Source organism: Streptomyces tanashiensis (assembly GCF_014648895.1).
In the GTDB taxonomy this organism is placed as follows: domain Bacteria; phylum Actinomycetota; class Actinomycetes; order Streptomycetales; family Streptomycetaceae; genus Streptomyces; species Streptomyces tanashiensis.
Map to the genome: position 1 here is coordinate 57,672 of NZ_BMRZ01000023.1, position 50,827 is coordinate 108,498.

At 73.6% G+C, this 50,827-nt stretch carries 43 protein-coding genes, 2 pseudogenes and 1 riboswitch (1 of these 46 running past the window's edge); of the genes and pseudogenes, 15 read left to right on the forward strand and 30 right to left on the reverse strand.

The features are described 5' to 3' along the window. From IE237_RS37600 to IE237_RS37615, 4 genes are all read right to left on the reverse strand, one after another. Window positions 1–297: the start of a lipopolysaccharide biosynthesis protein gene (locus tag IE237_RS37600; RefSeq protein ID WP_189806695.1), read on the reverse strand. Its footprint begins 2,166 nt before the window's first position; only the first 297 of its 2,463 coding nucleotides appear in the window; its start codon is at window positions 295–297; the stop codon falls past the left edge of the window. Further along, entirely contained in the window at window positions 294–1,748 is a 1,455-nt protein-coding gene (locus IE237_RS37605) for a glycosyltransferase family 4 protein (RefSeq protein ID WP_189806696.1), read from the reverse strand. Before IE237_RS37605 ends, IE237_RS37600 begins: the two co-directional genes overlap by 4 nt. 5 nt (window positions 1,749–1,753) lie before the next feature. Further along, window positions 1,754–2,503: a glycosyltransferase gene (locus tag IE237_RS37610; protein WP_189806697.1), complete on the reverse strand. Its 750-nt coding sequence runs from the start codon at window positions 2,501–2,503 to the stop codon at window positions 1,754–1,756. Window positions 2,504–3,048: 545 nt separating this feature from the next. Continuing rightward, window positions 3,049–3,831: a glycosyltransferase family 2 protein gene (locus IE237_RS37615; protein WP_189806698.1), complete on the reverse strand. Its 783-nt coding sequence runs from the start codon at window positions 3,829–3,831 to the stop codon at window positions 3,049–3,051. A gap of 219 nt (window positions 3,832–4,050) precedes the next feature. Between IE237_RS37615 and IE237_RS37620 the strand changes: the two genes are divergently transcribed. Further along, window positions 4,051–5,892, forward strand: coding sequence for a glycoside hydrolase family 15 protein (locus IE237_RS37620; RefSeq protein WP_189806699.1), 1,842 nt, complete (start codon window positions 4,051–4,053; stop codon window positions 5,890–5,892). Window positions 5,893–5,938: 46 nt separating this feature from the next. After that, window positions 5,939–6,229, forward strand: coding sequence for a hypothetical protein (locus IE237_RS37625; protein ID WP_189806700.1), 291 nt, complete (start codon window positions 5,939–5,941; stop codon window positions 6,227–6,229). 7 nt (window positions 6,230–6,236) lie between these two features. On the opposite strand, the gene IE237_RS37630 is transcribed toward IE237_RS37625, so the two are convergent. Continuing rightward, window positions 6,237–6,479 carry a hypothetical protein gene (locus IE237_RS37630; protein WP_189806701.1) on the reverse strand — a complete coding sequence of 81 codons (243 nt, stop codon included), beginning with the start codon at window positions 6,477–6,479 and terminating at the stop codon, window positions 6,237–6,239. A 134-nt stretch (window positions 6,480–6,613) separates the two neighbouring features. On the opposite strand from IE237_RS37630, the gene IE237_RS37635 reads away from it, so the two are divergent. The 4 genes from IE237_RS37635 (at window position 6,614) to IE237_RS37650 (ending at window position 12,075) form a co-directional block, all read left to right on the forward strand. Beyond that, window positions 6,614–7,687 carry a phosphatase PAP2 family protein gene (locus tag IE237_RS37635; protein WP_189806702.1) on the forward strand — a complete coding sequence of 358 codons (1,074 nt, stop codon included), beginning with the start codon at window positions 6,614–6,616 and terminating at the stop codon, window positions 7,685–7,687. 43 nt (window positions 7,688–7,730) lie between these two features. Beyond that, window positions 7,731–9,950, forward strand: coding sequence for an NADP-dependent isocitrate dehydrogenase (locus tag IE237_RS37640; protein ID WP_189806703.1), 2,220 nt, complete (start codon window positions 7,731–7,733; stop codon window positions 9,948–9,950). A gap of 118 nt (window positions 9,951–10,068) precedes the next feature. Then, window positions 10,069–10,362: a hypothetical protein gene (locus IE237_RS37645; RefSeq protein WP_189806704.1), complete on the forward strand. Its 294-nt coding sequence runs from the start codon at window positions 10,069–10,071 to the stop codon at window positions 10,360–10,362. Between the two features lie 87 nt (window positions 10,363–10,449). Beyond that, entirely contained in the window at window positions 10,450–12,075 is a 1,626-nt protein-coding gene (locus IE237_RS37650) for a sigma-70 family RNA polymerase sigma factor (protein WP_189806705.1), read from the forward strand. A 41-nt stretch (window positions 12,076–12,116) separates the two neighbouring features. Here the strand turns inward: IE237_RS37650 and IE237_RS37655 are convergent, their stop codons facing one another. The 4 genes from IE237_RS37655 to IE237_RS37670 form a co-directional block, all read right to left on the reverse strand. Next, window positions 12,117–12,791: a CAP domain-containing protein gene (locus IE237_RS37655; RefSeq protein ID WP_189806706.1), complete on the reverse strand. Its 675-nt coding sequence runs from the start codon at window positions 12,789–12,791 to the stop codon at window positions 12,117–12,119. A 138-nt stretch (window positions 12,792–12,929) separates the two neighbouring features. Next, window positions 12,930–13,802 (reverse strand): universal stress protein, encoded by an 873-nt coding sequence (locus IE237_RS37660; protein WP_189806707.1) that lies wholly within the window; start codon window positions 13,800–13,802, stop codon window positions 12,930–12,932. A gap of 148 nt (window positions 13,803–13,950) precedes the next feature. Next, a complete protein-coding gene (locus tag IE237_RS37665) occupies window positions 13,951–15,297 on the reverse strand; it encodes an acyl-CoA dehydrogenase family protein (protein ID WP_189806708.1) in 1,347 nt (448 codons plus the stop codon). A gap of 158 nt (window positions 15,298–15,455) precedes the next feature. Then, window positions 15,456–15,911, reverse strand: a complete 456-nt coding sequence (locus IE237_RS37670) for an RrF2 family transcriptional regulator (RefSeq protein ID WP_189806709.1) — start codon at window positions 15,909–15,911, stop codon at window positions 15,456–15,458. Window positions 15,912–16,362: 451 nt separating this feature from the next. Here IE237_RS37670 and IE237_RS37675 point away from each other — a divergent pair, with 451 nt between their 5' ends. Next, complete coding sequence (locus IE237_RS37675; protein WP_189806710.1) at window positions 16,363–17,229, forward strand: glutathione S-transferase C-terminal domain-containing protein; 867 nt, start codon at window positions 16,363–16,365, stop codon at window positions 17,227–17,229. Between the two features lie 28 nt (window positions 17,230–17,257). Here IE237_RS37675 and IE237_RS37680 read toward each other — a convergent pair whose 3' ends face one another. Beyond that, window positions 17,258–18,295, reverse strand: a complete 1,038-nt coding sequence (locus IE237_RS37680; RefSeq protein WP_189806711.1) for an NAD-dependent epimerase/dehydratase family protein — start codon at window positions 18,293–18,295, stop codon at window positions 17,258–17,260. A gap of 143 nt (window positions 18,296–18,438) precedes the next feature. Between IE237_RS37680 and IE237_RS37685 the strand changes: the two genes are divergently transcribed. Further along, the gene (locus IE237_RS37685; RefSeq protein WP_189806712.1) at window positions 18,439–18,684 is read left to right on the forward strand and encodes a DUF5133 domain-containing protein; all 246 of its coding nucleotides are present in this window, start codon (window positions 18,439–18,441) and stop codon (window positions 18,682–18,684) included. An 87-nt stretch (window positions 18,685–18,771) separates the two neighbouring features. Continuing rightward, window positions 18,772–21,159, forward strand: coding sequence for an ATP-binding cassette domain-containing protein (locus IE237_RS37690; RefSeq protein ID WP_189806713.1), 2,388 nt, complete (start codon window positions 18,772–18,774; stop codon window positions 21,157–21,159). Window positions 21,160–21,205: 46 nt separating this feature from the next. On the opposite strand, the gene IE237_RS37695 is transcribed toward IE237_RS37690, so the two are convergent. Both IE237_RS37695 and IE237_RS37700 read right to left on the reverse strand, forming a co-directional pair. Further along, complete coding sequence (locus tag IE237_RS37695; protein WP_189806714.1) at window positions 21,206–21,832, reverse strand: DUF6058 family natural product biosynthesis protein; 627 nt, start codon at window positions 21,830–21,832, stop codon at window positions 21,206–21,208. Between the two features lie 156 nt (window positions 21,833–21,988). After that, entirely contained in the window at window positions 21,989–23,245 is a 1,257-nt protein-coding gene (locus IE237_RS37700; RefSeq protein WP_189806715.1) for a D-alanyl-D-alanine carboxypeptidase family protein, read from the reverse strand. 366 nt (window positions 23,246–23,611) lie between these two features. Between IE237_RS37700 and IE237_RS37705 the strand changes: the two genes are divergently transcribed. Together IE237_RS37705 and IE237_RS37710 are read left to right on the forward strand one after the other, a co-directional pair. Continuing rightward, a complete protein-coding gene (locus IE237_RS37705; RefSeq protein WP_189806740.1) occupies window positions 23,612–25,510 on the forward strand; it encodes an NAD-binding protein in 1,899 nt (632 codons plus the stop codon). Window positions 25,511–25,619: 109 nt separating this feature from the next. Beyond that, complete coding sequence (locus IE237_RS37710; RefSeq protein ID WP_189806741.1) at window positions 25,620–26,825, forward strand: cytochrome P450 family protein; 1,206 nt, start codon at window positions 25,620–25,622, stop codon at window positions 26,823–26,825. 76 nt (window positions 26,826–26,901) lie between these two features. Here IE237_RS37710 and IE237_RS37715 read toward each other — a convergent pair whose 3' ends face one another. From IE237_RS37715 to IE237_RS37735, 5 genes are all read right to left on the reverse strand, one after another. Then, a complete protein-coding gene (locus tag IE237_RS37715; RefSeq protein ID WP_189806716.1) occupies window positions 26,902–27,147 on the reverse strand; it encodes a hypothetical protein in 246 nt (81 codons plus the stop codon). 62 nt (window positions 27,148–27,209) lie between these two features. After that, a complete protein-coding gene (locus IE237_RS37720; protein WP_189806717.1) occupies window positions 27,210–27,686 on the reverse strand; it encodes an NUDIX hydrolase in 477 nt (158 codons plus the stop codon). A 193-nt stretch (window positions 27,687–27,879) separates the two neighbouring features. Beyond that, window positions 27,880–29,091 (reverse strand): NAD(P)/FAD-dependent oxidoreductase, encoded by a 1,212-nt coding sequence (locus tag IE237_RS37725; protein WP_189806718.1) that lies wholly within the window; start codon window positions 29,089–29,091, stop codon window positions 27,880–27,882. After that, a complete protein-coding gene (locus IE237_RS37730) occupies window positions 29,088–30,527 on the reverse strand; it encodes an FAD-dependent oxidoreductase (RefSeq protein WP_189806719.1) in 1,440 nt (479 codons plus the stop codon). Before IE237_RS37730 ends, IE237_RS37725 begins: the two co-directional genes overlap by 4 nt. After that, window positions 30,524–32,011, reverse strand: a complete 1,488-nt coding sequence (locus IE237_RS37735; RefSeq protein WP_189806742.1) for an FGGY family carbohydrate kinase — start codon at window positions 32,009–32,011, stop codon at window positions 30,524–30,526. Before IE237_RS37735 ends, IE237_RS37730 begins: the two co-directional genes overlap by 4 nt. A gap of 303 nt (window positions 32,012–32,314) precedes the next feature. On the opposite strand from IE237_RS37735, the gene IE237_RS37740 reads away from it, so the two are divergent. Both IE237_RS37740 and IE237_RS37745 read left to right on the forward strand, forming a co-directional pair. After that, a complete protein-coding gene (locus IE237_RS37740) occupies window positions 32,315–33,289 on the forward strand; it encodes a hypothetical protein (protein ID WP_189806720.1) in 975 nt (324 codons plus the stop codon). A 65-nt stretch (window positions 33,290–33,354) separates the two neighbouring features. Next, window positions 33,355–34,887 (forward strand): amino acid permease, encoded by a 1,533-nt coding sequence (locus IE237_RS37745; RefSeq protein ID WP_189806721.1) that lies wholly within the window; start codon window positions 33,355–33,357, stop codon window positions 34,885–34,887. Window positions 34,888–34,937: 50 nt separating this feature from the next. Here the strand turns inward: IE237_RS37745 and IE237_RS37750 are convergent, their stop codons facing one another. Next, the gene (locus IE237_RS37750) at window positions 34,938–35,696 is read right to left on the reverse strand and encodes a GntR family transcriptional regulator (protein WP_189806722.1); all 759 of its coding nucleotides are present in this window, start codon (window positions 35,694–35,696) and stop codon (window positions 34,938–34,940) included. Window positions 35,697–35,879: 183 nt separating this feature from the next. Between IE237_RS37750 and IE237_RS37755 the strand changes: the two genes are divergently transcribed. Then, window positions 35,880–37,220, forward strand: a complete 1,341-nt coding sequence (locus IE237_RS37755) for a DUF2252 domain-containing protein (protein WP_189806723.1) — start codon at window positions 35,880–35,882, stop codon at window positions 37,218–37,220. 36 nt (window positions 37,221–37,256) lie between these two features. Here IE237_RS37755 and IE237_RS37760 read toward each other — a convergent pair whose 3' ends face one another. The 10 genes from IE237_RS37760 to dhaK all read right to left on the reverse strand — a co-directional run bounded on the left by IE237_RS37760 (window position 37,257) and on the right by dhaK (window position 46,577). Next, complete coding sequence (locus tag IE237_RS37760; RefSeq protein ID WP_189806724.1) at window positions 37,257–38,684, reverse strand: NAD(P)/FAD-dependent oxidoreductase; 1,428 nt, start codon at window positions 38,682–38,684, stop codon at window positions 37,257–37,259. Window positions 38,685–38,775: 91 nt separating this feature from the next. Next, the gene (locus tag IE237_RS37765; RefSeq protein WP_189806725.1) at window positions 38,776–39,318 is read right to left on the reverse strand and encodes a PadR family transcriptional regulator; all 543 of its coding nucleotides are present in this window, start codon (window positions 39,316–39,318) and stop codon (window positions 38,776–38,778) included. Between the two features lie 46 nt (window positions 39,319–39,364). After that, a complete protein-coding gene (locus IE237_RS37770) occupies window positions 39,365–41,380 on the reverse strand; it encodes an NADPH-dependent 2,4-dienoyl-CoA reductase (RefSeq protein ID WP_189806726.1) in 2,016 nt (671 codons plus the stop codon). Between the two features lie 134 nt (window positions 41,381–41,514). Next, on the reverse strand, window positions 41,515–42,378 hold the full coding sequence (locus IE237_RS37775; RefSeq protein ID WP_189806727.1) for an ATP-binding cassette domain-containing protein: 864 nt from the start codon (window positions 42,376–42,378) through the stop codon (window positions 41,515–41,517). Continuing rightward, window positions 42,375–43,124 (reverse strand): cobalt ECF transporter T component CbiQ, encoded by a 750-nt coding sequence (cbiQ, locus tag IE237_RS37780; protein ID WP_189806728.1) that lies wholly within the window; start codon window positions 43,122–43,124, stop codon window positions 42,375–42,377. The genes IE237_RS37775 and cbiQ overlap by 4 nt, the downstream gene beginning before the upstream one ends. Before the next feature lie 5 nt (window positions 43,125–43,129). Then, a complete protein-coding gene (locus IE237_RS37785; protein WP_189806729.1) occupies window positions 43,130–43,522 on the reverse strand; it encodes an energy-coupling factor ABC transporter substrate-binding protein in 393 nt (130 codons plus the stop codon). Continuing rightward, entirely contained in the window at window positions 43,519–44,217 is a 699-nt protein-coding gene (locus tag IE237_RS37790) for an energy-coupling factor ABC transporter permease (protein ID WP_189806730.1), read from the reverse strand. The genes IE237_RS37785 and IE237_RS37790 overlap by 4 nt, the downstream gene beginning before the upstream one ends. Before the next feature lie 29 nt (window positions 44,218–44,246). After that, window positions 44,247–44,452, reverse strand: a riboswitch (cobalamin riboswitch). Between the two features lie 78 nt (window positions 44,453–44,530). After that, entirely contained in the window at window positions 44,531–44,941 is a 411-nt protein-coding gene (locus IE237_RS37795) for a PTS-dependent dihydroxyacetone kinase phosphotransferase subunit DhaM (RefSeq protein ID WP_189806731.1), read from the reverse strand. Then, window positions 44,938–45,558, reverse strand: a complete 621-nt coding sequence (dhaL, locus tag IE237_RS37800; RefSeq protein ID WP_189806732.1) for a dihydroxyacetone kinase subunit DhaL — start codon at window positions 45,556–45,558, stop codon at window positions 44,938–44,940. Before dhaL ends, IE237_RS37795 begins: the two co-directional genes overlap by 4 nt. Before the next feature lie 26 nt (window positions 45,559–45,584). Then, the gene (dhaK, locus tag IE237_RS37805; protein ID WP_189806733.1) at window positions 45,585–46,577 is read right to left on the reverse strand and encodes a dihydroxyacetone kinase subunit DhaK; all 993 of its coding nucleotides are present in this window, start codon (window positions 46,575–46,577) and stop codon (window positions 45,585–45,587) included. Between the two features lie 319 nt (window positions 46,578–46,896). Between dhaK and IE237_RS37810 the strand changes: the two are divergent. Further along, window positions 46,897–47,058, forward strand: a pseudogene (locus tag IE237_RS37810) (S8 family serine peptidase); the annotation flags it as partial. Between the two features lie 306 nt (window positions 47,059–47,364). On the opposite strand, the gene IE237_RS37815 reads toward IE237_RS37810, so the two are convergent. Both IE237_RS37815 and IE237_RS41145 read right to left on the reverse strand, forming a co-directional pair. After that, window positions 47,365–50,460, reverse strand: a complete 3,096-nt coding sequence (locus IE237_RS37815) for a glycosyl hydrolase family 95 catalytic domain-containing protein (protein WP_189806734.1) — start codon at window positions 50,458–50,460, stop codon at window positions 47,365–47,367. 148 nt (window positions 50,461–50,608) lie between these two features. Continuing rightward, window positions 50,609–50,827 (reverse strand): annotated as a pseudogene (locus tag IE237_RS41145) (hypothetical protein); the annotation flags it as partial.

A 50,827-nucleotide genomic window follows, 5' to 3' on the forward strand; every position in this document is an offset into this window, starting at 1 on the left:
GGCGAAGCGGACCGCCTCGCCGCGCTCGGTGTCCGAGTGGGCGCGCGCCAGCGCCTGCGCCAGCATCCACGGCACGGTGACCACGGCCACCGCGGCGGTGCACACGATGAGGCCCTGGCCCGCGGCGAAGGTGGCGTACCCGGAGACGTCGAGGAGCCGCGTGAGGATCAGGGAGTACGCGTAGTTCAGCGCGCCGACCACGACGACGGCGGTGGCGATCCAGCGTGCGCCGTGCACCGCCGTGACCTCGTCCTGCGGGACGAGCGTCCGGGAGGTGACGGAGCCGGCGGGATTCACGGCCGCCGCCCCGGGGCCCGGCCGGCGGCGGACCCGTCGCCGGGCTCCGCCGTACCGAGCAGGACGTCGTGCCCGTTCGCCAGGGAGATGTCCGCCTCGGCGACGTCGAGGCGCTGCAGGGCGCTCAGCGCCCGCACCTCGTCGCAGCCGTGGAGGAGCAGCCGGAAGGCGTCCCCGTCACGCTTCCAGGCATCGGTCTGGCGCAGGGAGCTCCGCACCGCCCGCTCGGTCCCGTCGGGATCGGCGGAGGTGAAGCGGGTGAGGACCGACAGGTCGCTGGCGGAGCGGCGCGAGCGCCGGTGGCGGTGGATGCGCTGGATGTCCTCCAGGACGACCTGGGCGAGCCGCTCGGCGCTGGCGTCCCAGGAGAACGCGGCGGCCCATGCCTGGCACCGGAGCGCGGCGAGGCGCCGTGCCTGCGGCGTGGACAGCGCGTCGAGCGCCGCCGCGACGCCGTCCGCGAGGTCGGCTCCGGGGTCGAGCAGCCAGCCGTTGACACCGGGCCGGATCGCGTCCCGCAGACCGGGTACGTCGAAGGCGAGGGCGGGGGTGCCGACGGTGTTCGCCTCGATGACGGCGAGGCCCCAGCCCTCGGCGACGGACGGCACGACCGTCAGCCACGCGTGGTGGAAGAGTTCCTGCTTGCGCTCCTCGGTGACGTGCCCGTGGAAGACGACGGCGGAGCCCACGCCGAGTTCGGCGGAGAGCTTCCGCAGGCGCTCCGCCTCGGGGCCGTCCCCGCACAGGTCGACGCGCAGCTCCGGCCGGCGGCGCAGCAGCGCGGGCACGGCACGGAGGATCAGGTCGACCCGCTTCTGCGGGACGAGCCGGCTGACGACGGTCAGCGCGGGGCTGTCGGAGCGGTGCCCGGCCGGGGCCGCGGTGGGCGCGGGGCCGGGGCGTCCGTTGGGGACGATGTGGATGGGATTGCCGAAGCCGAGTTCGCGCCGGGCGCCCTCGCGGGTGGAGGGCGAGACGACCACCACCGGCCGGCCCCGGTACACCCGTCGGCTGACCTGCTTCTCCAGGAGCCGGCCCACCGAGTTCAGGGGCCAGCGGAAGCGGGTGTCGAACTGCCGCTGGTGGATGTGGTGGATGACGCAGATGTCGGTGGTCCACCGGGGGGTGAACAGCGGGGAGAAGAACGGGATCCCGTTCTGGAAGTCGACCACGGCGTCGTACGCGTGACGGTTCCGCAGCAGGTGGGCGCCGGCCGCCGCGTACACCCCGAACGTGCCGCCGCCGCGCACGATGCGGATCCCGTCGCGGTACTCCCGGGCACGCGAGCCGGGGTACCGCGACGAGACGAGGGTGACGTGGGCTCCGGCCGCCGCGAACCGCCGGGCGATCTCCCAGCAGTACGCCTCGGCTCCGCCCGCGTCGGGGTGCGAGGGGTCGCGCCAGTTGAGGAAGGCGAGGTCGGTACGGGCGAGCCGGTCGAGTGCGGTCATCGTGATCACCGGGCCACCGAGATGCGCAGGAGATCGGCCATCGAGCGCAGTCCGTCGCGCCGTGCCGAGAACGTCGAGCCGGGCACGTCGTGCCAGACCACCGGCACCTCCACGACGTCCCGCCCGGCCCGCACGATCCGGGCGAGCAGTTCGACGTCGAAGGCGAAGCCGTCGATGTGGCAGTCCCGCACGATCGCCCGGGCCAGCGGCCCGGCGAAGAACTTGAAGCCGCACTGGGTGTCGGCGACACCGGGCAGCGACAGATGCGCCAGCGTGCGGAACAGCAGGCCGCCGCCGCGGCGCAGCAGCGGCTGCTCCACGTCGAGGCGCGCGCCGGGCGCGTGGCGGGAGGCGATGACGGCGCCGTGGCCCGCACGCAGCAGCCGCATGACCCGGTCCAGGGTGTCCACGGGAGTGGCGTTGTCGGCGTCGGCGAAGCCGATGAACCGGGCCGAGGAGGTCTCGATCCCGCGCCGGACGGCCGCGCCCTTGCCCTGGTCGCTGCAGCCGATGGCGTGGACCGGGACGGGGGAGTCGGCGAAGCGCCCGAGGACGTCGAGCGTGCCGTCGGCGCTGTTGTTGTCGACGACGACGACCGCCGAGGACCAGGGGCGCGTGGTCAGGTAGTCGACGGTGGCGGCCACGGTCGAGGGCAGCCGGCGCTGCTCGTTGAACGCGGGGATCAGGAGTTCCAGTTCCACCGGCGGTCGGACGAGCCGGCGGGGGAGCGGTGCGTGGGTGCGTGCGGCGGCCATCACGCCTCGCCTCCTCGGGGGAAGGCGCGGGGCGCGGGGCGCACGGTCGCGCGGGGGATCAGGGCGGGGACGAGGGTGCGGCGGCCGGTGCCGTCAGCGGGTCCGGACGAGCCGGGTGACGCGGATGTGCCGGGTGAGCCCGGTGAACCGGATGAGCCGGACGATCGGCCCGAGCCGCGGCTGCGGCGCGCGCTGCGGGTGTGAGCCGTACGGGCGCGTCGGCGCCGCGCCGCACCGCGCGGCCTGCAGGCCATGCTCCGGGGCGGAGGGGCGCCGCGGCCGATCCGGTCGGAGGCCCGGCGGGCCGGGTGGGCGGTCGGGGCGTGCGGGGAGCGGCAGAGTGAGCGGCGCCGGGCATCGGTGAGGGGCCAGTCGGTCACGCGTCGCAACGGGTGCGGAACGAGTGCCACCGGCATTCGGCTGAGGGGGCTGCAGGTCACGACGAGCCTCTTCCGTCAACCGACCCTGCCGAGGGTGTGCGCTCAGGGTCTGGTTTGTGATGAAATGTTGCTTCCTCCAGCGTTAGCATCCTTCGGCATGGTTCGTCAACCGGAGGAGCCCCGGGAGCCGCGGAAAGGTCCGTGCGCCAGACGCGACAGCGCGTTGTGCGGCCGCTCGTCGAGGAGGGTGCCGAGAATGCGGGCACCGTCGCGGACCGTGCGGGGGTGCGTCGGGCCGTGACGGCTCGGCAGTTCGAGGCTCGGCACCTCGGCGACGCGCAGTCCGTAGTGCAGGGCGTGCGTGACGAGTTCGGCGCCGAGCTCGACGCCGTCCTCGCGCAGGTCGAGGAGGTCGACGAAGGGGCGCCGGAACGCGCAGAATCCGTACCAGAGATCCGTGAGATGCTGGCCGTACAGCCGACGGGCGACCCGCAGCAGAGCGCGCTGCCCGAGACGCCGTGAGAGCGGATAGTCGGCGTAGTCGCCGCCCGCGATGAAACGCGATCCCTTCACGAAGTCGTAACCGCTTTCCAGGTAGTGCAGGTAATGCGGGATCTCGTGCGGCGACATGCTTCCGTCGGCGTTCATCAGGACGACCAGGTCCCCGGTCGCCGCGAGCAGCGCCGCGTGCGGGATGTCGCCCCGTGTGAAGTCCCAGGGCCCGAGCCGCAGCACGTCGATCCCGTCCCGCACGCCCCCCGCCTCGGCGGGGCCGCCGATCAGGACGACCTGGCGCACACCGGCCGGCACCTGGTCCAGGAGCCGGTCGAGTGCCGCGCCCGGACGTCCGTCACCGGGGCGGACCGTGAGGACCAGACTCACCGTCCGGATGCCGGAACCGGGCGTCCGGTCGGTCGACCGGCGCAGCGGATGCGAATCGCTGCTCATCGGGAATCGCTACTCATCGGTACGGCCTCACTCGTCGGTTCGGCCTCACGGGCGGCGGGCCCGCCCGATTCAGAATCCTGCGCCCCGGTGATCCCGTCAAGAAAAACGGATGAATATGCGGGAGTCCGCGAAGGGATGACCCGCGGAATGGTCCGGGTTTTCCGGCCGATTCGGCCGGCTCTTTCTGCGCGCGTTCCCTGAGGGGAATACAATCCGGTCATGGCAGGGCGAATTGAAGACTACGCCCTCGTCGGTGACCTGGAGACCGCTGCGCTCATCGGGACCGACGGGTCCGTCGACTGGTGGTGCGCGCCGCGCTTCGACTCGCCCGCCTGCCTCGCCGCTCTCCTCGGGGCGCCGGACCACGGCCGCTGGATCCTCGCCCCCGTCGGCAACACCCGCTGTACGCGCAGGAGTTACCGTGGCGACACGCTCGTCCTCGACACCGTCTGGGAGACCCTCTCCGGAACCGTCCGGATCACGGACTTCATGCCACCGCGCTGTCCGGGCGAGGGGGCCCCGAGGATCGTCCGCGTCGTCGAGGGGATCGCCGGACGGGTCGCCGTCCGCAGTGAGTTGAGGGTCCGCTTCCACCACGGCAGCATCGTGCCCTGGACCCGCGCGACGGACCGGCGCACCGTCGTCTCCGTCGCCGGACCCGACGCCGTGCACCTCTCCTGCGGGCCCGGCGTCGCACTCGACGTCACCCCGGAGCGTACGAGCTGCGATTTCACCGTCACGGCCGGCCGCCGGGTCGCCTTCGTCCTCGGCTGGAGCCCCTCCCACGCCCCCGCGCCGCCGCCCGCGTCACCCGCCGACATCGCCGCCACCCTCCACCGCACCCTCGCCTTCTGGAACGACTGGGCCGCCGCCCTCCGCTACGAGGGACCCGCGCGCGAGGCCGTGATCCGCTCCCTGCTCACCCTCAAGGCCCTCACCTACGCCCCCACCGGTGGCATCGTCGCCGCCGCCACGACCTCCCTCCCCGAGTACATCGGCGGTCGCCGCAACTGGGACTACCGCTTCTGCTGGCTGCGCGACTCGACCTTCACCCTCTCCTGCCTGCTCCGCGGCGGATACCGCGGGGAGGCGCTGGCCTGGACGGACTGGCTGCTGCGCGCCGTCGCGGGCGATCCCGCCGACCTCCAGCCGCTCTACGGGGTCGAGGGCCAGCGGCGCCTCCCCGAGACGTTCGCCGACTGGCTGCCCGGCTACGAGAACTCACGGCCCGTCAGATTCGGCAACGCGGCCGTGGGCCAGTTCCAGCTCGACGTCTACGGAGAGGTGCTCAGCACCGTCTACTCGGCCGTCCGGGCGGGCATCGCGCTCACCCCCGCGGCCTGGGCCCTGGTGGCCTCGCTCCTGGAGTACCTCGGCGAACGCTGGCAGGAACCCGACGAGGGCATCTGGGAAGTCCGGGGCCCCCGACGCCACTTCGTCCACTCCAAGGTCATGGCCTGGGTCGCCGCCGACCGTGCCGTCCGCCTCGCCCGGGTCGCCGGACTGCGCGGCTCCCTCGCGCGCTGGCAGGCGCTCCGCGCCGAACTGCACGCCGAGATCTGTGCCCGGGGGTGGAGCGAGGAACAGGGTTCCTTCACCCAGTACTACGGGAGCCGGCAGGTCGACGCCACCGCGCTGCTGATCCCCCGGCTCGGCTTCCTCCCCGCCGGCGACCCCCGCGTCCTCGGCACCGTCCGGGCGATGGAGCGGCTCGACGACCACGGATTCCTGCGCCGGTACGGGGACGTCCGGGACGGCGGCACGCACGACCTCGACGACCTGGGCGGCACCGAGGGGAGCTTCGTCGCCTGCACGTTCTGGTACGCCGACGCCCTCGCCATGACCGGCCGGGCCGGCGAGGCCCGGGCCGTCTTCGAGCGGCTCCTCGACGTCCGCAACGACGTCGGGCTCCTCGCCGAGGAATGGGACCCGGTGGCCGGCCGCCAGCTCGGCAACATGCCGCAGGCGCTCAGCCATGTCGCCCTGGTGAACACGGCGTTCACCCTGTACGGCACCCGCCGCCACGACCGCGACCGCCCGCGCCACCTCGCTGTGGCATGATCGCGTCGACCTCCGGCGGTGGGCCGGGGGACCAGGGGGGTCGGACATGGACTGGTACGTCGTCGTCCCGGGCGCGATCGCGCTCGTCTTCGCCGTCGGCGGCGTCGCCGCGCTCCGTACCGGCTGGGTCTTCCCCTGGCTGCGCGCCCGCGTCTACCGGACGGGCCTCTTCGGCCGGGGCCAGCTGCTCATGGCCGCCGCCTTCGCCTTCCAGGCGCTCGCCCCGTTCTCCGACGAGCGGGCCATACGCTCCGGACTCGGGATCGCGAGCGTGCTCGCCCTCGTGGCGGGCCTCGTCCTGACGGTCCTGGGCCAGCGCCCGCGCCACGAGCGCTGAGACGCCGCTACCGGCGCCGCCCGTCCTCGTCCGGCAGGATCCAGCGGCCGTCGCCGCCCCGGCCCGGCCGGAACCGGCGGCCCTCGTCCCGGCGACGTGAGGTGGACTCGCTCATCGCCTCCAGCGCCACGAACGCGGCGATCACCAGCGCGATCACGATCGCGCCCAGGACGTACCAGCCGTTCGGCGCCAGGAACCCGAACGCGATCAGCACCAGCAGTCCGACGCCGATCTTGCGCGGCAGCGACATGAGTCTCCCCCCCGGAGCATCCGTGCGGTCTCCCGGGCAGACGCGGACGGCGCCCGCCCCGGTTCCCGTGCTCCGGCGTGTCGTTCGGGTGCCTCCAGCGGGCGCCACGGCCGCGCGTGGGTTCGAATCGGGGCATGGCTTCCAACGACAGGCTCCGCAGCGGCGGCCCCCCGAGGCCGCTCAAGACCGGTGACACCTGGTGGTACGCCGCCGTGGCCGGCGAGGCCGCCGGCTCGTTCAGCGCACGGGTCCGCACCCGGACCCGCCGTGCCTGCCTCGGGGCCGTCCTCCTCCTCACGGTCGTCTACGCGGGACTCGTGCTCACCGCGACCGGCCGCCGCTGGGGCGACGCCGCCGTGACCGGCCGGCGCGCCGACTCCGCCGCCGTCAGGGTGCTCCGCGAGCACCCCTCCCTCGCCGGGCTCACCACCTTCTCCCTGATCCTCGGCTGCGTCCTCCTCCTCGCCGTCGGCCTCATACGCAAGCGGTACGCCCTCACCGGCGCAGCCGCCGGCGCGGTCGTCACCGCCCTCGCCGTCACCGGGCTCCTCCAGCGGTACGCGCCCCGCCCCCGGATCGTCGACACCGCCGGCGCCCTCGTCCCGAGCGGCTTCCCCAGCGCCCAGACCACCCTCGCCCTCGGCATCGCCCTCGGCCTGGTCCTCGTCGTCCCCTACCGGCTGCGCGCGCTCGTCGTCGGCGCCGCCACGCTCTGGGCCGCCGCCGTCGGCGCGTACACCATCGCCGCGGGACAGCACCGGCCCGGCGACGTCATCGCCGCCGCCCTCGTCGTCCTCGCCGTGACCACCGGCCTCCTCGCCGTCATCGCCCGCAGGGGCAAGGTCCGCCCCGGCCCGCGACGCGGTCCCGCGCTGCCCGGCCTCCCCGTCACCGTCCCGCTCGCCCTCCTCGCCGTGGCCGGCCTCGGCGCCGGGCTCTGGCTGCTCGGCGACACCCTCGCGCTGCCCACCGCCGCCCCGTACGACCCGGCCGAGCTCCGCCTCGCCCACCGCTGCGGGCAGGCCCTCGCCGCGGGTGTGGTCGCCACCGCGGGACTGACCCTGCTCGCCCTGCTCCGCCGCGTCGACGTGGACGGCCCCCCGGCCGCGTACCGGCTCGGAGGGCCCTTCGTCGAGGCCGCCGGCGTCCCGCACGACAGCGACCTCGTGGGGCCCTTTACCGAGGACCGCGATCACGAGATATCTTGATGTCGAGCAATCTCGCATACGCAGACGTGGAGCGGAGCACCCGGTGACTGACTCGACCATCATCTACACCCACACTGACGAGGCGCCCGCCCTGGCGACGTACTCGTTCCTGCCCGTGATCCAGGCGTATGCCTCGCAGGCCGGCGTCACGGTCGAGACGCGGGACATCTCGCTCGCGGGCCGCATCATCGCCGTCTTCCCGGAGTTCCTGGAGGAGGGCCAGCGCATCGCCGACGCCCTCTCCGAGCTCGGTGACCTGGCCAAGACGCCCGGCGCCAACATCATCAAGCTGCCGAACGTCTCGGCGTCCATCCCGCAGCTCAAGGCCGCGATCGCCGAGCTCCAGGCGCAGGGCTACGCCCTCCCGGACTACCCGGACGACCCGAAGACGGACCAGGACAAGGACGTCCGCGCCCGTTACGACAAGATCAAGGGTTCGGCCGTGAACCCGGTCCTGCGCGAGGGCAACTCCGACCGCCGCGCGCCGGGCTCGGTCAAGAACTACGCCAAGACCCACCCGCACCGCATGGGCGCCTGGACCCCCGAGTCCAAGACCAACGTCGCCACGATGAGCGAGAACGACTTCGCCTCCACGGAGAAGTCCACCGTCCTCACGAAGGACGACACCCTCCGCTTCGAGTTCACCGCCGCCGACGGCACCGTCAGCGAGCTCCGTGAGCCGCTGAAGGTCATCGCCGGCGAGGTCCTCGACGCCGCCGTCATGCGCGCCGCCGCGCTGCGCACCTTCCTCGGCGAGCAGGTCGCCCGCGCCAAGGCCGAGGACGTGCTCTTCTCCGTGCACCTCAAGGCCACGATGATGAAGGTCTCCGACCCGATCGTCTTCGGTCACGTCGTGCGCGCCTTCTTCCCGAACACCTTCGCCACGTACGGCGAGGCGCTCGCGGCCGCCGGCCTGTCCCCGAACGACGGCCTCGGCACCGTCCTGGGCGGCCTGGACGCGCTTCCGAACGGCGCCGAGATCAAGGCCTCCTTCGAGGCCGAGCTCGCCGAGGGCCCCGCCCTGGCGATGGTCGACTCCGACAAGGGCATCACCAACCTGCACGTGCCGTCCGACGTCATCGTCGACGCCTCGATGCCGGCCATGATCCGCACCTCCGGCCACATGTGGGGCCCGGACGGCCAGGAGGCCGACACCCTCGCGGTCCTCCCGGACCACAGCTACTCCGGCGTCTACCAGGCCGTCATCGAGGACTGCCGCGCGCACGGCGCCTTCGACCCGTCGACCATGGGCTCCGTCCCGAACGTCGGCCTCATGGCGCAGAAGGCCGAGGAGTACGGCTCCCACGACAAGACCTTCGAGATCGCCCAGGCCGGCACCGTCCGCCTGATCGACTCCGAGGGCCACGTCGTCCTGGAGCAGGAGGTCGCCGAGGGCGACATCTTCCGCGCCTGCCAGACCAAGGACCTGCCCATCCAGGACTGGGTCAAGCTGGCCGTCACCCGCGCCCGCGCCACCGGCGCCCCGGCCGTCTTCTGGCTGGACGAGAACCGCGCCCACGACGCGCAGCTCATCGCCAAGGTGGAGCAGTACCTGCCGGAGCACGACACCGAGGGCCTGGACATCAAGATCCTCTCCCCGGTCGAGGCCACGAAGTTCTCCCTGGAGCGCATCCGCCGCGGCGAGGACACCATCTCGGTCACCGGCAACGTCCTCCGCGACTACCTGACCGACCTCTTCCCGATCCTGGAGCTGGGCACCAGCGCCAAGATGCTGTCGGTCGTCCCGCTCATGGCGGGCGGCGGCCTCTTCGAGACCGGCGCCGGCGGCTCCGCCCCGAAGCACGTCCAGCAGCTCGTCAAGGAGAACTACCTCCGCTGGGACAGCCTCGGCGAGTTCTTCGCCCTGGCCGCCTCCTTCGAGCACCTCGCGACCACCACGGGCAACACCCGCGCCCAGGTCCTCGCCGACACCCTCGACCGCGCCACCGGCACCTTCCTCAACGAGGACAAGTCGCCGACCCGTCGCCTCGGTGGTATCGACAACCGCGGCAGCCACTTCTACCTGTCCCTGTACTGGGCCCAGGAGCTGGCCGCCCAGACCGAGGACGCGGAGCTGGCCAAGGCCTTCTCCCCGCTCGCCGAGACCCTCTCCGCGAACGAGCAGAAGATCGTCGATGAGCTCGTCGCGGTCCAGGGCTCCCCGGCCGAGATCGGCGGCTACTACCAGCCCGACCCGGCCAAGGCCGCGGCCGTGATGCGTCCGTCCGCCACGTTCAACGAGGCCGTCGCGTCCCTCGCCTGATCCGGCGCGAGACCGTCGTCCGCCCCGGCGCGCGACCCGTACCGCCCCGGCCGGAATCCCTCCGGCCGGGGCGGTCCCGTCGGTGGCGCATCTCACGTCCGGGTGTGAACCTGGATGGATGAGCTGGGCATCTTGGACGACCGCCGGTGTCTACACCGGGCGAGGTGGGGTGCTGACCGACGAGGCCGGAGTCGTCACGGGCGATCTGACCGTGCACACGACGTTCGCCGAGCGCGAGGCACGCGTGGCCGTGCAGTACAGCGGCGCATCCGACTGGTTCACCATGTCGGGCAGTCCCGTTCCGTGCGGATCGGAGGAGGAGAGCCGCGACCTGCACGACGCCGTCGTGGCCGCCGTCCGGGAGGGGAACGGGGCCACGGTCCCGACCCTGCCCGCGGCACCACCGGTGTAGCCGCCGTCCGGCAGAAAGTGTTATCCCTCCCATGCCCACGGGTCTCCCGTCACGGGGGACTCGGACCAGGGATGAGGGAGCAGACCCATGCACAGCGACGAGCGACGCACCACGGCCCTTGTGGAGGCGGCCAGGGCCGGTGACGCGGACGCGAGGGACGCCCTGGTCCGCGAGCACCTCCCGCTCGTCCACAACATCGTCGGCCGTGCCCTCGACGGCCACGCCGACACGGACGACATCGTCCAGGAGACGATGGTCCGCGCCCTCGACGGGCTCCCCGCGCTCCGTGACCCGTCCCGCTTCCGGTCCTGGCTCGTCGCCATCGCCATGAACGGGATACGGCGCCGCTGGCACGAGCACCGGCGGGGGCCCGTGCCCGGCCTCGACCGGGCCGCCGACCTCGCGGACCCGGCCGGCGACTTCACCGAGCTCACCATCCTCCGCCTGGGCCTGTCCGGGCAGCGTCGCGACGTGGCGCGCGCGACCCGCTGGCTCGACGAGGACGACACCGAACTCCTCGCCCTGTGGTGGCTGGAGGCCGCCGGCGAACTCACCCGCGCCGAGCTCGCCGAAGGCCTCGGCGTCACCCCGCAGCACGCCGCCGTCCGCGTCCAGCGCATGAAGGAACGCCTGGACACGGGCCGCTCGGTGGTCCGCGCCCTGGACGCGCTGCCGCCGTGCCCGGAGCTCACGGAGACCGTCGCGCCCTGGGACGGCCGGCCCTCCCCGCTCTGGCGCAAGCGGATCGCCCGCCATCTGCGCACCTGCGCCGCCTGCGGTGCCCGCGCGAGCGGCCGCCGCGGCCTCGCCCCGGTCGAGGGGCTCCTCGTCGGCATCGGCCTCGTCCCCCCGCTGACGGCCGCGGTCGGCCTCACGGACGGACCGGCGACGGAGTACGTCGCGCACGCGTCCTCGCAGCCCCACGCGTCCCCAGAGCCCCACGGGTCCCCGGAGCCCCAGGGATCCCCAGAGCCCCACGCGTCCTCGGACCCTCACGGGCCCTCGCACTCCCACGGGCCCTCGCACTCCCACGGGTCCTCGCACTCCCACGGGTCGCGCTCCCGCGCGTCCGACGACGCCGGACGATGGACCCCGCTGCGGCGCGCCGGCGTCGCCGGGGTCGCGGCCGTCGCCGTCCTCGGGGCGGCCGCCCTCCTCGTACCGCCGGAGCCGGAGGCACGCGTCCGGCCCGACCGGCCCGCCGCCGCGCCACCGGCGACGACCGCCCCGGCCACGGCCTCCCCGAGCCCGGTGGTCACCGTCGCCGCCCCCACCCCGACGACCGCGACCCCGAACCCCCGGCGCACCCCGCGCCCGAAGCCGACCACGGACCCGGGGGACCGGGTCACCGCGCTCGTCAACCGGCTCCGGGCGGCGGCCGGTTGCGCACCGCTGCGGACCGACCCCCGGCTGGTCGAGGCGGCCCGGGGCTACGCCCGCGACATGGCCGCACGCGGCTACTACGGGCACAGCAGCCCTGAGGGCGACTTCGCGGACGCCCGGATCACCGCCGCCGGATACGACTGGAGCGCCTGGGCCGAGAACCTGGCCCGCGGCGCGACCGGTCCGGAGGCCGTCGTCGAGGACTGGCAGGACGGGTCGATGCACGAGCAGAACATGCTGGACTGCCGGTACCGGGACACGGGCGTGGCGACGGTGCCCGGTCCCGGCGGCAGGATCTGGGTGCAGAAGCTGGCCGCCCCCGCCTCCTGAGCGGGCGCCCGGACCGGGAGCCCTGCCCGGGGGCCGGGGCCTCAGCGTCTGGCGCCGAAGTCCTGCACCCACCAGGGGCCGTTGGCGGCGAGGGTCACCCCGACGCCGATGTCCCTGAAGGAGCAGTTGAGGATGTTCGCCCGGTGGCCGGGGCTGTTCATCCAGTCCTCCATGGCCTGGTCCGGGGTCGTCGGCCCGCGGTGGATGTTCTCCCCCCAGGTCGACCACGTGTACCCGGCGCCGCTGATCCGGTCGCCGGCGTCCCGGCCCTCCGGGCTGTGGTGCTCGTAGTAGTCGCGTGCGGCCATGTCGTCGGCGTGCCCCTGGGCGGCGGCCCGCAGATGGCCTTCGGAGCGGAGCGGTTCGCAACCGGCCTTCTCGCGCTCGGCGTTGGCGAGGGCGACGACGTCCTGCACGTACCGGGCGGCCCTCCCCGCCGCCGCCGTCGCCCGGTGCGGGGCGGACGCGGCGGTGGCCGTGGTGCCGGTCGCGGGAGTGGCCACGTACATCCCGGTCGCCACCGTCAGCGCGGCGGCCGCGGCCCCGGCGAGGGTGACGGCGGTACGGAAGGACGGACGACGGGGGCGCCTGCGCTCCCCGCCCGTTCTGCGGTGCCGGCCGCCGCCCCGCCCCGCCGGGTCGGGGCGGCGGGGGACGGCGGAACGGTCGGAGTGTTCGGGGTCCGGGGAGTGGCCGGGACGGTCGTGGTGCCGCATGGAGCTCCGCTCTCTCGCCGAGGTCGCCGGACGGTCCGGCGCTGGGAGAGCCACCGGGGCGACGGCGGTAAGACTTTCCGGGCCGGGCCGCCCCGACACTCCTCGTCAACACGGAGCGTCAATGCACGTCCGAGACTGTCAGCCCTGCGGGACCACCGCCACCGGACACGGCGCGAGGTGGAGCGCCGCGTGCGCCACCGAACCGATCCGCGGCCCGACGGCGCCGCGCCGGGCCCGCCGGCCGACCACCAGGAGCTGGGCGCCGCCCGAGGCCGAGAGCAGCACCTGCCCCGCGCTGCCCAGTTCGACGTGCTCGACGACCGGCACGTCGGGGTACCGCTCGCGCCACGGGGCGAGCGCCTCGCGCAGCGCCTTCTCCTCGTACGGGACGAGCCCGCCGGCCTCGTCCGCGAGGCGCATCGAGGCCGGGCTGTACGCGTACAGAGGAGGCAGGCTCCAGGCGCGCACCGCACGCACCGCGGCCCCGCGCGCGGCGGCGGTCTCGAAGGCGACGCCGAGCGCGGCGGCGCTGTCCTCCGGGCTGCCGAGCTGCCCGACGAGCACGTATCCGGCGGGCGGTTCGGCCTGCTCGCCGTCGCGCGACCGCACGGCGACGACGGGACGCGTGGCGGCGGCGATGATCTGCTGCCCGTACGAGCCGAGCAGGAAGCCGGTGACGGCGCCGCGGCCGCGCGAGCCGATGACGAGCAGCTCGGCCCGGTCCTCGGTGCCGAGCAGCGCGGCCACCGGGGTGTCGGGAAGCACCTCGGCCGTGAGCGCGAGCCCCGGGTGGCGCTCGGCGATCGTGGCCTCGGCCTCGCGCAGCACGGCGTGGGCGGCGCGCTGCTGGTCCTCGGGGTCCTGGAGCAGGGGGAGGTCGAGCGGTTCCCAGCGCCACGCGTGCGCGAGCCGTAGCGGGAGGCCCCGGTGCAGGGCCTCGCGCGCCGCCCAGTCGGCCGCGGCGAGGCTCTCGGGGGAACCGTCGACTCCTGCGACGATCTCACGACTCATCAGGCTGCCTCCGTGGGTGCGGTGACGGGCCCGCCGGCCGGCCGGCCCTCCTGACTCCAGCTTGGGCCCATCGGCCGCTCGGCGAGAGGGCCGGAGGTCCCGACATGCCGGTCCGTCCGTCCCTTTCCCGTGTAGGCGCCCCGCCGGATCAGGCCAGCAGGGTGAGCCGGGCGTGCGTGCCGTTGAGGTAGTGGTCCCCGATGTCGCGGAGCCGGTGGGCCGCCTGTGTGGGGGCGGTGAGCGCGCGGGCGTTGCGCCAGAACCGGTCGAAGCCGGGTCCGCCGCCGCGGGCCTCGGCTCCCGTCGTGCCGTCGACGAGTTCGAGGATGCGGGTGGTGATGTGGACCGCCGCCCGGCCGGTGACGGTCTCGGCCGCCGCCACGAGGACGGCGATGTCGGCGCGTTCCTCCAGGCCGAGCGACCACTCGGCGAGCAGTCCCCGGGCGAGGGCGTCCGTCGCCCGCTCCACCACCGCGGCGGCGGCGTGCGCGGCCGTCGCCAGTTCCCCGTACGCGAGGAGGAGGTACGGGTCGTCCCCGGATCCGGCCGGCGGCGAGGCGTCCGCGGCCGACGGGCCTCCCGCGCGGTCGGTGGGGGCGGGGCCCGCCTGTCCGGCGCGGCTGATGTCGCGTGCCTCGGCGAGCGCCCCTTCGGCGATGCCGAGACCCACCTGGACGAGCAGCAGCCGCAGGGCGAGCGGTGCGAGGGTGGTGAACGGCGCGACGGCGTGCTCGTCCTGGGGGAGGGTCCCGAGGACGTGCCCGGGCTCCACCGGGACGTGGTCGAAGGTGACGGTGCCGGCCCCGGCCAGGCGCTGACCGACCCGGTCCGTACCGGCGTCCGTGAACACGCCCGGGTGGGCCGGGTCCACGAGGACGACGAGGAGGTCGCCGGTGCCGCCGGGCCGTGCGGCGACGACGAGCCGGTCGGCGACCGTCACGCCCGAGGCGAAGCTGCGGCGCCCGTCGAGGATCCAGCCGTCGCCGGGGCCGTCGGCGGGGGTGAGCGTGAGGCCGGGGCCGGACTCGCCGCGCGGCGGTTCGACGCCGCCGGCCAGCAGCCAGCGCTCCTCGGCCGTACACACGTCGAGGGAGAGCCCGTGGGACCGCGTGCCGCCGGTGTCGTGGCCGGGACCGAAGAAGCGGCTGCTCCAGGACAGCGCGTAGTGGTGGGCGAGGAGTTCACCCACCGAGCTGTCGGCGGCGGAGATCTCCCGCACGACCGCGCAGGCGGCCCGCCAGTCCGCGCCGCGGCGGGTCGGTCCCGGTGCCGTGAGGAGAGCGGGCAGCCCCGCCTCCTGGAGCCGTGCGACCTCGTCGAAGGGGGCCTTCCCCGCCCGGTCCCGGGCGAGGGCGTCGACGGCGAGGTCGTCGGCCAGCTCGCGGGTGACGCGGGGCCAGATCTCGTCGTCGGCGGGCCGGTCGACGGGCCGGCCGGGTGGTGCGGAGGCGGTGCGTATCGCTGGTCTCTTCGGCGATCTCCTCGGCGTACTCACGTCACCTCACCTGATCCCTAGTATCCCCACTGGAATAGTAGGGATACTGACAGAGGCGACCCCGTGCCCCCAAGGGGCGTCCACAAGCTGGACAGGCTCGTATCGATGCGCGAGACACCGTCAGGTTCGCGCAGGTGACGGGAGCTTGACCCGGTCGGTCAGGGGTTGGTCCACGCCTCGGGGTCGTCCGCGAGCGCGACGATCTCCGCCGGCAGCTTCGCCGCCGCGAGCTCCGCGAGGGACACCCCGAGCACACCGCGGACGCTCGCCCGCAGCGCGATCCACAGCGTGAGCAGCGACTCGGCGGGCCCCGTGTACGACAGCTCCGGCGGGCGCTCCCCGCGCACCGAGACCAGAGGGCCGTCCACGCAGCGGATGACGTCCGCGACCGAGATGGACTCGGCCGGCCGGGCCAGCCAGTACCCGCCGTTGCCGCCGCGCTGGCTCTGCACCAGACCGCCCTTGCGCATGTCGCCGAGGATGCCCTCCAGGAACTTGTGCGAGATGTCCTGGTCCACCGCGATGGCCTCGGCCTTCAGCGGCCCCGCGTCCTGGGCTGCGGCGAGCTGGAGGGCGGCCCGCACCGCGTAGTCGGCCCTGGCTGAAATGCGCATGCGCGCATTATTCCGCACGGACGTGACCGGATCCGTGCGGCCGGACCGTGGCCCGTGAGACGAGCCGTACCGCACCCTTGACGTCACCCGTGACCGGCCGGACACTCATGGACGGGAAAACCGAGCGAACAGGTAGGAAACCATGGGACGCACCGGCCGGAGGGACACCTCGCCCGCCGCGTCCCTCCCGCGCTCGCCGGCCCTCACCTCCCGTCGGCACATCGATCTGCTGCGGGTCTGCAGCGCCGCGAGTCGCCGTTCCCGCCCGGGCGTCCCCCCGTCCGCCGAGGCCTGATCCGCAGGACAGGTCCCGGGCGCCCGTCGCGGTCCCACCGGCTCCTCTTCCCGTACTTCTGCTGCCTCCGGGCCCCGTGCGACCCGCGCGTCACAGCGTCGTGACCCGAACCCGCGCGCCGCCCGACCCAGCACCGAGCACCCCCGAGGGAGAAGCATGTCCGTCGTCGTCCCGTCCTCGCTCCTGCCCGCCTCCGCCGCGCCCGCCTTCCGGGGCCGGATCGGCCGCGACGTGAGCAGCGGCCACTACGCCGTCCCGCACCGCTACCGCCTCCATGTCGACCCGTCGGACCCCCGGTGTCTGAGCATCGCCCTCACCCACAGCCTGCTCGGACTCGACGACACGCTCCCGCTCACCGTGCTCCCCGGCACCCCCGACACGCCCGACGGCGGATACACCGTGCTCCGCCCGCTGTACGAGGCGAGCGCCCACCTCTACGCCGGACCGGCCGCCGCACCCGTGCTCAGCGACGGATGGACCGGACGGATCGTCAGCACCCACGTCCCCGACATCCTCCGGGACCTCGCCCTGCGCTTCCGGGGCGACGGACCCGACCTGCTGCCCGAGGAGCACCGCGACGCCGTCGACGCGGTCGCCGACCTCTGCGAGCGGAGCGTCAACCGCGCCGCCCAGCGTGCCGGCGAGCTCGGACTCGACGGCGAGGCCGCGCACCGCGACCCGCTCACCGTCCTCTTCACCGCGCTCGGCTCCCTCGAACGCCGCCTAGCCCACCGCCCGTACGTCCTCGGCGACGCGCCGACCGCCGCCGACGTGCACGTCTGGGTCACCCTCGTCCAGCTCGACACCGTCCACCGCTGGCACCTCGACGCCGCCGCCATGGACCGGGTCGCCGGACACCCCGCGCTGTGGGCCTACGCCCAGCGCCTCGCCGCCCGCCCCGAATTCGCCCGCCACCTCGACATCGACGCCGTCCTGCGCCGCCACCGCGCCCACTGCCGCGGCCGCGAGGCCGCGGGCGCCGGGATACGCCTCGTCGACTGGACCGCCGCCGCACCGCGCTGACGCGCGCGCGGGGTCCGCGCGGCGACCGTCAGCCGATGCGGTGCCCCGCCAGCGGGGCCGTGTCGTCCCCGGACCCCGCGCGGACCCCGCGCAGGAACGCCTCCAGAGCCTCCAGCGAGCTCGCCGCCGGCTCCCACCCCAGCTCCCGCCGGGCCCGCTCGGTGGCGAGCAGGGGCAGGTGCCGCAGCGCGTCGAACAGCCCCGGGGAGGCCCCGGCGAGCCGCAGCCGCCAGGCCGCCGACAAGGCACCCCGCACCGCACCGGCGGGCACCTTCACCGGCCTGGCGTGCAGCAGTCCGCCCAGGACCGCGCCGTCGATCACCGGCTCCGCGGCGAGGTTGAACGCGCCCCGGACGTCCCTCAGGAGCGCCCGCCGGTAGGCGTCCGCCGCGTCCTCCGTGTGCAGGACCTGGAACCGCAGCCCCTCGAACTCCGGGAGCAGCGGCAGCAGATCGGGCCGCACCAGCTGCCCCGGGAAGAACCGCCCGGCGAAGATCCGCCGCTGCCCGCTCGCCGACTCCTCCTTGAAGAGGAACGCCGGCCGCATCCGGACCACCCGGATCAGCGGATGGTCCCGCTCGAAGGTGTCGAGGACCCGCTCCAGATAGGCCTTCTCCCGGGTGTACGCGGCGCCGGGCCAGCCGTGCGTCGGCCACGCCTCGGACACCGGGGCGCCGCCCTCGGGACCGGGGGAGTACGCGCCCACCGAGGAGGCGTGCACCAGGACCGGCACCCGCGCCGCCGCCACCGCGTCGAAGACGCGGACCGCGCCCAGCACATTGGTCCGCCAGGTCTCCACCGGATCGTGGGTCGGCCCGAACCGCCAGGCCAGGTGCACCACCGCGTCCGCGTCCGCCACGTACTGCGCGAGCCGGGGCCCGTCCCCCTCCAGGGAGAGGTCCAGCTCGGCCCACTCCACCCCCGGGAGGTCGAGAGCCGGCCGCCGCCGGGCGAGACCGAGGACCGAGCCGATACCGGGATCGCGGGCCAGGATCCGGACCAGGCTCGTCCCCACGTTGCCGGTGGCGCCCGTGACGACGACGCGCGAAATCGTGCTCGGGTTCATGTCTCCGACCCTCCGCCATGGGCGGCGGAACCGCATTCCGGCAGCCGCTCCGGACCGGGCCCGTCACACAGCGTGTCCGTACGGTTCGCGAGTGTGGCCGGTGGCCGGGAACATGGAGCGACTCAGGAGACAGGAGAACGGCCATGCTGCTGCCCGACAGGAACACCGTCGACCGGCTGCTCCGGCACTTCCGCGCCCAGGAGCGGTCCGTGCTGGACAGGCCGGGCGACCTGTCGGCCCGCCGGCGCTTCGAGGACACGGCGTACACCCTGTGCGTCCTGATGGGAGAACGCACCGCGCGCGAGGCCGCCCTCGCCGCCGAGCGGTACGTGGGCTCCGAAGGAGATCAGGAATCGAGAAGCGTGGCCATCGTGCCGCCACTAGCGTGACGTCATGACCTTCGCGCACGTGCTCGACGCGCTCGGCCACGGCCGCGAGGGCTCACCGTCACGTACCGCGCGAACGCTGGAGACACGATGAGCAAGGCCCCGAGGGCGGACAAGCAGGCGTCCGTACCCCACGCCGCCGACCGGCACGACCTGATCCGCGTGCACGGCGCGCGCGAGAACAACCTCAAGGACGTGAGCATCGAGATCCCGAAGCGGCGGCTGACGGTCTTCACCGGCGTCTCCGGCTCGGGCAAGAGCTCCCTCGTCTTCGACACCATCGCCGCGGAGTCGCAGCGCCTGATCAACGAGACGTACAGCGCCTTCGTCCAGGGCTTCATGCCGACGCTCGCCCGGCCCGAGGTCGACGTCCTCGAGGGCCTGACGACCGCGATCATCGTCGACCAGCAACGCCTCGGCGCCGACCCCCGCTCCACCGTCGGCACCGCCACCGACGCCAACGCCATGCTGCGGATCCTCTTCAGCAGGCTCGGCAAGCCGCACATCGGCCCGCCGAGCGCCTACGCCTTCAACGTCCCCTCGGTCCGGGCGAGCGGCGCGATCACCGTCGAGCGCGGCAACAAGAAGACCGAGCGCGCGACCTTCGAGCGCACCGGCGGCATGTGTCCGGGCTGCGAGGGCCGGGGCACGGTCTCCGACATCGACCTCACCCAGCTCTACGACGACTCCAAGTCGCTCGCCGAGGGCGCGCTCACCATCCCCGGCTACACCACGGGCGGCTGGAACTACCGGCTGTACAGCGAGTCCGGCCTCGTCGACCAGGACAAGCCGATCCGCAAGTACACCAAGAAGGAACTGCGGGACTTCCTCCACCACGAGCCGGTCCGCATGAGGATCGCCGGCATCAACATGACCTACGAAGGCCTGATCCCGCGCATCCAGAAGTCCTTCCTCGCCAAGGACAAGGAGGGCATGCAGCCCCACATCCGGGCCTTCGTCGAGCGGGCCGTCACCTTCACCACCTGCCCCGACTGCGACGGCACCCGGCTCAGCGAGGGCGCCAGGGCGTCGAAGATCAAGCGGATCAGCATCGCCGACGCCTGCGCGATGCAGATCAGCGACCTCGCCGCCTGGGTCCGCGGCCTCGACGAGCCGTCGGTGGCGCCGCTGCTCACCGCGCTCCAGCTGACCCTCGACTCCTTCGTGGAGATCGGCCTCGGCTACCTCTCCCTGGACCGGCCCTCGGGCACGCTCTCGGGCGGCGAGGCACAGCGCGTCAAGATGATCCGCCACCTCGGCTCCTCGCTCACCGACGTCACGTACGTCTTCGACGAGCCCACCATCGGCCTGCACCCGCACGACATCCAGCGGATGAACGACCTGCTGCTCCAGCTGCGCGACAAGGGCAACACGGTGCTCGTCGTGGAGCACAAGCCGGAGGCCATCGCGATCGCCGACCACGTCGTCGACCTCGGCCCCGGCGCCGGTACGGCGGGCGGCACCGTCTGCTTCGAGGGCACCGTCGACGGGCTGCGGGCCGCCGGCACCGTCACGGGCCGCCACCTCGACGACCGGGCCGCCGTCAAGGAGTCGGTGCGCACGCCCACCGGCGCCCTGGAGATCCGGGGCGCCTCCACGCACAACCTGCGCGACGTCGACGTCGACATCCCGCTCGGGGTGCTCACCGTCGTCACCGGCGTCGCCGGCTCCGGCAAGAGCTCGCTCGTGCACGGGTCGATCCCCGCCGGCGAGGAGGTGATCTCCGTCGACCAGGGCGCGATCCGCGGCTCCCGGCGCAGCAACCCCGCCACGTACACCGGGCTGCTCGACCCGATCCGGAAGGCCTTCGCCAAGGCCAACGGCGTGAAGCCGGCGCTGTTCAGCGCCAACTCCGAGGGCGCCTGCCCCACCTGCAACGGCGCGGGCGTCATCTACACCGACCTCGGGATGATGGCCGGCGTCTCCTCCACCTGCGAGGACTGCGAGGGCAAGCGGTTCCAGCCCTCGGTGCTCGAATACCTCCTCGGCGGCCGGGACATCAGCGAGGTCCTCGCGATGTCCGTGACCGAGGCCGAGGAGTTCTTCGGCTCCGGCGAGGCGCACACCCCGGCCGCGCAGCGCATCCTCGCCCGGCTCGCCGACGTCGGCCTCGGCTACCTGAGCCTCGGCCAGCCGCTCACCACGCTCTCGGGCGGCGAGCGCCAGCGGCTCAAGCTGGCCACGCACATGGGCGACAAGGGCGGCGTGTACGTCCTCGACGAGCCCACCACCGGCCTGCACCTCGCCGACGTCGAACAGCTCCTCGGCCTCCTCGACCGGCTCGTGGACTCCGGCAAGTCGGTCATCGTCGTCGAGCACCACCAGGCGGTCATGGCCCACGCCGACTGGATCATCGACCTCGGTCCCGGTGCGGGCCACGACGGCGGGAAGATCGTCTTCGAGGGCACCCCCGCCGACCTCGTCGCGGCCCGCTCCACCCTGACCGGCGAACACCTCGCGGAGTACGTCGGCGCCTGAGCCGTCCGGCAGCGGCGACCCGGGGCTCCCGCCGCCGGGTCGCCGCTCACTCCCGCACGCGGGGGAAGAGCGCACGGGGCGCGTCCACGCAGGTGTCCCGGGACGTGGGGCCGCCGAAACGCAGCCGGTCGTACGCCGTGAACGCCGGCTCCAGGGCGTCGAGCGCGTCCACGCGCGCGTGGAGGGCGACGCGCCACTCCGGCGAGGGCGCCGCACCGGCCGCCGCGAGGCGCCCGGTGATCTCCGCCGTGAGCTCCTCCTTCCTGCGGATGTTCGCCGGGGTCACCGCGTGCAGACAGACGTACCGGCCGCTCAGGTACGCCGCCCACTCCTCGTCGCCCCGGTCCGGATCATCCGGCCAGTGCCCCGTGAACCACGTGCGAAGGCGCTCGGGACCGCCCGCCGCGTCGGCGAGCGCGAACAGATCGCGCGGCACCATCTCGGCACCGTCCGACCGCAGATAGCCGGGCAGCGGCAGCAGCCCCGCGAGCATCAGACGCCGGGCCCCGTCGGCGTCCCGGCCGAGCGCGGCGCACAGCGCCTCCAGCGGGACGAACTGGGCGGTGACGTACGCGTCGTCGGCGGCCGTCATCGGATGGTCCCCGTTGACCTCGCGGAACCGCTCGGCGACCCGCGCCGCCGCGGCCCGGGGCCCCTGCACCGTGTCCGTCATCGCGTCACTCCCTCGGGAAGGCCGTCCGGACCGGTCCCGGACGGCGTTCCCGCAGGCTAGGAGCCGGACCGTGCGGCGCCCACCGAACCGTCGCCGGCACGGCCTCGTCCGGTGTCTCCAGCGGCGCCGCACGACCGGCGGTCCTCGCGGCCGGCGTCAGGCCTGGTGGGCCGACCTGCGCCGCCACCCCCACAGGGCGAGCGCGGCGGCGCAGGCCGAGCCCACCAGGGCCAGCGGCAGCCCGGCCGACGGGCCCGTCGACTCCGCCTCCGGCGACCTCCTCGCCGGCGCGGCCACCACCTCCGCCCCCGCCCGGGGCGCCGTCTCCACGGGCTGCTTGCCGGCGCCCCGACGGGTCACCGACACGGCGCGCGTGCCCGGGTCGGCCGCGGCCTTCGCCCGCACCGGAGCGAGGGAGCCCACCGGCTGCACCCGCCCCGCCGCCTCGAAGCCCCAGTCGAGCAGCGACCGCGCCTCCTCGTACACCGCGAACCCGCCGCCCTCCTGGGGGTTCATTACCGAGACGACGAGCGTCCGGTCGCCGCGCCGGGCCGCGGAGATCAGGGTGTTGCCGGCGTTGCTGGTGTAGCCGTTCTTGATCCCGAGGAGCCCCGGATAGCGGTCCACCCCGTCCGCGCCCGTCAGGAGGCGGTTCGTGTTGGCGATGCCGTACGACCAGGAGCCCGCCGGGAAGTCCGCGTACGCCGTCGAGCAGTACCGGGCGAACGCCGGGTCCTGGAGCCCGGTCCGGCCGAACACCGCCAGGTCGTACGCGGAGGAGACCTGGCCGGGGGCGTCGTAGCCGTCGGGTGAGACCACATGGGTGTCCACGGCGCCCAGGGAACGGGCCTTCTCCTGCATCTGCCGGGTCGTCGACTCCCAGCCGCCGTTCATCTCCGCCAGGACGTGCACGGCGTCGTTCCCCGAGCTGAGGAAGACGCCGTTCCACAGGTCCGAGACCTTGTACGTGTACCCCTCCTTCACACCGACCAGGCTGCTGCCGGCCCCGATCCCGGTCAGCTCGGAATCGGCCACCGTGTGCCGCTCGGACGGCGCGTGACGGGGGAGCGCGGTCAGCGCGAACAAGGCCTTGAGCGTGCTGGCCGGCGGCAGCTTCCGGTGCGCGTTCCGCGCGGCGAGCACCTCGCCCGAGGAGGCGTCCGCCACCACCCACGACAGCGCGGAGACCGAGGGCACCTCGGGCGCCCCGGGCAGCCGCTGCACCTGGGTGCCCCGCCGGTCGAGCCGCGCCGGGTCGACGTGGTGGCGCGCGGGCGGGGTGGGCTCCCCGACCGAGGACACGGCCCCGGGCGCCGGGGCGACGGGAGAGGCGATGGCCGCCGGAACGGGCAGCACGAACAGCAGCGCCGCGGAACCGGCGGCGGCATGACGAACAGCTGACGTGACGATCATTCAGCCACCGTAGGAAGGAGGTGCGCACCGCGCAGATCGGAGTGCGCCGACCGGCCTAGCGGGTGTGGCGTACGGCGGCGCGTCGTGCGTCCGCCCGGGTGGTACCGGTGAGCGGCATCCGGCCGCGGCGCCCGGCGGCGGAGGCCCCGGACCGCTGTCTCAGGCGCAGGGCATCCTTGTGACGTGCCCTCATACCCGAACCAGAGCAACGTCGTTCCGGACCGAGCGGGCGGACCGCCCCCCGCCGCACCGGCGACCGGGTCCGTCCCCGGCCCCGCCCGGCCGGCCGCGACACCCGCCGCCGGCCCGTTCGGCGCGCCCGCCCTCCGGACCGAGCGGCAGTCCCGCACCGCCCCCGCCGGGCACATGATCGTGTGCGGGGACGACGCCCTCTCCCACCGCCTCGCGCGCGAACTCCACGAGGTGTACGCGGAGCAGGTCACCCTCCTGGTGCCGACACTGCCCGACGCGCCGCGCACACCCGCCGGCCGCACCGGCCGGGCCCTCGCCCTCTTCGGGCGGGTGACCGCCGCCGTCACCCGCACCAGCGGGACCGGAGCCACCGCCGGAACCCCCGGGGACGGCGCCGAGCCCAGCGGCACCCTGCGGGTCGTCGAGTCCGCGGAGGCGGACGACCGGGCCCTGACGGACGCCGGGGTGGAGCGCGCCGCCGCCCTCGCCCTCGTCCACGAGGACGACGAGACCAACATCCGCGCCGCGCTCACCGCCCGCCGCCTCAACCCCCGGCTGCGCCTGGTGATCCGGCTCTACAACCGCAAGCTCGGCCAGCACCTCGAAACCCTCCTCGACCAGGCGGCGGCCGTCGCCGAGCCCGGCCTCGACCCCGAGAAGCTCGACGCCGCCACGACGGTCCTCTCCGACGTCGACACCGCCGCTCCCGGCCTGGCCGCGGCCGCCGTCGCGGGCACCAGCAAGGTGGTCCAGGCCGGGGGACTGCTGCTGCACGCCGTCGACCGGCCGCCCGTCGCGGGACAGGCCCCCGACCCCGGGCTCTGCACGCTCGCCCTGCTCTCCGCGACCGCCGGCGACCCGGCGGGCTGCGAGGGCTCGGAGCGCAGCGGGGACGCCGGCCCGCGCCTCCTGCCGGACGACCGCACGGTCGCCGCCGCCACCGGGCGGGCCGCCGTCACCCTCGAAGCGGTCACCCCGGCCGGACCGGCCCTTCCGGCGGCCCGCCTCGCCGCCTCCGCCCTGCCCGTCGCCTCGCTCTTCTCCCGCCGCCTGCGCTGGTCCCTCGCGGGCGCCTTCGGCGCCGTCCTCGCGCTCGCCCTCGCCTCCACCTTCACCACCGGCGACCACCCCCTGCACGCCGCCTATCTGACGCTCCTGGACATCTTCGCCATCGGCGATCCGGCCGTCGGCGAGCCGACCGGACGTCAGGTCCTGCAGATCCTGGCCGGGTTCGTCGGACTCCTCCTGCTCCCGGTGATCGTCGCCGCCCTCCTCGAAGGCCTCGGCACCTTCCGCACCGCGACCGCCCTGCGCCGCCCGCCGCGCGGACTCTCCGGCCACGTGGTGCTGCTCGGGCTCGGCAAGGTCGGCACCCGCGTCCTCGCCCGGCTCCGCCGACTGAACATCCCGGTGGTGTGCGTCGAATCCGACCCGGAGGCCCGGGGCGTCGCCGTGGCCCGCCGGCTGCGCGTCCCCACCGTCATCGGCGACGTCACCGAGGAAGGCGTCCTGGAGGCCGCCCGCATCCACCGCGCCCACGCCCTGCTGGCCCTGACCAGCGTCGACATCACCAACCTGGAGGCCGCGCTCTCCGCCCGCGCCGTCACCCCCGACCTGCGGGTCGTCCTCCGCCTGTACGACGACGACTTCGCCACCGCCGTCTTCCGCACCCTGCGCACCGCCCACCCCCGGGCCCTCACCCGCAGCCGCAGCGTCTCCCACCTCGCCGCACCCGCCTTCGCCGGCGCCATGATGGGCCGCCAGGTCCTCGGAGCCGTACCGGTCGAGCGCCGCGTCCTCCTCTTCGCCGCCGTGGACGTCGCGGACCATCCGCTCCTGGACGGCCGGACCGTCGCCGAGGCCTTCCGCCCCGGCGCCTGGCGGGTCATCGCCCTCGACGGACGGGGCGGCGGCTCCGGCCAGGGCTGGCGCCTCCGGCCCGAGCGGCTCCTCGCCGCGGGGGACCGGGTGGTGGTGGCCGCCACCCGCCGCGGCCTGGCCGAACTCCTCGGCCGGGGCGGCCGGGACGCTCACGGTGCGCCGGACAACTCCGCACGGACAGAGCGTGGTTGACCGTAGGATCTGACCGCTCAGGTGCCGAGTCGGCCCGGATCCGCAGTCAGGAGTCCCTTCCTTGAACACCCCGCACACCACCCCGCCCGCCGGCCGCCCGCCGTACCGGATGGACCCGGCGGGCGGCTGCCCGCACGCGGAGAACGCCCGGCTCCTCGCCGAGGGAGCCGTGGCGCCGGTGATCCTGCCCGGCGAGATCGAGGGCATGGCGGTGCTCGGCCACGACGCGCTGCGCGACTTCCTCTCCCACCCCGACGTCGCCAAGGGACCCCAGCACTTCACCGCGCTCACCGAGGGCCGCATACCCGACGGCTGGCCGCTGCGGACCTTCGCCACCGTGCCCGGCATGACCACCGCCGACGGCGCCGACCACCGCCGCCTGCGCACCCTGGTCAGCAGCGCCTTCACCGCCCGCCGCGTCGAGGAGCTCCGCCCGCGCGTCGAGACGGTCACCGCCGGGCTCCTCGACGGACTCGCGGAGGCCGCCCGCGCCGGGGACGGCGTCGCCGATCTGCGCCGGCACTACGCCCTCCCCCTGCCGCTCGGCGTCATCTGCGAGCTCCTCGGCGTCGACGCGGCCCACCAGGACCGGCTGCACCACCTCTCCAGCCTGGTCGTCGCCACCGACACCGAACCCGCGCGGGCGGTCGCCGCCAACCGCGAACTCGTCGAGCTCCTCGGCTCCATCGCCGCCGCCAAGGCCGCCGCCCCCGGCGACGACCTCACCAGCGCCCTCATCGCGGCCCGGGACGAGGGCGGCGACCGGCTCAGCCAGCCCGAGCTCATCGGCACCCTGCTCCTGATGATCATCGCGGGCCACGAGACCACCCTGAACCTCGTCACCAACGCCGTCCGGGCGCTCTGCGCCCACCGCGACCAGCTCGACCTCGTCATCGGGGGCCGCGCCGACTGGGCCGACGTGGTGGAGGAGACCCTCCGCTGGGACAGCCCGGTCAGCTACTTCCCGTTCCGCTACCCGACCCACGACCTCACCGTCGACGGCACCCTCATCCCCCGGGGCACCCCCGTCCTCGCCGGATACTCGGCGGCCGGCCGCGACACGAAGGCCCACGGCCCGGACGCAGACCGCTTCGACATCACCCGCACCGCGACCGTGAAACACCTCTCGCTCGGCCACGGCCCCCACTACTGTCTGGGCGCCCCGCTCGCCCGGATGGAGGCCGCGATCGCCCTGGAGGCGCTCTTCACCCGCTTCCCCGATCTGGACCTGGCGCTCCCGGAGGCCGAGCTGACCCGGCACTCCGGCTTCGTCGGCAACAGCGTCCGGGCCCTCCCCGTCCGCCTCGGCGCCTGACGGCACGAACCCGGGACGGCGGGCCCCACGACCGGGCCGGGGCGGACGACGCCCCGGCCCCGAGCGGCGCACCGCGTCAACCGGTGCGCCCCCAGGCGGTCGCGGGGGAGGCCCGCAGGGAGGAGACGAGGCGCAGCAACCGGTCCTCGTTCCCCGCGAGGCCCGCGGCGCGGAGCGCCTCGTCGGCCTCCGCCATCGGATGGGTGAGCATCACCCCCGCGTACGGGGCGAGCTGCGGGTCGGTCAGCACGGCCTGAGTGGACTCGAGCAGCCGCAGGTACGCCTGGGCGGCCGCGCGCTCGCTGGCGGTGATCGTGGTCATGTCGGGCTCCCTCTCGACAGTTCGGCGCTCACCACCCTCTCGTACGGGTCTGACAATCGGGCTCAGGCTTGTCCGGCGAGGTGCGTCGCCAGCCGCTCCAGGAAGACCCGCTGCCCGGAGACGAGCAGCGGAGCGGCGGCCTCCGGCGCGAACCAGCCCACCCGGTCGATCTCGGGGAACTCCTCCCGGATCCCGGACCGCGGCGGCCATTCCATGAAGAAGGTCCCCGGCACGACCTCGGCCGGGTCGAGATCGCCCTCGACGGCCCACACGGTGACGAGCTTTCCGTTCCGCTGGCGGGCCTCGCCGAGGGCGAACCACTCGCCCTCGGGGGCCGGGAGACCCAGCTCCTCCCGGAACTCGCGGCGCGCCGCGGCCTCGGGAGTCTCGTCGGGCTCGTACTCCCCCTTGGGGATCGACCAGGCCGACTCCTCCCGGGACGCCCAGAAGGGCCCGCCCATGTGCCCGATGAGGACCTCGACGCCCTCGCCCGGGGTGCGTCGGAAGACCAGAAGACCCGCGCTGCGCTTGTCCGGCATGCCCACCAGTCTGTCCGAATCCCCCACCCGGCGCAGCCCCGCGCGCCGGACGGCCGGCCGATCGACTTCCTGCAGGAGCGGCAGCTCACGACAGGTTGGATCGTCGGCACCTGCTGGAGGATCCCGACGTGGTGATTCACGGCGACCGTGTGATTCACCTGCGCCATCGGGTGCGCCGTTGACCCGAGCTCTGTCACGGGGCCTCCTCGGCGTCGAGCGTCACCCGGCCGCCCGTGAGGTCCACGCCGTGTGTCCAGTGAGCCCCGAGCCGTACCGAGCGCCAGGGGACGAGCGTCCCGCTCAGCCGTTCGCGACGCAGGACGGTGCCGTCCTGGGCGAGGGTCAGGACCGGGCGCACGAGCCGCCGCTCCGGCCGGACGAGCAAGGGGACGGCCTCCGCACCGACGAGACCGGGCGTCACCCATCGCAGCGGGCCCTCCGCCGTCACACGTACCCCGGCGGACGGCCAGGGGTGCCCGGCGAGCCGTTCGAGCACCGCCCCCGCCGCCGTCCGTCCCTCGCCGGCGGCCACGAGTGCCGGCTCCACCCCGCGCAGGAGGTTGCCGACCGCGAAGACCCCCGGCTCGGTGGTGCGGAAGCCATGGTCCGTCACCGGGCCCCGGGCCCCCGGTGCGAGTGGCAGCCCGCGGGCGCGGGCGAGTTCGTGGTCCGGGATCCAGTCGCCGGTGAACACCACCGTGTCGCAGCGCAGCACGGCCGCGCGCCCGTCCCCGCCCCGCACCGCGACTCCGGTCAGCCGGCCGCGTCCGAGCAGCTCCGTCACGACCGCCCCGGTGAGGACCGGGACCCCCGCGAAGGCGACGGCGGGGGAGGGGAGTCCGGTGACGACGGCCGTCACGTCCACCCCGGCGGCGCGCAGTGTGCGCACCGCGCCGCGGGCCACCGGATCGCCGCCGACGACCACCGCCCGCCTCCCGACGTGCTCCCGCCGCGCCCCGGACCGCGCCACCATCCGCTGGAGTTCGCCCGTGGTCAGCACCCCGGCGGGCCGGGTGCCCGGGACGAGCCGGGCGCTGCGGGGCCGTTCGCGCGCCCCGGTGGCGAGGACCACCGCGCGCGCCCGGATCCGTTCGAGTCCGGTCGGGGCGGTCACGTCCAGGGTGAGGGGCCCGGCCCAGCCGGTGGCCGAGACGCCGGTACGGACGACGGCCCCCGCCCGCAGCGCCTCCCGCACCGCGCGCCGGGCGTACGCCGGGCCGTCCAGGGGGCGCCCCAGGGCGTCCGCGCCGAACCCCGGCCGTGCGCAGTGCCGCGGCACCCCGCCCGCCGCGGCCTCCCGTTCCAGGACCTCGACGCGGCCCGCGCCCGCCGCCGCGAGCCGGGCCGCCGCGGCGAGTCCGGCGGGTCCCGCGCCCACGACGAGGACGTCGACCGTACGGTTCACCGGGTCCCCTCTCCGCGCGACCCCCGCTCGCGCGACCGCTCCTCGAACAGCGCCCGCACCTCCGCGCCGCAGTGGTTCCCCTGGCAGCGGCCGCCCCGGGCGCGCGTCCTGCGCCGCAGTCCGTCCGGGCCGCCGGGCGGGATCGTCGAGCCGAGCGCGGCCCTGATCTCGCCCCGGGTGACCCGCTCGCAGTGACAGACGATCGTCCCGAACTCCGGGTCGCGGGCGATGAGGCCGGCGTCGCGGTACGGGCGGGGGAAGGCCTCGCCGAGGTTCGGCATCCGGACCGGGGCGAGCGGGCGGGCCGGTCCGGGGTCGAGGCCGCAGTCGGCGAGGAGGCCGAGCACGTGCTCGGCGATGGCCAGGGAGGCGGTGAGCCCGGTGGAGCGGATCCCGCCCACCGTCACGTACCGCAGCGCGGGGTGGGCGGCGATCCGGTAGTCCTCCTGTCCGGTGGCGGCCCGCAGCCCGGCGTACACGGCGGTGACCTCCTCGTCGAGCAGTGCGGGGAGGATCCGGCCGCCCTGCTCGCGCAGCCCGGCGAGCCCCTCCGCCGTCGTGCCCGTGGCGGTCTTGTCGTCGAGGTCCTCGGCGGTGGGCCCGAGCATGACGTTCCCGTACACGGTCGGCGAGATGAGCACGCCCTTGCCGAGCGGTCCCGGCACGGGCAGCAGGATGTGCCGGACGAGGTCGCGGGCGAACTTGTCGAAGACGAGCAGCTGGCCCCGGCGCGGGGTGACGGTGAAGTCCTCCCGGCCGACCAGTGCGTCGAAGGCGTCGGCGTGGAGCCCGCAGGCGTTGACGAGCAGGCGGGTCCGCAGCACCCCGCGCCGGGTGACGAGCCGGTGGTACGGATCGCCCGGACGCACCTTCTCCACCCGGCAGTTCAGATGCAGGTCGACCCCGGAGCGGACGGCCTGGGTGGCGTACGCGAGGGTGGTGGTCCACGGGCAGATCACCGACTCGCCCGGCACGTCGAGCGCAGCCAGCGCACCCGGGCCCAAGTGCGGTTCACGCGCGGCCAGTTCCGTGGCGGAGAGGAGCCGGGTGGTGCCGTGGCCGTTGCGCTCGGCCTTCTCCCGGAGACGGGGGAGCGTCGCCCGCTGCTCCTCGTTCCAGGCGACGAGCAGCGCGCCCAGCGGCTCCACGGGGATGCCCGCCTCCCGCGCGTACCCGTCGAGCAGCCGGTGTCCCTCGCGCACCAGCCGGGCCTCCAGGGTTCCGGGCGCGGCGTCGAAACCGGTGTGCAGGATGGCCGTGTTGGCCTTCGAGGTGCCGTCGCCGACGTCGTCCGCGGCCTCCACGAGCGCGATCCGCAGCGGATGGCGGGCCAGCGCCCGCGCGATCGCGGAACCGACGACCCCCGCCCCGACGACCACGACGTCGTACGCGGCGGCCTCGCCGGTGGGGAGCGGGCCGGTCCGCGTGACGCTCACAGGGCCCCGCCGCCCGAACCGCCGGCCTTCCCGGCCCGGCCCGCCTCCGCCGAGCGCTCGACGAGCGCCGAGACCTCCGCGCGGAAGCGTCCCAGGCGCTCCGCCGCCTCGTCGGCCGGGATCCGGGGCTCGTACACGGCCGAGGGCTTCCACTCCGGCACGGCCTCGCGGAGCGTGAGCCCCGGGTGGTGACCGAGCCGGGCGACCGCGCCGACCCCGAGCGCCGTGGCATCGGGCAGCGAGGCGACCTCGACGGGCAGCTGCAGCAGATCGGCCTGCGTCTGCATGAGCAGGGCCGACCGGGTCAGGCCGCCGTCGGCGCGCAGTGCGGTCAGGGGCGCGCCCCGGTCCGAAGCGGCGGCCGCGGCGAGCTCCACGACCTGGGCGGCGATGCCCTCGCACAGGGCCCGCACCAGATGGCCGGGGCCGGTGTCCAGGCCGAGGCCGGTGAGCGAGCCGCGCACGTCCCCGCGCCACCAGGGCGCGGCGAGTCCCGCGAAGGCGGGGACGAAGGTGACGCCGCCGCTGTCCGGTACGGCTCCGCCGACGGCGTCGAGCTCCGCGGCGCCTCTGATCACGCCCAGGTCGGTGAGCCACCGCACGGCCGAGGCGACCGTGTACACCTGCCCGTCGAGGCAGTGGGTGACGCTCCCGCCGAGCCGCCAGGCCACACAGCTCACCAGGCCGGACGCGGCGCGCCGGGGCTCGGGACCGGTCTGCGCGAGGAGGAAGGCGCCCGTGCCGTAGGTGCACTTGGCGGCGGCCGGGTCGTCGGCGCTCTGGGTGAGCAGCGCCGCCTGCTGGTCCACGAGAAGCCCGGTGAGCGGGAGCGCGGGGCCGAACGCGGTCGTGGTGCCGACCGGGGTGTCGCAGTCCACGACCCGGGGGAGCGACTCGCCGCCGAGTCCGTACAGGTCGAGTGCGGTCTCCGACCAGGTGACGGTGTCGAGGTCGAGGAGACCGGTCCGTCCGGCGGTCGCCGCGTCCGTGACGAACGCGCCCGTGAGCCGGTGGACGAGCCAGGCGTCGCTGGTGGTCACCACACCGGCGCCGGTGGCGTGGCGGCGGATCCAGGCCATCTTCGGCGCGGCGAAGTAGGGGTCGACCGGGAGGCCGGTGAGCCGGCGCAGTTCCTCCGCGTGGGCGTCGAGGCCGGCGCACACGGAGGCCGCCCTGCGGTCCTGCCAGACGAGGGCGTCGGTCAGCGGCTCCCCGGTGGCGGGGTCCCAGGCGAGCACGGTCTCGCCCTGGTTGGCGAGGCCCACGGCGACGACGGGGGTGTCCGCCTCGGCGAGCGCCGCCCGCCCGGCGGTGACCACCGAGTCGTACAGCTCACGCGGGTCGACCTCGACGAGGCCGCCGGGGAGGTGGCGGGGCCTGACCGGAGCCGTCCCGGTGCCGATGACCCCGCGCTCGGGGCAGAGGACGAGGGCCTTCGTGCCCGACGTGCCCTGGTCGACGGCGAGTACCGCTCCGCCCGTCATCCCGCTGCTCCCGTCGCTCGACCGCTCGGTGATCATCCGGTCACCGAAAAGGGTCAGGGTGCCGTTGTGGCAGGGCTTCGTCAAGCCTCGGCGGGCGAGCACGTCAGGTCGTGCGGCATACCTGACAGTAAGTCAAATTCAGTCGTTGGCTCAATAGTTACTGTCACGAAAGAAAGTGGACCGGTCGCATCCATAGCCCTCTATAGTGATCGCCGATCAACGGCCGGTGACGCCCGCCGGGGGACTGACCACCCCCTCCATCCACCGAGGACCCATGTCATCCACACCACGCCCCACCCCCTGATGGCCGGACACGGATTCCGGCCCGTCTACCACCCCGCCGGCCACGACCACGCCCTGCGCAACGCCGTCCAGGACTTACGGACCGGCCGCTGGGTGTCCATGGCCCGACTGCTCGACGAGACCTCCGACTGGGAGACCTGGACCCGGCGCACCCAGGTCCTCGCCGCCGTCGCCGCGGGCACCGACGTCGTCCCCATCTGGCGCGCCGAACAGCCCGAGAGCCTCGCCGCCACCGTGATGCACAGCCGGGTCGCCGTCGAGCGCGCCGTACGCGCCCACCGCGCCGCCCACGCCCGCACCCGGGAACTCTGGCAGGAGGCCTGGACCGCCTGCCGCGAGGCCTCCGACCGCTCACCCGCCGACCCCGTGCCCTGGGTCGGTCTGATCGCCCTCGCCGCGCTCGACGGACGCCAGCGCATGGCCGAGCACCGGCACACCCCGCCGGCGCCCATGCTGCCGCCCGGACCCTGGGGCCTGCTCGCCGAGGTGGAGAAGCGCGACCCGCACAACCGCGAGGCCCACCACCGCATGCTCCAGTTCGTGTACGCACGACGGCCCGGCCCCCTCTCCGAGGCCGTCAACTACTCGCACTGGGCCGCGAGTTCCGCCCCCGTCGGCTCCGCACTGCACGCCCTCCCGCTCTACGTCCGCGTCGAGCGCTACCGGCGCGAGCGCGGCCACGAGCGCGCCCTCGACCTCCACTGGGTCGCGGAGGACGCCGTCCGCGACGCCCAGCGCGCCCTGGACACCTGGTTCCTCTTCTGCGCCACCGACGAGGCCTCGCTGCTCGATCTCAACTACCTGGCGCACGCCCTCTTCGGAGCCCTCCGCTTCGCCGACGCGGCCCGGGTCTTCGAGGCGCTCGGCCCGTACTACACGACCCTCCCCTGGGCCTACCGCACCGCCCACCCGGACGACCGGGCCCTCGCCGAGGAGGTCTTCCTGCGCGCCCGGGCCCGCTGTCTCAGCGGCTGACGCACCACCGCCCCCGGCACCCGTCACATCCCCCCACCCGCTCCCCCGTCCCCCCGGAGGTCCCCATGTCCCGCACCGAATCCCCGATCGACGCGATACGCAAGCCACCGCCGTCCCAGGACGAGGAGGCGAGGCTGAGAGAGCTCGGCTACCAGCCCGTCCTCGCCCGCCGCATGGACGGCTTCGGCAACTTCGCGATCAGCTTCTCGGTCATCTCCGTCCTCTCCGGCTGCATGACCCTCTACGGCTTCGGCCTCGGCACCGGCGGTCCCTCCGTCATGCTGTGGGGCTGGGTCGGCGTCGGCCTCTTCGTCCTCTGCGTGGGCCTCGCCCTCGCCGAGGTCACCAGCGCCTACCCGACCTCCGGCGCCCTCTACTACATGGCCGACCGGCTCGGCGGGCGCCGCTGGGGCTGGTACACCGGCTGGCTGAACCTGCTCGGCCTGCTCGGCGCCATCGCCGGCATCGACTACGGCGCCGCCCTGTTCACCGGAGCCTTCCTCAACCTCCAGTGGGGCTTCGTGCCCACCCCGGAGTCCACCTTCCTCATCTTCCTCGCGATCCTGCTGCTGCACGCCGGGCTCAACCTCTTCGGCGTCCGCCTCGTCAGCGTCCTCAACTCGGTCAGCGTCTGGTGGCACCTGATCGGCGTCGCCGTCATCGTCGGCGCGCTCGCGTTCGTCCCCGACCGGCACCAGTCCGTCGAGTTCGTCTTCACCGAGTTCGTCAACGACACCGGCTGGGCCAACCCCTTCTACGTCGCCGCGATCGGCCTGCTCCTCGCCCAGTACACCTTCTCCGGCTACGACGCCTCGGCGCACCTCTCCGAGGAGACCTCCAACGCCTCCGTCACCGCCGCCAAGGGCATCGTCCGGGCCATCTGGGTCTCCTGGCTCGCCGGCTTCGCCCTCCTCGCCGGACTCACCTTCGCGATCCAGGACTACGCCGCCACGCAGAACAGCGCCACCGGCGTCCCGCCCGCCCAGATCTTCATCGACGCGCTCGGCTCCGGCGGCGCCGCCGCCCTGCTCCTCGTGGTGATCGTCGCCCAGCTCTTCTGCGGCAACGCCGAGGTGGCCGCCGCGAGCCGCATGGTCTTCGCCTTCAGCCGTGACAACGCCCTGCCCGGTTCGGCGCTCTGGCGCAAGGTCAGCGGCAGCACGCAGACGCCCGTCCCCGCCGTCTGGCTCTCGGTCGCCGTGGCCGCGCTGCTCGCCGTCCCCTCGCTCTACTCGGCCACCGCCTACGGCGCCGTCACCGCGATCAACGTCATCGGCATCACCCCCGCGTACGCCATCCCGATCTACCTGCGGCTGCGCGCCGGGAACCGCTTCGTCCCCGGCCCGTGGAGCCTCGGCAGGTGGAGCAAGCCGATCGGCTGGACCGCCGTCGTCTGGGTGGCGTTCGTGACCGTGCTCTTCTGCCTACCGCAGAAGTCGCCGGTGAACGTCGACACCATGAACTACGCCGCCATCGCGCTCGCCGTCGTGCTCGTCCTCGCCAGCGTCTGGTGGTACGTCGCCCGCCGCTCGTACGGCACGCCGACCGCGTACGGGAACGCCCGCGAGGAGGCGGAGATCGCCGAGGGCATCGTCTGACGCCCGCGCCCCGGCTCCTGTCCCCGTACCGGACAGGAGCCGGGGCGTCGTCAGGCGCTGAACTCGTAGGTCCAGGCGGCCGACTGGGCCGAGAAGTCGATGTCGGTGATCTCCAGGGCGTGCCCGTGCTGGTCGCTGACGACCCGGTGGACGAGCAGCCGGGCAGCACCGCCGGCCGTCGTGGTGGCCGGGCCTGGCGGGACGCCGACCGACTCGCGGTGGGTGATCCGCAGCCCCGCCTGGTGCATCCAGTGGTAGAGGAGCCGCAGGTCGGGCTGTTGACGGCAGTCCCTGCCCCGCCGGTACCGGGAGAGCTGGGGGATCTCGGCGAGGGCCGGCCGGGAGAACCACGACACCGCCCGCTGGAGCGCCGTCCCGTGCGGCCCCAGGACCGTGTGCCGGTGGACGAGCGTCGGTTCACCGGGGGTGAGCAGGAGCCGCGGTGCCAGGGGAGTGGGCGCGGGCTCCCAGGTGAGCGAGGCCCGCACCAGCGCCTCGGCCGCCCGAGGCCCGCCGGGGAACGTGGGCCGGCGGGCCGCGAGGGCCGGCGCGGCCGGCTCGGACTCCGCCTCGTCGGCGGCGGCGAAGGTGCCCCGCCGGTCGGTGACCACGAGCCCTTCGTCCCTGAGGAGTTGGAGCGCGCTGCGGACGGTCTGCCGGTTGACGTGGTAGCGCTGCGACAGCGAGCGTTCCGACGGGAGCCGGCTGCCGGGGGAGATGCGCCGCCGGGCGAGGTCCTCGCGCAGCGCGGCGGCGACCCGGAGATAGAGCGGCGCGTCCGCCACCGCCTCGGAATCGGGCTCGGCCATGATCAACCCTCTCTTTGCTCAGCGTGACAGCGTGGGTCGTGTGGGTGATCAATTCCTATCATTGGTCTAAACCATTTTGCTAGGCCGGTCCGGCAGAGTGGCCGAAACGAGCGTCACGCCGTGTAATGAGGTTCCAGGTGACGGGCCGAGAGCGGCTCGGCAGGAAGAGGCGGGTGAGGCCGGATGACGTCTCCGTCGGAGCGTGCCGCGCGGGGCAAGGCGGCCCGCAAACGTGTCCCCCGTGCCTCCCACGGCCGCTGGATACCCAGCTCGCAGCGACCCGACCCGCTCGGCGTCCTGGAGCGCGAGTCCCTGGACCGGCTGCCCGACCTCGTGCCGCTCCGGTACGCCCGGATGGCGGTGTCCCCCTTCGCCTTCCTGCGCGGCGCCGCCGGAGTCATGGCCGCGGACCTCGGCGCCCAGCGCCACACGGGGCTCACCGTCCAGCTCTGCGGCGACGCCCACCTGCTGAACTTCGGCGTCTACGCCTCACCCGAGCGGACGCTCCTCTTCGACGTGAACGACTTCGACGAGACGCTCCCCGGCCCCTTCGAGTGGGACGTGAAGAGACTCGCCGCCAGCGTCATGGTCGCCGCCCTCCAGAACGGCAGCACCAAGCCCAAGGCCCACCGCGCCGCGCTCGTCGCCGTCGAGGCGTACCGCAAGGCCATGCACGAGCTCGCCGGCCTCGGGGAGCTCGCCGTCTGGTACGAGCGGATCGCCGCCGACGACCTCGTCGCCCTCGTGCGCCGCGACGACCGCGCCCGCCTGGCCCACCGGCTCGACCGCGCCCGCCGGCGCACCAGCCTCCAGGCCCTCGCCAAGCTCACCGACACGGACAAGGCCGGCAACCGGCACATCGTCGACGACCCGCCGCTCCTCGAACGGGTCACGGACGTCGACCGGGTCACCCTCGGCAAGATCTTCAGCGACTACCGCAGCTCGCTGGCCGAGGAGCGCCGTGTCCTCCTCGACCGCTACCACTACGTCGACGCGGCCCGCAAGGTCGTCGGAGTCGGCAGCGTCGGCACCCGCTGCTTCATCCTCCTCCTCGAAGGACGGGACGGCGGCGACCCGCTCATCCTCCAGATCAAGGAGGCCGGCCGCTCCGTCCTGGAGCAGTACCTGCCGCCGAGCGCCTACCCCCACCAGGGGCGCCGCGTCGTCTGCGGCCAGCGGCTGACGCAGGCCGCCAGCGACATCTTCCTCGGCTGGATGACCGGACCCGAGCAGCGCCACTTCTACTGGCGCCAGATGCGCGACATGAAGGGCTCCGCCGAGGTGGAGACCATGTCCCCGGCCCTGCTGAGGGAGTACGCGCGGCTCTGCGGCCGCGCCCTGGCCCGGGCCCACGCCCGCTCCGGCGACCGGATCGCCATCGCCGCCTACCTCGGCAGCTCGGACGTCTTCGACCGCGCCGTCGCCGACTTCGCGCTCACCTACGCCGGCCAGAACGCCGACGACTACGCGGCCCTCGGCGCGGCCATCGCCGCCGGCATGGTGACGGCGGCCCCGGGCGCCTGAACGCGACACCCGGGAGCCGCCCTCACCCGTTCGGCCCTAGGGCCTGTCCGACCCTGATCCGCCGGACAGGCCCTGTGCGCCGCGGTGGAGCGGCGGCTCGGCCGGCGTCTCCGCCACGGGCCCGAACAGCACCGCCTTGGCCACCGCCGGGGAGAACAGGACCGACAGCGGGGCGGTCAGGGTGAGCGCCGCGCGGAACGGAGCCCCCACGGCGGGGTCGCCCGGCGCCCTCTCCGTGACCCGGCCCAGGTACCAGCCGACCGCCTTGTCCATCGGCCCCGGCCGCACCGCGTCACCGGTGGCGCCGGGCATCTTCTTGTCGGCGCCCGCCGAGATGTCCCAGGCCTGCTTGGAGGCGTCGAACAGCGCCCGCTGCACCAGACGGGTGGTCGGGGTGCGCTTCGGGTCGGCCAGCGCCCGGCGCAGCGCGACCGCGCTGAGCGCGGCGACGGCCATGCCCTGCCCGTAGATGGGGTTGAAGGCGCAGAGCGCGTCGCCGGTGGCGAGGAAGCCGGCCGGGCGGCGGCCCGGACGGTCGTACCTGCGCCGGATGTTGGCGGTCTTCCGGAAGCCGTACACCGGGGACTCCGGTTCGGCCCGGGACAGCCAGTCGCTGACCACCGGGTGCGGCAGCCGCTTCGCGTACTCCTCGAACGCGCCCTCCTCGGTCGGCGGCTCGTCACCGCGCAGCCCGGACAGGGTGACCAGGTGCCGCCCGTCGCCGAGGGGCAGCACCACACCGCCGTACACCTGCTCGGGGTTGGGCACGATGTAGTAGCCGCGCGCGTCGCTGTGCGGGTCCTCCTCCGGGGCCCGGTAGACCCGGGTGGCATAGGCGAGACCCGTGTCGAGGGTCTCCTCGTGCGGGGCCTCCGCCCCGATCCCCGCGAGCCAGTCGGCGGCCTTCGTGGACCTCCCGGAGGCGTCCACGACGAGATCGGCGTCCAGGACGCGCGTCTCCTTCTCGCCGCCCGCGCCGCGCTCCCGCAGGCGGACGCCCCGGACGCGCGAGGAGTCGCCGGTCAGGCCCACCGTCTCGTGGCCCTCGACCAGTTCGATGCGCGGGTCGGCGAGGACCCTCTGCCGCACCAGCCACTCCAGCTGGGGGCGCGGTCCGGTGTAGAAGTGCGCGGTCGCGGAGTTGCGGATGTACCACTTGCCGTTCTGCCACTGGACCATGTCCTCCGGGACGCCCACCTTGGGCGCGCCCAGCTCCCCGAGCTCCTTCATGAAGCCGGGGAGCAGCTCGTCGAGCGCCTGCTGCCCGCCCGCGATGAGGACGTGGAGGTGCCGGCCCTGCGGGACCCCCGGCCGTGCGACGGGCCCCTCCGGGTAGCGGTCGCGCTCGACGACCGTCACCTTCTCGGCGTGCTCGGCGAGTACCCGAGCGGCAAGCAGTCCAGCGAGACTTCCCCCGATGACCACCGCGTGACGTGTCGCGCGGTGCCCCAAGTCGTCGGCCATACCCGCCCTTTCGTTTCGTGGAACTACAACTGACCAGTATCCACGCCGGTGCGGGCCCCGTCGCGTGCCCCAGCCCCGGGCGGCCGGGCCTTCAGTGCTCCGCCGGACCCAGCTCGGCCAGCGCGCCGGTCAGCCACTCCACCCAGAACCGCTCCAGGTCCACGCCGCCCCGCAGGACGAGGTGGCGCAGCCGGTCCGGTTCGGTGCGGCGGCGCTCCGCCGGGAAGTCCCGGGCCTCGATGGCGAGGTACTTCTCCAGCTGCTGCCGGTGCAGCACGAGATGGCGCTCCAGCTCGGCCCGCAGCCCCGCCGACCCGACCATGGCGGCGGCCCGCATCCGCAGCAGCAGGGAGGAACGGAGCGGCTTCGGGTCCTCGGTCCTGCCGACCCAGTCGCCGAGCTCCGCCCGGCCGGCGGGCAGCACCTCGTACTCCTTCTTCTGTCCCCGCGCGGGCACCGGAGCGGGCAGGGCGCGGATGTGCCCCGCCTGCTCCAGCTTCCCGAGCTCGCGGTAGATCTGCTGGTGCGTGGCCGACCAGAAGTAGCCGATCGACTTGTCGAAGCGGCGCGTCAGTTCGAGGCCGGAGGACGGCTTTTCGAGCAGCGCGGTGAGGATCGCGTGCGGGAGGGACATGCTCGCATCCTAGGTTCGGCCGGCCACGGTGATCACGGTGCCGCCGTCACAGGGCGGCGGCGAGCCGGGTGCCCTGGTCGATGGCCCGCTTCGCGTCCAGTTCGGCGGCGACGTCCGCGCCGCCGATGAGGTGCGCGGAGCGGCCGGCCGCCACCAGCTGCTCGTACAGGTCGCGGCGCGGCTCCTGGCCCGCGCAGAGCACCACCGTGTCGACGGGCAGGAGCTGCGGCTCCCCGTCGATCGTGACGTGCAGGCCCGCGTCGTCGATCCGCTCGTACGAGACGCCGGCCACCATGGTGACGCCCCGGTGCTTGAGCTCGGTGCGGTGGATCCAGCCGGTCGTCTTGCCCAGGCCGGCGCCGACCTTGGTGCTCTTGCGCTGGAGCAGGTGGACCTGGCGCGGCGGCGCGTTCCGCTCGGGCGCGCGCAGTCCGCCGCGGTTCTCGTACGAGGTGTCGACGCCCCACTGGCGGAAGTACGTCTCGGGGTCCTGGCTCGCGCCCTCGCCGCCGTCGGTGAGGAACTCGGCGACGTCGAAGCCGATGCCGCCCGCGCCGATGATCGCGACCCGGTCCCCGACCGGTGCGCCGTCCCGGAGCACGTCGAGGTAGCTGAGGACGCTCGGGTGGTCCTCGCCCGCGATCCCGGGGGTGCGGGGGGTGACACCGGTCGCGACGACGACCTCGTCGTAGCCCTCCAGGTCGGCGGCGGACACGTACGTGTTCAGGCGGACGTCGATGCCGTGCTCGGCGAGCTGGACGCGGAAGTAGCGCAGCGTCTCGTCGAACTCCTCCTTGCCCGGCACCCGCTTGGCGATGTTCAGCTGGCCGCCGATCTCGGCGGCGCCGTCGAAGAGGGTGACGGAGTGGCCGCGCTCGGCCGCGGACACCGCGCAGGAGAGTCCGGCCGGGCCCGCGCCGACGACCGCGACGCGCTTGGCGAGGCGGGTGGGGGAGAGGACCAGCTCGGTCTCGTGGCAGGCGCGCGGGTTGACCAGGCAGGAGGTGATCTTCAGGTTGAAGGTGTGGTCGAGGCAGGCCTGGTTGCAGCCGATGCAGGTGTTGATGGTGTCCGCGCGGCCGGCCGTCGCCTTGGCGACGAAGGCGGGGTCGGCGAGGAACGGGCGGGCCAGCGAGACCAGGTCGGCGCGGCCGTCGGCGAGGATCTCCTCGGCGACCTCGGGGGTGTTGATGCGGTTGGAGGTGACGAGCGGTACGGAGACCGCGCCCATCAGCTTCTTCGTCACCCAGGTGTAGGCGCCGCGCGGCACGGAGGTGGCGATGGTGGGGATGCGCGCCTCGTGCCAGCCGATGCCGGTGTTGATGATGGTCGCCCCGGCGGCCTCGATCTCCTTGGCGAGCTGGACGACCTCCTCCAGGGTGGAGCCGCCGGGGACGAGGTCCAGCATGGAGAGGCGGTAGACGAGGATGAAGTCCTCGCCGACGCGCTCGCGGATCCGGCGGACGATCTCCAGCGGGAAGCGGACCCGGTTCTCGTACGAGCCGCCCCAGCGGTCGGTGCGCTGGTTGGTGGCGGCGGCGATGAACTCATTGATGAGGTAGCCCTCGGAGCCCATGACCTCGACGCCGTCGTAGCCGGCCTCCTTGGCCAGTACGGCGCAGCGCGCGTAGTCCTCGACGGTCTGCTCGACCTCGGCGTCGGTCAGCTCGTTCGGCACGAAGGGGCTGATGGGCGCCTTGAGCGGGCTGGGGCCGACAAGGGCGGGGTGGTAGGCGTAGCGGCCGAAGTGCAGGATCTGCATCGCGATCCGGCCGCCCTCGGCGTGCACGGCGTCGGTGATCAGCCGGTGCTCGGCGACCTCCTCGGCCGTGGTCAGCTTGGCGCCGCCGTCCCAGGGGCGGCCGGCCTCGTTGGGCGCGATGCCGCCGGTGACGATGAGGCCGACGCCGCCGCGGGCGCGCTCGGCGTAGAAGGCGGCCATGCGCTCGAAACCGTGCTCGGTCTCCTCCAGGCCGACGTGCATCGAGCCCATGATCACCCGGTTGGGCAGGGTGGTGAACCCGAGGTCGAGCGGGCTCAGCAGGTGCGGGTACGGGGTCATGGGAGCGTCTCCTCGCGCAGGGGTCGTCGACCTCAGTTCTAGGCGACCCCGCGCACCTTCTGCAACTAGTTGCAGAAGAATCGGGGAGTGATGTGTACTACTCGGTAACAAGTCCTCCGCGCGACGCGGGACGCTCAGGACGGGCGGCCGGGCCCCGCCACCTCCGCGGTCACCCACGCGTCCAGGTCCTCCGGCGTCCGGGGCTCCGCCGCGTCCGCGCCCAGCAGACCGTGAGCGCGCAGCAGGCGCGCCACCGACGTCCCCCACGGCCGGCGCAGGCGCGCCGCGGTCAGCAGGGCGTCGTCCGCGAGGAGCTCGCCGACCGGGCCGGTGCGCAGACCGGCGGGGGAGAGCACCGCCGCCTCGTCGGCCCACCGCAGCGCCAGATCCACGTCGTGCGTCGCCATCACCACCGTCGTCCCCGCCTCCCGGAGCCGCTCCAGGGCCTCCAGCAGCCGCTCCTGCCCGTGCGGGTCCAGCCCGGCCGTCGGCTCGTCCATGATCAGCACCCGGGGACGCATCGCCACGGCGCCCGCGATCGCGGCCCGCTTCCGCTGCCCGTACGACAGCAGATGCGTCGGCCGGTCCTCCAGGGCCACGATGTCCAGCGCCTCCAGGGCCTCCCGCACCCGGAGCCGTACCTCCTCGTCCGGGAGCCCCAGGTTCATAGGGCCGAACGACACGTCCTGCCCGACCGACGCCGCGAACAGCTGGTCGTCCGGATCCTGCACGACCAGCTGCACCGTGGTCCGCAGCCGGGTCAGCCCCTTCCGGTCGTACGCCACCTCCGCCCCGTCCAGGAGCAGCGACCCGCTCCCGCACCGCAACCCCCCGCTGAGCAGCCGCAGCAGCGTCGTCTTGCCGCTGCCGTTGCGGCCGAGGAGGGCGATGGCCCGCCCCTCCGGCACCGCGAAGTCCACGTCCGACAGGACCGCGGGCCCGTCCTCGTAGGCGAAACCCGCCTTCACCAGCTCCACGACGGGGGTCGGAGACGTCACGGAAGGAACCTTTCCAGTACGAGGGTGAGGACGACGAGCCCCGCGAGGAGCACGCCCGTCGCCGTGAGGAACCGCCGGGAGACCGCGCAGGCGGGCACCAGCACCCGCAGCGTCCCGTCGTAACCGCGCCCCGCGAGCCCCGACTGCAGACGCTGCGCCCGGTCGAAGGCCCGGACGAACGTCGTCGCGCCGAGCCCGGCGAGCGAACGCCAGGTCGCGGCCCGGGTGGTGTGCCCGAGCCGGGCCGCCTGCGCCTGTCGGATCTTCGTCATCGAGTCCAGCAGGAGGAAGATGATCCGGTACATCACGAGCGCCACGTCCACCACCGGCGCCGGCACACCCGCCCGCACGAGCCGGGGCAGCACATCGGACACCGGCGTCGTGAAGGCGAAGAGCAGCACCCCGAGCGAGGCCGAGGCGGTCCGCAGCAGCAGCTCGCCCGCGTGCGCGGGGCCGCCGGGCGCCAGGGCCACGAGTCCGCGCGCACCGCCCACCTCGAAGAGCAGCGGAACCGCTCCCGTGACACAGAAGCCGAGCGGGATGCGGAACGCCCGCCACAGCTGACGGCCCGGCACACCGGCCGGGCCGAGCAGCACCGCGAGCGTGGCCGCCGCCACGAGCACCGCGCCCGGCCACGGCGGCAGGCCCACCGCACAGAGGGTCAGTCCGAAGCCGAGGAACGCCTTCTCGGCGGGGTGACGGCGGCGCCAGCGACTGCTGTGCGCCGCCGCGTCGATCGGCAGCATCGGCGCTACGCGTCCGGCCGGTCGAGCGGGGACTGACCGGTGCCGGACGCCTCGGCGGCCTCCGCCGCACCCTTCGGCCCCGCCGCCTCGGCCTCGGCCCGGGCCGCACCCTGGCGGCGGCCGCGCCGCAGGCCGAAGTAGTACGCCAGGACACCGGCGCCCAGGGCCGCCTGAAGGGCGAAGAGCGCCGACTCGATCTCACCGGACGGCGGCTCGTACAGCGGGCTGAACCACGGCTTGTAGTCCGGCTGGAGCTCCGTGATCGCGGTCTCCGCCTCCGCGTCCGCCCCGGTGAACGGCTCCTCCTTGTGGTCGCCGAGGCCCAGCGCGAGCGGCAGGACCGCGAGCGCCGCGACGACGAGCAGCAGCAGGGTGTTGATCTTCGCGTTCCGGCTCATCGCGCCGCCGCCTCCTCGTGTCGCTCCGTCCGCTCCCGCCCGAGGACCCCGAGCCGGGTCAGCTCGCCCTTGCTGGACTGGGTCAGCAGCCGCATCACGAGCACCGTGAGCAGGCCCTCGCTCACCGCCAGCGGAATCTGCGTCACGGCGAAGATCCCGCCGAACTTGGCCAGCGCCCCGGGCACACCGCTTCCGGGGTCGGGGAAGGCCAGGGCCAGCTGCACGCTGGTGACGCAGTACGTGGACAGGTCGGCGACGAACGCGCCGAAGAAGACGGCCACCATCAGCGGCGCACCGAACCGCCGCAGCAGCAGGTACGTCCCGTACCCCGCCCAGGGCCCGACGATCGCCATCGAGAAGGCGTTCGCGCCGAGCGTGGTCAGCCCGCCGTGCGCGAGCAGCAGGGCCTGGAAGAGCAGGGTGATCGTCCCCAGGACCGCCATGATCGGCGGCCGGAACAGGATCGCGCCCAGACCCGTACCGGTCGGATGGGAACAACTGCCGGTCACCGACGGCAGCTTGAGGGCCGACAGGACGAAGGTGAAGGCACCGGAGGCGCCGAGCAACAGGGTGGATTCGGGGTTCGACCGCACCTCGCGGGTCAGCGCGCGCACCCCGTGGGCGACGAACGGCGCCGCCGCGACGCCCCAGGCGGCGGCGTGCACAGGGGGCAGATACCCCTCGGCTATATGCATGGTTGGGAGACCCTCTCCAGCACCTCGTGGATGGACAACGCACCCTGGCCGGTCTCCTGGCTGACGGTCATACGGCCCGACTCCGCCTTCCCACACCACCGCGGTCTCCCGCGACGGTCCAGTGGCTTCCCCGAGGTGTTCCCCCCAGGGGTGGAGCCGGACCTCCCGATCACAGTGGCGAGGGCCGCACCGGTACTGCACCGGTTTCCCGTACACCAAGGCCCTGCGACATTAATGTGTTGACCTGCTGGATCACAACACGGCCACCACCCCGCGCGGCCCCTCGGTCACTCCACGCACACGGCGCGGACGCTCACTCCTTGCGGTAGGCGTACGCCTCCGAGGCCGCGGCCGCCACCGCGTCGAGGTCCCCGCCGGCGCTCGCCGTCACCAGCGCGGCGACCGCGCCCTCGACGAACGGCGCGTCCACCAGACGGGAACCCTCGGGCAGTTCGTCGCCCTCGGCGAGCAGCGCCTTCACGGTGAGGACCGCACTGCCCAGATCGACCAGGAGCGCCACCCCGGCACCCCGGTCGACGGCCTTCGCCGCCTCGCAGATCAGCTCGGAACTCGTCCCGAGCCCGCCGTCCGGCGTTCCGCCCGCGGGCAGCACCGGCGCCAGATCACCGCCGCCGCACGCGAGGCCGCGGGCCAGATCGGCCGCCGCCGTCGCGAGCGCCGCGCTGTGCGACACGAGCACGATGCCGACAGGGGGCCGGCTCATGCCGCCCCCTCGGCCACCGCCGTGTCGGCGAGCGCCGCGAACAGCAGCGCCGACGACGTCGCCCCCGGATCCTGGTGCCCGATCGACCGCTCCCCGAGATAACTGGCCCTGCCTTTGCGCGCCTGGAGGGGTACGGTCGCGAGGGCGCCCTCCTCCGCGGCGGCGCGGGCCGCCCCGTACGAGCTCCGCAGCCCTTCCACGGCCGGGACGAGCGCGTCCAGCATCGTCTTGTCTCCCACCTGCGCCCCGCCCAGCTGCGCGACGGCGGCCACACCGGCACCGAGCGCCTCGGCCAGCCGCTCCCGGGTGACCTCCCCGTCCTCGCCCAGGGCCTTCCCGGCGCGGCGCAGCAGCGTCCCGTACAGGGGTCCCGAAGCGCCGCCGACCGTGGAGATGAGCTGCCGTCCGGCGGCCGTGAGCACGGCCCCGGGGCTCGCCGGCGGCTCCTTGGCCAGGGTCTCCGTCACGGCGGCGAAACCCCGCCTCAGATTCGCTCCGTGGTCGGCGTCGCCGATCGCCGAGTCCAGCTCGGTGAGCCGGTCCGCCTCCCGGTCGACGTCCTCGGCCACCGCGGCCAGCCAGCGCACCAGGAACCCGGCGCCGATGGTCTCCGTCATGTCGCTCCCCATGGTCATCCCCCGTCTCACCGGCCCCAGCGCAGCGCGGGCGTCTGCACCGGAGCGTCCCACAGGCGCAGCAGCTCCTCGTCGACCTCGCACAGGGTCACCGAGCACCCCGCCATGTCGAGGGAGGTCACGTAGTTCCCGACCAGTGTGCGGGCCACCGGCACCTGCCGTTCGGCGAGCACCCGCTGCACCTCCGCGTTGAATCCGTACAGCTCGAGGAGCGGGGTCGCGCCCATCCCGTTCACCAGGGCGATGACCGGCCCCGACGGGCGCAGGTCCTCCACGACGGCGTCGACGGCGAAGTCCGCGATCTCCCGCGAGGTCATCATGGCCCGCCGCTCCCGGCCCGGCTCGCCGTGGATGCCGATCCCCAACTCCAGCTCTCCTTCGGGGAGATCGAAGGTCGGACTGCCCTTGGCGGGGGTCGTGCAGGCGCTCAGGGCCACCCCGAAGGACCGGGACCGCTCGTTGACCCGCCGGGCGATCGACTCCACCCGCTCCAGCGGGGCGCCCTCCTCGGCGGCGGCGCCCGCGATCTTCTCCACGAACAGCGTGCCCCCGGTGCCGCGCCGGCCCGCCGTGTACAGACTGTCCGTCACCGCCACGTCGTCGTCGACGAGAACCTTGGCGACCTGGATGCCCTCGTCCTCGGCGAGCTCCGCGGCCATCTCGAAGTTCAGCACGTCACCGGTGTAGTTCTTGACGACGAAGAGCACCCCGGCACCGCTGTCGACCGCGGCGGCGGCCCGCACCATCTGGTCCGGCACGGGCGACGTGAACACCTCGCCGGGGCACGCGGCCGCCAGCATCCCGGGCCCGACGAAGCCCCCGTGCAGCGGCTCGTGCCCGGACCCGCCGCCGGACACCAGGGCGACCTTCCCCGCCACGGGCGCGTCCCGCCGCACCACGACCCGCCGCTCCACGTCCACGGTCAGCTCCGGATGCGCCGCGGCCATCCCCCGCAGAGCGTCGGCGACGACGGTCTCCGGGACGTTGATCAGCATCCTCACGGATACCTCCTAGTGAGATTAGCAGGTAGGTCGCTGAGCAGGGTTTTCGCAGGTCGGACCAGGCGTAATGAGTTGTTGATCTTGGCGGTTCGTGGTGCCTGGGGGCGGCTGTGTGCGGTGCTGATGCTGACTTAGTGCTGACCTTCCTGATGGGCAGTCAGTTGCGAGCGATCAGGGCAGGCGTTGCGAATGCGCATCACGGCGCAATTATCGACGCAATGTGGCGAGCGCGCAGTAGTGCGTCGCCCGCTGTGCACCCGGCTTCAATCGAAGCTGGGGTCCCTTCGACAACAACAGCTCCAGTGCTGACCACCGCTCATCCGTGAGACCTCCCCACGGCTTCGACGCAGTGGACGGCGACCGGAGCGCCGACGACGGCAACGGGCACGGTACTCACGTCGCCGGGACCATCGCGGGCACCTCCCACGGGGTGGCCGAGAAGGCCAAGGTCGTCGCGGTCCGTGTGCTCGACGACAACGGGTGGCGGTCGATCGGACACGAATGAAGATCCTGCTTTCAATGTCGTGATTCCTGTTCAACGCGATGTGGCGCGGCGCGGGCTCCCGTCGAACGCGCGGTCGGTCACTGGGAGCGGTACCCGTTCGCGGGGGCGCGCCGTGGCTCCAGCGGCTGTCGACGAGCTGCCGGATCGAGGAGTCGACCTGATCGCCGCAGGAGATCCGGCAAACGGTCGCCTCCCCTCTGCAGGGCCGCAGACACGCCTAGTGGCCCGTGACCCACCTGGGTGGTGGAACACGGGCCACACGGTCTTCGCATCACATATCGGTCAGAGCACCCACTTCTGGTTGGCGCTCACCCCACAGGTGTAGAGCTGGAGCTTTGTCCCGGCTGCCGTACCGAGACCCTTGAGGTCGAGGCACTTGCCGCCGATGCCGGAGATAGTGCCGTTGGTATTCAGCGTCCACTTCTGGTTGGCACCGCCGGTGCAGGTGTACAGGATCACGGCCGTGCCGTCGGCCGACTGGCCTCCGCTGGCGTCCACGCACAGGCCGCTGTTGCCGGTGATGGTGCCGTTGGATCCGTTGAGCGTGAACCGTTGCGCAGCGCTTCTGTTGCAGTCGCCGATTTGGAGCTGAGTACCTGAGGTGGTCCCCTCCAGGCAGCGGTTCGAGACGGGGTTGACCAGTGGCGTCGCCCACTTCTGGTTGGCGCTGGTTCCGCAGGTGTAGAGCTGGACCGTCGTCCCGGCCGCCGTGCCCTGCCCCTTGAGGTCGAGGCACTTGCCGCCGATGCCGGAGATGGTGCCGTTGGCGTTGAGCGTCCACTTCTTGTTCGCACCGGTGTCACACGTGGTGATCTGTACGATCGTGCCGTCCGCCGACGAGCCGGACTTGGTGTCCAGGCACTTGCCGTCCTTGCCGATGACCTGCTGCGTGGTGCTGTTGTAGCGCCAGTCCTGCGAGACCGTGTCGGTGCAGTCGGCCAGGACCACGGGCGTCCCGTTGGTGCTGATGCCGCCGGACATGTCCAGGCAGCGGCCCGACACCGGGTTGCGCACCGGACCCGATCCGGCCGTGGGCGCCGTGGTGGTGGTCAGCGAGCCGGACGCCTTGTAGGAGTGGCCGGCGGTCGCGGTGAAGGTGACCTTGTCGCCGCTGCGGGTACCCGTCACGGCCGTGCCGGTGGTGGTGTCGGTCAGCGTGTAGGTGTTCTTGAAGATCCCGCTGCGCAGGGTCAGCGAACCGGAGGACGCCGGCTTGGCGGTGAACTGGGCGCCGCCGTCCGCGGTCCACGACGCGTCGACCGTGACGTTGCCGCGCGCCTTCAGACCGGTGACCGAGCCCGTCGCCCAGGCCGAGGGCTTGGCGGGCAGGACGTGCACGTCGCCGTCCTGGCTCTGCAGCAGCATCTCCGTCATACCGGAGGTGGCGCCGAAGTTGCCGTCGATCTGGAACGGCGGGTGGGTGTCGAACAGGTTCGCCAGGGTGGAACCCTTGAGCTGCTCGGCGAGCACCTTCTGGGCGTGGTCGCCGTCCAGCAGACGCGCCCAGAAGTTGATCTTCCAGGCCTTGCTCCAGCCGGTGCCGTCGTCACCGCGGGCGGTGAGGGAGACCTTGGCGGCGTCACCCATCGGCGTTCCCGCCTTGATCTGGTGGCCGGGGTGCAGACCGTACAGGTGCGAAACGTGCCGGTGGGTGTCGGTCTTGCTGTCCAGGTCCGCCTTCCACTCCTGCAGCTGACCCCACGAGCCGACCCGGGTGCCCGGGTCGAGGTCTGCCAGCGCGTCCTGGATCTGCGTGCGCAGCGTCGAGTCGACACCGAGGGCGGTCGAGGCGGCGATGGTGTCGGTGAACAGGCCCCAGACCGTCTGCTGCGCCATGCCGTCGCCCGCGGTGAAGTAGCCGTGCTCGGGCGAGTAGGACGGGCTCACGACGAGCTTGTTGTCGCGTGGGTCGGTGTGGAGGTTGGCCAACCAGAACTCGGCCGCACTCTTCATGATCGGGTACGCCCGGTCCCGCAGGTAGGTGGTGTCCTTGCTGTAGGAGTACAGGTCGTAGAGCTGAGAGGCGAGCCACGCGTTGGCCTCGGGGAACCAGAACGCCGACGCGTAGTTGTGGACCCCGGTGTACCCGTACACGTTGGTCATGTTGTGCACGGTCCAGCCCTCGGTGCCGAACAGCTTCTCGGCGCTGACCTTGCCGGGCGCCTGGAGTGCCTCGATGAAGGCGGTGAGCGGCTCGGTGGTCTCGGCGAGGTTGGTCTGTGCGGCGAGCCAGTAGTTCATCTGCAGGTTGATGTTGGTGTGGTAGTCCGCGGCCCACGGCGGGCTCGTCGAGTTGTTCCACACCCCCTGCAGGTTGGCCGGCAGCGACCCCGCCCGGGAGGAGGAGATCAGCAGGTAGCGGCCGTACTGGTAGAACAGCGCTTCCAGCGCCCGGTCGTCGGCCGAAGTACCGCCGGTGTAGGCCGCGCGCAGGTCGTCGGTGGCCTTGTTCGGCATCACCTGGCCGATGTTGAGCTTGACCCGGTCGAACAGCGCCTTGTAGTCGTTGGTGTGGTTGGTCTTCAGCGTGCTGTAGGACTTGGCCGCCGCATCGTCCACCCTGTCCGTGACCCCGTCGTGTGGATCGGTGCCCCGGTACGTCGGGTACACGTCGGAGTAGTCCGTGCCCGCGGCGAGCACGAAGACCACGCTGTCCGCGCCGGAGACGGTCAGCTTCCCGTTGGCCGCGGTCATGGTTCCACCGGTATTGATCACCCGGACCTGCGCCTCGAACTTCAGCTTGTTGTCGGCGAGGGTGCCCGCGATGGTCAGGCGATCCCCCGACGCGGTGGTGGTGTAATCGGTGCGCGGGGAGGAGTAGCCCAGGGAGAAGGACACCTTGCCGTTCTCGCTGGCACCCAGCCGGCCGACGATGACCTTGTCCGGGTAGCTGGCGAAGTACTCCCGGTTGTAGGTCACCCCGTTGTCGGTGTAGTTGACCTGGCTGGTCGCATCTCCGATGTTCAGCTGACGACGGTAGCCCGTGTACGTCGTGTCCTGCCCGGTCATGGTGAGATTGAGGTCACCGAACGTCTGGTAGGCACCGAAGGCGGTCTTGGTCTGGCCCAGCTTGCTCGCGACCCAGGTGTCCGTGGCCTGGCCCTTGGCATCGATCTCGTCGATGACCTCCTGCAGCGCGGTGGGCCGCGGCGAGGTCCAGTCTCCGTGGTTGTAGCCGGTCGCACCCGGGCCGCCGGTCCACAGGGTCTTCTCGTTGAACTGCAGCTTCTCCGTCTGCACGCCACCGAAGGCCATGGCGCCCATCGCCCCGTTGCCGATCGGGAGAGCCTGACTCTCCCAAGAGGTGGCCGGCTCGTCGTACCAGAGCGTGTTCGAATCGGCTTCGGCGGCCGTCGCGACCGATGTGATGGCCGGCACCGTGGCGAACCCTCCTGTCACCAGTGCGGCTACGGCCAGCGTGCCTGTGAGTCTGGACCAACCTGATCTCATTGCTTCCTCCTGGGCCACAATGATTGGAGCTCTGCCTGACGATGAACAACTCGCGGCCGCGTGAAGCGGAATGTTGTCAGTCAATTCGGGTGTCACGCAAGACATAGGTCGGATGTTTATCTGCGGGGTGCTCCTGTGACCGGCGCGAAACAGGCCCGTGCTCGGTCACGACGGTGGCACGGAAGACTGTGCCCGTACCGGTGAGGTGGTTCGTCTCGCCGGCCGGTACGAAGACGGACGTGCCGGGGGAGAGGGCCACTCCGGCCGTCACGGGCCGACCTGCGATGGCGAGCAG

What these genes read in the sequence shown, in the direction of transcription:
- IE237_RS37605 (WP_189806696.1), bottom strand. Translation starts at nt 1,748, where the DNA reads ATGACCGCACTCGACCGGCTCGCCCGTACCGACCTCGCCTTCCTCAAC.
- IE237_RS37610 (WP_189806697.1), bottom strand. Translation starts at nt 2,503, where the DNA reads ATGGCCGCCGCACGCACCCACGCACCGCTCCCCCGCCGGCTCGTCCGA.
- IE237_RS37615 (WP_189806698.1), bottom strand. Translation starts at nt 3,831, where the DNA reads ATGAGCAGCGATTCGCATCCGCTGCGCCGGTCGACCGACCGGACGCCC.
- IE237_RS37620 (WP_189806699.1), top strand. Translation starts at nt 4,051, where the DNA reads ATGGCAGGGCGAATTGAAGACTACGCCCTCGTCGGTGACCTGGAGACC.
- IE237_RS37625 (WP_189806700.1), top strand. Translation starts at nt 5,939, where the DNA reads ATGGACTGGTACGTCGTCGTCCCGGGCGCGATCGCGCTCGTCTTCGCC.
- IE237_RS37630 (WP_189806701.1), bottom strand. Translation starts at nt 6,479, where the DNA reads ATGTCGCTGCCGCGCAAGATCGGCGTCGGACTGCTGGTGCTGATCGCG.
- IE237_RS37635 (WP_189806702.1), top strand. Translation starts at nt 6,614, where the DNA reads ATGGCTTCCAACGACAGGCTCCGCAGCGGCGGCCCCCCGAGGCCGCTC.
- IE237_RS37645 (WP_189806704.1), top strand. Translation starts at nt 10,069, where the DNA reads ATGAGCTGGGCATCTTGGACGACCGCCGGTGTCTACACCGGGCGAGGT.
- IE237_RS37650 (WP_189806705.1), top strand. Translation starts at nt 10,450, where the DNA reads ATGCACAGCGACGAGCGACGCACCACGGCCCTTGTGGAGGCGGCCAGG.
- IE237_RS37655 (WP_189806706.1), bottom strand. Translation starts at nt 12,791, where the DNA reads ATGCGGCACCACGACCGTCCCGGCCACTCCCCGGACCCCGAACACTCC.
- IE237_RS37660 (WP_189806707.1), bottom strand. Translation starts at nt 13,802, where the DNA reads ATGAGTCGTGAGATCGTCGCAGGAGTCGACGGTTCCCCCGAGAGCCTC.
- IE237_RS37670 (WP_189806709.1), bottom strand. Translation starts at nt 15,911, where the DNA reads ATGCGCATTTCAGCCAGGGCCGACTACGCGGTGCGGGCCGCCCTCCAG.
- IE237_RS37675 (WP_189806710.1), top strand. Translation starts at nt 16,363, where the DNA reads ATGTCCGTCGTCGTCCCGTCCTCGCTCCTGCCCGCCTCCGCCGCGCCC.
- IE237_RS37680 (WP_189806711.1), bottom strand. Translation starts at nt 18,295, where the DNA reads ATGAACCCGAGCACGATTTCGCGCGTCGTCGTCACGGGCGCCACCGGC.
- IE237_RS37685 (WP_189806712.1), top strand. Translation starts at nt 18,439, where the DNA reads ATGCTGCTGCCCGACAGGAACACCGTCGACCGGCTGCTCCGGCACTTC.
- IE237_RS37690 (WP_189806713.1), top strand. Translation starts at nt 18,772, where the DNA reads ATGAGCAAGGCCCCGAGGGCGGACAAGCAGGCGTCCGTACCCCACGCC.
- IE237_RS37695 (WP_189806714.1), bottom strand. Translation starts at nt 21,832, where the DNA reads ATGACGGACACGGTGCAGGGGCCCCGGGCCGCGGCGGCGCGGGTCGCC.
- IE237_RS37700 (WP_189806715.1), bottom strand. Translation starts at nt 23,245, where the DNA reads ATGATCGTCACGTCAGCTGTTCGTCATGCCGCCGCCGGTTCCGCGGCG.
- IE237_RS37705 (WP_189806740.1), top strand. Translation starts at nt 23,612, where the DNA reads ATGATCGTGTGCGGGGACGACGCCCTCTCCCACCGCCTCGCGCGCGAA.
- IE237_RS37710 (WP_189806741.1), top strand. Translation starts at nt 25,620, where the DNA reads ATGGACCCGGCGGGCGGCTGCCCGCACGCGGAGAACGCCCGGCTCCTC.
- IE237_RS37715 (WP_189806716.1), bottom strand. Translation starts at nt 27,147, where the DNA reads ATGACCACGATCACCGCCAGCGAGCGCGCGGCCGCCCAGGCGTACCTG.
- IE237_RS37720 (WP_189806717.1), bottom strand. Translation starts at nt 27,686, where the DNA reads ATGCCGGACAAGCGCAGCGCGGGTCTTCTGGTCTTCCGACGCACCCCG.
- IE237_RS37735 (WP_189806742.1), bottom strand. Translation starts at nt 32,011, where the DNA reads ATGACGGGCGGAGCGGTACTCGCCGTCGACCAGGGCACGTCGGGCACG.
- IE237_RS37740 (WP_189806720.1), top strand. Translation starts at nt 32,315, where the DNA reads ATGGCCGGACACGGATTCCGGCCCGTCTACCACCCCGCCGGCCACGAC.
- IE237_RS37745 (WP_189806721.1), top strand. Translation starts at nt 33,355, where the DNA reads ATGTCCCGCACCGAATCCCCGATCGACGCGATACGCAAGCCACCGCCG.
- IE237_RS37750 (WP_189806722.1), bottom strand. Translation starts at nt 35,696, where the DNA reads ATGGCCGAGCCCGATTCCGAGGCGGTGGCGGACGCGCCGCTCTATCTC.
- IE237_RS37755 (WP_189806723.1), top strand. Translation starts at nt 35,880, where the DNA reads ATGACGTCTCCGTCGGAGCGTGCCGCGCGGGGCAAGGCGGCCCGCAAA.
- IE237_RS37760 (WP_189806724.1), bottom strand. Translation starts at nt 38,684, where the DNA reads ATGGCCGACGACTTGGGGCACCGCGCGACACGTCACGCGGTGGTCATC.
- IE237_RS37765 (WP_189806725.1), bottom strand. Translation starts at nt 39,318, where the DNA reads ATGTCCCTCCCGCACGCGATCCTCACCGCGCTGCTCGAAAAGCCGTCC.
- IE237_RS37770 (WP_189806726.1), bottom strand. Translation starts at nt 41,380, where the DNA reads ATGACCCCGTACCCGCACCTGCTGAGCCCGCTCGACCTCGGGTTCACC.
- cbiQ (WP_189806728.1), bottom strand. Translation starts at nt 43,124, where the DNA reads ATGCTGCCGATCGACGCGGCGGCGCACAGCAGTCGCTGGCGCCGCCGT.
- IE237_RS37785 (WP_189806729.1), bottom strand. Translation starts at nt 43,522, where the DNA reads ATGAGCCGGAACGCGAAGATCAACACCCTGCTGCTGCTCGTCGTCGCG.
- IE237_RS37790 (WP_189806730.1), bottom strand. Translation starts at nt 44,217, where the DNA reads ATGCATATAGCCGAGGGGTATCTGCCCCCTGTGCACGCCGCCGCCTGG.
- IE237_RS37795 (WP_189806731.1), bottom strand. Translation starts at nt 44,941, where the DNA reads ATGAGCCGGCCCCCTGTCGGCATCGTGCTCGTGTCGCACAGCGCGGCG.
- dhaL (WP_189806732.1), bottom strand. Translation starts at nt 45,558, where the DNA reads ATGACGGAGACCATCGGCGCCGGGTTCCTGGTGCGCTGGCTGGCCGCG.